Consider the following 57671-nt stretch of genomic DNA (forward strand, 5'->3'; position numbering starts at 1 on the left):
TTCACCGCCACGGCCTGCTCAGCCTGACCGTGCCCCGCGCCTTGGGTGGCGGCGGGGCCGACCTGGCCACTGCGCGTCAGGTGGTTGCTGCCGTTGGCAAGGGCGACCCCTCCACGGCGCTGATCCTGGTCATGCAATACCTGCAGCACTTTCGCCTGCAGGACGAAGCCCGCTGGCCCGAGCACTTGCGCTTGCAGGTCGCCCGTGACGCGGTGGCCAACGGTGCGCTGATCAACGCCTTTCGTGTCGAACCCGAACTGGGCACGCCGGCCCGTGGCGGCCTGCCGGCCACCGTGGCGCGGCGCACCGCTGCAGGCTGGCGGCTGTCTGGGCGCAAAATCTACTCCACCGGCAGCTACGGCCTGACCTGGTACCTGGTGTGGGCGCGCAGCGACGATAAAGACCCGCTGGTCGGTGGTTTTCTGGTGCACAAAGACACGCCCGGCATCAGCATCGTCGAAGACTGGGACCACCTGGGCATGCGCGCCACCTGCAGCCACGAGGTGCGCTTTGACGACGTGCTGATCCCGCTGGACCACGCCGTCAGTGTCAGCCCTGCCAGCGCGCCGCAGCCCGAACTCGATGGCACCGGCCTGCTGTGGATGTCAGTGCTGCTGCCGGCCCTTTATGACGGCGTCGCCCAGGCTGCGCGTGATTGGCTGGTGCAGTTTCTCAACAACCGCGCCCCCTCCAACCTGGGTGCATCGCTGGCGAGCCTGCCGCGCTTCCAGGACGTGGTCGGGCGCATCGATACCCTGCTGTTCGCCAACCGCAGCCTGCTGGACTCGGCGGTCGCCGGGCACATTGACCCGCGCCATGCCGGGCAGATCAAACACCTGGTCAGCCGCAACGCCATCCAGGCGGTCGAGCTGGCCATCGAGGCTGCCGGCAACCCTGGCCTGTCCCGCCGCAACCCGCTGGAGCGGCACTACCGTGACGTGCTGTGCAGCCGCATCCACACGCCCCAGGACGATGTGGTGCTGGCCCAGGTCGGGCGCAGCGCACTGGCGGAGGTGGCAGCATGAGCCACTCGATCATTGCCAGCCAGCTTGACCCCCAGGCCAACCACTACCTGCGCGAGCACCTGCCCGACCACGAAGTCATCGACCTCGCCCCCGGCCAGTTGCACGTGGATGTGCCTGCCGATGTGTTCATCGTGCGCCCGATCAATATTCGCGGTAACCGCGTAGATACCCCGCCGCCAGGCTGGCCCTGGTCGCTGCGCTGGGTGCAGGTGGTGTCGTCGGGCATCGACTTCTACCCCGAATGGGTATTCCAGGGGCCGCCGGTGACCAGCGGCAAGGGAGCCAACGCCGAGCAGGTCGCAGAGTTTGCCCTGGCCCTGGTGTTTGCCGCCGCCAAGCAACTGCCGGGGCTGTGGGTGAAGGACGCCGACTGGCGCCTGACGCCCTTGGCGCCGTTGCGCGGCCGCACGTTGGGCATCTTCGGCTTCGGCAGCATTGGCCAGAGCCTGGCGCGCAAGGCCACCGCGCTCGGCATGCGCGTGCTGGCACTGAACCGCCCTGGGCAGCCGATTGCCGAAGTGCCCGGTGTCGAGCGCGTCGAGCGCCTGCAGCACCTGTTCGCAGGCAGCGATCACCTGGTCATCGCCGCACCGCTGACCCCAGCCACACGTGGCCTGATCGACCGCCAGGTGCTGGCCCAGGCCAAGCCCGGCCTGCACCTGATCAACATCGCCCGCGGCGCCCTACTGGACCAGCAGGCCTTGCTCGAAGCACTGGACAGCGGGCTGATCGGCCGCGCCAGCCTCGATGTCACCGACCCGGAACCGTTGCCGGCGGGCCACCCGCTGTACCACCACCCCCGCGTATTCCTGTCGCCGCACACGTCGGCGATTTCCGAGGACGGCTACCCCGCGCTGCTCGACGCCTTCCTCGACAACTTCGCCCGCTATCGCGAGCAGGCGCCGCTGCGCAACCTGGTCGATATCCAGCGTGGCTACTGACCTTCTCTTCTGGAGCACACCATGAGTTCATTGTCTGTCGTATCCCCACAAACAAACACCGTTCGCCAGCGGGTCAGTGCCGAGGAATGGGAGGTGCGGGTCAAACTGGCGGCCGCCTATCGCCTGGCGGCATTGTTCCGCTGGACCGACCACATCTACACGCACTTTTCGGCGCGGGTGCCCGGGCCAGACGAGCACTTCCTGATCAACGCCTTTGGCTTGCTGTTCGATGAAATCACCGCCTCCAACCTGGTCAAGGTGGATGTCGACGGCACGATCATCGACGACCCACTTGGGCTAGGCATCAACCAGGCCGGTTACGTCATCCACAGCGCCATCCACCGCGCGCGGCACGACCTCAAAGCGGTGCTGCACACCCACACCCGCGACGGCGCCGCCGTGTCGGCCCAGCGGGATGGCCTGCTACCGATCTCCCAGCACGCGCTGGCCTACTACAGCCGGGTGGTTTACCACGACTACGAAGGCGTCGCCCTGGACCTGGACGAGCAACAGCGCCTGGTTGCCAACCTGGGTGACAGCAACATCCTGATCCTGCGCAACCACGGCCTGCTGACCGGCGGGGTCAGCGTCGAGCATGCGTTCCGCGAGCTGCATGGGCTGGAGCGGGCGTGCAACATCCAGGTGGCGGCGCAGGCCGGCGGCAATGACCAGTTGCTGCATGCGGCACCGGCGGCGATTGCCAAGGTGCACGAGCAGTCCAAACGGTTTTCCGACGGGCTTGGCGAAGGGATTCAGCGGCATTGGGATGCGCTGATCCGCCAATTGGACCGTGAGGGGCGTGACTACCAGGACTGACTGGCAGACCGCTGCTGCTTGGGCTGGCCTCTTCGCGGGCAAGCCCGCTCCCACATCCATCAGGTACACCGCAGTACCTGTAGGAGCGGGCTTGCCCGCGAAGAGGCCAGCCCCGGCAACCCAATTACATCAGAAGGAACGCCCCATGCCGCCACTCCCCCGTGCCCGCCACTTGCTTAGCACCTGCGCCCTGGTGCTGGCCCTCGCCGGCTGCTCCCCCGCCACCGAGGACACCAGCAAAACCCTCAACATCGCTTTCTGGGGCGACAACACCACCCTGGTCAGCGTCGACCCCTTCCAGGTCTACTGGCTCGAACACCGTGTGCTGCTGCGCAATGTCGCCGAGTCCCTCACCGACCAGGACCCGGACAGCGGCCGCATCATCCCGTGGCTGGCAAAAAGCTGGGAAGTCAGCGATGACGCCCTCACCTACACCTTCCACCTGCGCCAGGACGTCAGCTTCAGCAACGGCGAGCGCTTCGACGCCCACGCCGTGAAAACGGCCTTTGACACCAACAAAGCCTTCGCCACGCAGTTGCCCGCCACCTTCGGCGCGACCTACCTCGCGGGCTACGACCACGCCGACGTGGTCGACGACTTCACCGTGCGCCTGGTGCTTGCCCGCCCCAATGCCGGTTTCCTGCAGGCCACCTCGACCACCAACCTGGCCATCCTGGCGCCCGCGTCCTACGCACTCAGCGCCCAAGAGCGTTCGCTGGGCAAGATCATCGGCACTGGCCCATTCGTACTTGAGCACTACACCCCGGAAGTCGGCGCACGCCTGGTGAAACGCCCTGACTACGCCTGGGCCTCGGCCAACGTGAAAAACCCCGGCGCGGCCCACCTGGATGCCGTGGACATCAGCTATATCCCCGAAGAAAGCGTGCGCAACGGCCTGTTCCTGCAGGGCAAGGCCGACATCCTCTGGCCGCGCAACCCCTTCTCCGAAGTCGACCTGAAGCTGTTCCAGGCCAAGGGTGCGACCATTCAGAGCCGCTCGCTGCCAGGCCCGGCGCTGAACCTTTACCCCAACACCCGCAACGACCGGCTGCTGGGTGATCGCCAGGTACGCCTGGCCTTGCAGAAAGCCATCGACCGTACCAGCTACGCCCACACCGTCTACAACGCCGAGTTCCCGGTGGTGTCCGGGGTTTATGACATCACCACCCCGTATTTCAAGGCCCAGGCCGACAAGCTCGCCTACGACCCACAAGGCGCAGAGCGCTTGCTCGACGCCGCCGGCTGGAGCAAGGGCGATGATGGCTATCGGCACAAGAATGGCAAGCGCCTGACCTTGCGCTACAACCTAACGCCGGCCGAAAGCGCTGGCGACGTGCTGATCCAGGACCAACTGCGCAAGGTGGGCATCGACCTCAAGCTCAATGTACTGACCCGCGCCGAATGGGTCGCAGGCAATGCGTCGGGTAACTACGACCTCACCTCCACCTACATGACCCGCGCCGACCCGATCATCCTCCAGACCATCCTCGACCCGCGCGCCGCCAACAGTGCCACCCTCGCCACCAATACCTATGAGCCCCAGACCCTGACCCAGGCCCAGGCGCTGTTCGACGATGGCATTACCGCCACCCACGACGCTCAGCGTGCCCAGGCCTACGGCCAACTGCAGGACCTGCTCATCGACCAGGCCTCGGCGTTCCCGTTGTACGAGCGTGTCTGGCAGGCCGCCACCGCGCCCAGGGTCAAGGACTTCCGCTGGACCGCCGAGGGCTTTGCGTTCCTCAGCGATATCCAGGTCGCCCAGCCATGAACCGCTACCTGATTGGGCGCATCGGCCAGGCGCTGCTGGTGCTGTGGGGGGCCTACACCATTACCTACTTCATCCTCTACCTGCTGCCAGGGGACACCTTGGCGATTATGCTCAGCGCCTCGGGCATGGAGGCCGACGGCCTGTCACCCGAAGACCTGGCCAAGGCGCGCGCCTACTACGGGCTGGACCAGGGGATTTTCGAGCAGTACTTCGACTTGCTGTGGCGCGCGCTGCAAGGCGACCTGGGCCGTTCGCTGTCGCTGAACAGGCCGGTGACTGAGCTACTTGCAGAGCGCCTGCCGCAGACCTTGTCACTGGCCGGCCTGGCCATCGTGCTGTCGTTGCTGGCGGGTATTGGCCTGGCCTACCTTACCGCGTACCTGCAATGGCGGCCGCTGAAGGTGGCGCTGTCGCGCGTGCCTTCACTGGGGTTCTCGGTGCCGGTGTTCTGGATGGGGCTGCTGCTGATCCAGGTCTTCGCCTTCGGCCTGGGCTGGTTCCCGGCCACCGGCAGCCAAGGCTTCGCCAGCCTGGTGCTGCCGGCCGTGACCCTGGCCATCCCCAGCGCCGCAGTCTATGCCCAGGTGCTGCAACGCGGTTTCCAAGGCGTGTGGCACGAGCCCTACATCGCCACGGCGTTCGCCAAGGGGCTGAGCCGCGCCCAGGTGCAGGCCCGGCACGCGCTGCGCAACGCGGCCCTGCCGATTCTTACCCTGGTGGGCCTGCAAGTGGGCAATACCGTGTCCGGCGCCGTGCTGGTCGAGACCATCTTCTCGCGCAACGGTGTCGGTCGGCTGGCCCAGGAAGCGGTGTTGCGCCAGGACATCCCGGTGGTGCTGGCGATCGTCGCGGTATCGGCGGCGGCCTTCGTGCTGGTCAACCTGATCGTCGACCTGCTCTACCCCTACCTTGACCCCCGCATCACGCATGCCACGAAGGTGACCTGACCATGACCACCGATACCCGCCCGTTCCGTGCCGCCGCACCCGCCACGCCCTGGAAGCGCCGCACCCGCGTGCAGCGCTTGGGCCAGGCCGTGGCGCCTTTGTTATCGCGCCCAGGTTTCGCCCTGGCGCTACTGGTGGTGCTGTTTGCGCTGGCCGCCGCCGTGGTGCCGCAGTGGCTGACCCATTTCGACCCCTATGCCACCTCGCCTGCGGCCAAGCTGACCGCGCCCGGTGCCGCGCACTGGTTCGGTACCGACGAACTGGGCCGCGACTTGTATACCCGCGTGGTATACGGCGCCAGCCTGTCGGTGCAAGCAGCACTGCTGGCGGTGGGCATCGCCCTGGCCGGTGGCCTTGGTTTGGGTGTGTTGGCGGGGTTTGCCGGAGGGCGAGTCGACGCGGCGCTGATGCGTGTGATCGATGTGCTGCTTGCCCTGCCTGGCCTGCTGCTGGCTCTGGCGATTGTCACCGCCGTCGGCTTCGGTACGGTGCCTGTGGCGATCGCCGTCGGCGTGGGCATCATCCCGGGCTTTGCCCGCACCACCCGCGCCGAGGTGCTGCGGGTCAAGACCTTGCCCTATGTCGAAGCCGCGCGCCTGGGGGGCGCCAGTTGGTGCCGCACCTTGCTGCGGCACATCCTGCCCAACGCCTGGGGGCCGGTCGCGGTGCTTGCCACGTTGGACTTCGGCGCCGCGATCCTGGCCACCGCCGGCCTGAGCTTCCTCGGCTTTGGCGCGGCGCCCCCGGCAGCAGAATGGGGCACGCTGATCGCCAACGGCCGCCACTTTCTGATCACTGCCCCGTGGGTGTCGCTGCTACCGGGCCTGTTCGTGGTCGCCGTGGTGTTCAGCCTAAACCATCTCGCCCGTACCTTCGAGGAGCACCATCGATGAGCCAACACCCCCTGATCGCCGTGCGCGACCTCAGCGTCAGCTACCACGCTGGCGGCCATACCACCCAGGCAGTCAAACACCTGTCGTTCTCCATGGCCCAGGGCGAGACCGTGGCCATCGTCGGTGAGTCCGGTTCGGGCAAGTCGACCTTGGCCAACGCGCTGCTTGGCTTGCTGCCGGGCACTGCCCGAGTCGATGGCGGCCAACTGTGGGTCGATGGCATCGAGGTGGCGCACGCCAGCGAACGGCAGAAGCGCCACCTGCGCGGCCGTACCCTCGGCCTGGTACCCCAGGACCCGATGGTCAGCCTCAACCCGACACTGCGCGTTGGCCAGCAGATCGGCGAAGCACTGGCCCTGGCCCACGGCCGCCGCTACCGCAGCCTCGACGCCGATGTGCTGGCGCTGCTGGGCCAGGTCGGCCTGGACCAGCCGGCCCTGCGCGCCCGCCAATACCCGCACGAACTGTCGGGCGGCATGCGCCAACGGGTACTGATCGCCATAGCCCTGGCCGGCAACCCACGCCTGATCATCGCCGACGAACCCACCAGCGCACTGGACGTGACGGTGCAACGCAAGATCCTCGATCACTTGCAACGGCTGGTGGCCGAACGGGGCATCTCGCTGCTGATCATCACCCATGACCTGGGCGTGGCCACCGACCGCGCCGACCGCTTGCTGGTGATGAAACAAGGTGAGCTGGTCGAGCAAGGCCCGCCTCGCCTGGTGGTCCAGGCACCACAGCACCCCTATACGCGTGACTTGCTTGCTGCAGCGCCCGCCTTTAGCCATCGCCGCCGACCACGGCCGTTGACGCCAGGTACGCAACCGATCCTGAGCCTAGAGGGTATCGGCAAGACATTCGGGTTGCCGAAGACAAAGGGCCAGGACAACCGCTTCGTCGCCCTGCAGGGCCTCAGCCTGCAGGTGCACCCAGGCCAGACCCTGGCCATCGTCGGCGAGTCCGGCTCTGGCAAGAGCACCACCCTGCGCATCGCGCTTGGCCTGGAGGCGCCCAGCCAAGGCCGCATTCTGTTCGACCAGGTAGACGTTACCGGCCTTGGCTGGCGGGCATTTCGGCCCTTGCGCCGGCGCATGCAGCTGGTCCAGCAAAACCCGTTCGCGGCCCTTGACCCCCGTTTCACGGTGTTCGACAGCATCGTCGAGCCCCTGGTGTCGTTCGGCCTGCTCAAAGGCCCCGCGCTGGAACAGGCGGCCCGTGAGCTGATCGAACGCGTGCACCTGCCCGTCAGCTACCTGGACCGCCTGCCCCGCGAGCTGTCCGGTGGCCAGCGCCAGCGCGTGGCCATTGCCCGGGCATTGGCCCTGCAACCCGAGCTGCTGTTGCTCGACGAGCCGGTCAGTGCACTGGATGTCTCGGTGCAGGCGCAGATCCTGGCGCTGCTGGATGAATTGCAACGCGAACTGGGGATCGCCTATGTGCTGGTGTCCCATGACCTGGCAGTGGTGGCGAGCATGGCGGACCACGTACTGGTGCTGCGCCAAGGGCAGGTGGTGGAGCAAGGTACGGTAGACGCGGTGTTCGATCGGCCAACGAGTGACTATACCCGTGAACTGATCGCGGCCATCCCTGGGCACAGAGCCGCCGCATAAGTCATGACTCAATATTATTTATTTGCATTTATACAATATCAATAAATAACTAAAAAACATAATTAGCATAGAACCACAAAGCCTTTCACAACCTCACCCCATACCCGCTAAGGTCACTCCAGACCGACCCCATTCCTGGCGGAGGCCGTCCACCACGACCACGCCAGGAGCCTTGCACGCATGACCCTTCCCTATCACCCACCCTGCTTCACCGGCGCTCCCGCGCGCGGTGACGCATGGCGGTATCGATTCCATTTGCAGCACAACCCACAGGTATTCCCATGAGCAAACGACAGATCCGCCTGGGCGCCATGATCCATGGCGTCGGCCACGGCTGGGGCGAATGGCGCCACCCTCAGGCGCTTGCCGATGCCAGCGTCAATTTTGGTTTCTACAAACAGCAGGCGAAGTTGGCCGAGGCAGCGAAGTTCGACTTCGCCTTCATCGCCGACAGCCTGCACATCCACGCCCGCTCCAGCCCTCACTACCTCAACCGTTTCGAGCCGCTGACCATCCTCTCGGCGTTGGCTGCGGTGACCGAGCACATCGGCCTGGTGGCCACGGTCACCGTCAGCTACACCGAGCCGTTCCAGGTAGCGCGCCAGTTCGCCTCGCTGGACCTGATCAGCGGCGGGCGCGCCGGCTGGAACGTAGTCACTTCGTGGCTTTCGGGCACCGCCGACAATTTCGGCAAGGCCGAACACCCGCCCCATGCTGTGCGCTACAGAATCGCTCGCGAGCACGTGGACGTGGTCAAGGGCTTGTGGGACTCGTGGGAAGACGATGCCTTCACCCGTGACAAAAAAAGCGGGCAGTTCTTCGACCCGGCCAAGCTGCACACCTTGGGCCACCAGGGCGAGTTCTTCAAGGTCAAGGGCCCGCTGAACATCCAACGTTCACCGCAGGGGCAACCGCTGATCTTCCAGGCGGGCGTGTCAGAAGAAGGTCGCAATTTCGCGGCACAGAACGCCGACGCCCTCTTCGTCAGCCCCGAGTCGTTCGACGACGCCCATGCCTATTACCAAGACCTCAAGCAACGCGCCTCACGCCATGGTCGCAACCCCGACGCGCTGTTCATCCTGCCCGGCATCCGCCCTATCGTTGGCCGTGACGCCGAGGAAGTCGAGCAGCGCTACCAGCAGGCCGTGGACCTGGTGAGCATCGAGGACGCACTGGTTGCCCTTGGCCGCCCGTTCAACGACTACGACTTCAGCCAGCATGACCTGGACGCGCCCTTCCCCGACCTCGGCACTTTAGGCAACGACAGCCACAAGGGCACCTCGGACCAGCTCAAGCAACTGGCCCGCGACGAAGGCCTGACCCTGCGCGAATTGGCGCTGCGCTTCTCGCGCCCCCGCCGCGACTTCGTCGGCACCCCGGCACAGGTGGCCGATGCCCTGCAGCACTGGTTCGAACAGGGCGCCGCCGACGGTTTCATCATCAACGCGCTGCTCCCCGACGGCCTGCAGTCCTTCACCGAGCAGGTGGTGCCGCTGCTGCAGGCCCGTGGCCTGGTGCGCAGCGCGTACACCGGCACCACCCTGCGTGACAACTTTGGCCTCAGCGTGCCGGAAAACCGCAACACCCAGCGCCGCACCCAGCCGGCCGTTGCCTGAGCCCACCCCAACAAGGAGTTCTGTTCCATGAGCCTCGAATTCATTGGCCTCATCGGCCCCCAGGAAGGTAGCGAATCACAGGCACCACGCGGCCCGCTGGTCGACCTTGACTTCATCAAGGCATTTTCCCAAGCCCAGGAGTACGGCGGCTTCGACAAGGCGCTGCTGGCGGTCAACACCAGCGCACCCGACTCGCTGATCCTGGCCAGCTACGTCGCCGCATTGACCGAGCGCATCGGCCTGCTGGTCGCGCACCGCCCGGGCTTTCAGGCCCCGACCTTCGCCGCTCGCCAGTTCGCCACCCTTGACCAGTTGAGCCGTGGTCGCGCCTCGATCAACGTCATCACCGGCGGCGACAGCGGCGACCTGCAGCGCGACGGCGACTTCCTCGACAAGGACGCCCGCTATGCCCGTACCGACGAGTACCTGCAGGTGCTGCGCGACACCTGGACCCGCACCGAACCGTTCGACCATAACGGCACGCACTACCGGGTCGAAGACAACCTGACCCTGGTCAAGCCCGTGCAGCAGCTGCCCATCTACTTCTCCGGTGCTTCGGATGCAGCCGTCGAAGTGGCCGCCAAGCATGCCGATGTGTACATGATGTGGGGCGAACCGCTGGAGCAGGTGCGCGAGCGTATTGCCAAGGTGCGCAAGGCTGCAGCCCGTTATGGGCGTGAAAAGCACATCCGCTTCAGCCTGTCGCTGCGGCCGATCCTGGGGGCTACCGAGGAGCAAGCCTGGGACCGTGCCGAGCGCATTCTGGCCGATGCCCAGACGCGCATCGGCATCCGCCAGGGCAACCGCCGCGAAAAGAACTTCGGCAAGAGCAACGCCGGCTCAGAGCGCCTGGTGCAGTTGGCCAGCCAGCGCAAGGTGCATGACACCCGGCTGTGGACCGAGATTGCCGCGTTGGGCGGCGGTGCGGGCAACTCGACGTCGCTGGTAGGGACGGCGGACCAAGTGGCTGAGGCCGCGCTGGCGTACTACGAACTGGGGGTTAGCACCTTCCTGTTCCGCGGGTTCGATCAGTTGCGCGATGCGGTGGAGTATGGCCAGGAACTGATTCCGCGGATTCGCGGGTTGGTGGCGCAGCGGGAGGCTGGGCGTAGCGCGCGGACGGCTTAGTACACCTTGATGCCTCTAATGCCGGTGAGACCGAGCGTCGCCGATCTCACCGGCCCTGCAACACCTCAGACATGCACCACAAATGGATTTGTGCCAACCGTCGGGCAGCGTCATGGGCCCGACTGACCTGCTGCACACATCCGAATCGCCCTTTCGGAGACCGTGACATGGGATTGTCCCGCAGAGACCTGATCACCCGCCTCGCCGCCCTCGGCGGCTATTCGGCAACCCTGGGTATGCTCGGGCAAAACGCCCTCGCTAGCACCTTCCAGCCCCTGCAACTGGCCACCAACGGCGGTAATGGCAAAACAGTGGTCATTGTCGGCGCCGGTATTTCCGGCCTGGTATCGGCCTATGAGCTGCGCAAGGCCGGTTTCAACGTGAAAGTCCTGGAGGCCCGCGAGCGCGTCGGTGGCCGAGTATGGACGCTGCGTAATGGCGACTCGATCGAGCACAACGACGGTTCCCGCCAAACCGTTGAATTCGACACGGGCCTGTTCTTCAACGCCGGTGCTGCACGCCTGCCCAGCCACCACCTGACCATCCTCGGCTATTGCCGCGAACTGGGCGTCGAACTGCAGGTGCTGGTCAACAGCAGCCGCAACGCACTCGCCCAACCAGACCTCAACCGACCACCGCTGCTGTTGCGCCAGGCCGTCAACGACACCCGCGGCCACTTCAGCGAGCTGCTGGCCCGCAGTGTCAGCCGCAACAGTCTCGACCAGGACCTCAGCGCCCCTCAGCGCAAGGCACTGCTGGACTTTCTGAAGGTCTATGGCGACCTGGACCCCCAGCAGCAGTACCGGGGCTCGGTACGCTCGGGCTACACCCGCTTCGCCGGTGCCGGCGACCAGACGCCCATACAGCGCCAGCCGCTGCCCCTGGACCAACTGTTGGACAGCAACCTGCTGTTGCCCCTGGTGTTCGACGAAATCCCCGAATTCTCTTCCACCATGTTCCAGCCGGTCGGTGGCATGGACCAGATCCCCAAGGCGTTCTATCGCAAGGTCAAGGACAGCGTGCAACTGGGCGCCGAAGTACTTAGCGTGCAGACCGGCGAGCAAGGCAGCCGTGTGGTTTGGCGCGACCGCAAGAACGGCCGGCAACACGTCGAAACTGCCGACTACGCCATCGTCACCCTGCCCTTGCCGCTGCTCGCGCGTCTGGACACCAACTTCAGCGCCGACTTCCGCAAGGCCATCGGCCTGGCCGAGGGTGACAAGGCCAACAAGGTGGCCTGGCAATCGCCGCGCTTCTGGGAGACTGACTTCCAGATTTACGGCGGCCTCTCCTACATCAACCACGAGGCTCGCACCCTGTGGTACCCCAGCGACCGGCTTAACAGCGAACAGGGCGTACTGGTCGCCACCTACAACACGGGCGAGGTCGCGCAACAGTTCGCCGGCAAAGGCTTGCAGGCGCAGATCGCCTCCTCGCGCCAGGCAGTCGAGTCACTGCACCCTGGCCACAGCCACAAACTCAGGCGCCCGCTGGCGGTGAACTGGTCGAAGATCCCGTTCAGCGAAAGCCCGTGGATCGTCCACGACGAAGTCGCCCAGCCCGGTTACGACATCCTCAACCAACCGCAAGGCCGCACCTGGCTCGCCAGTGATGCCCTGGCCCATGGCGGCGTTGGCATCTGGCAGAACAGCGCCGCCGAATCGGCGCGGCGTGTGGTCGGCCTCATCGCCCATCACGCCAGCCAAACCTCTCACGGCGTTGCGGCCTGAACCACACAAGGAACCCAGACCATGCCACGTCTTCTTCTGCTAGCCGGAGTACTCATGGCCCTGACCCTCAACGCCAAGGCCGAAGGCATCAAACGCATCGACCCGCCAGGCTCGAGCTTCCCCATCTCGCAACTGGTGACCGTGCCCGCTGGCAGCCACCTGACATTCGTCAGTGGCACCCTGCCGGACATCGCCGACCCGAACGCGACCAAGGGCAGCAGTGCCGCCTTCGGCAATACCGAGACCCAGACACGCTCGGTACTCAACAAGCTACGCACGGCCCTGCGCAGCCAAGCGCTGGACCTGGGCGACATCGTGCAACTGCGGGTGTTTCTGGTGGGCGACCCCGACAAAGGCGGCCACCTTGACTTCGATGGCCTGCAGGCGGCGTACACCGAGTTTTTCGCCACTGCCGAGCAGCCGCGCAAACCAACCCGAACCGCGATCCAGGTCGTGGCCCTGCCATTGCCTGGTGCCCTGGTGGAAATCGAAGCGATCGCGGCCAAGGCGCCCTGAGAGCGCCATGCCGTCAGTTAAGGAATTTTGTGCATGAAGCAACCTTTGACCACCGCCTCGCTGCTCCCCGTTGCCCTGCTCGCAGGGCTCAACAGCGCCACCGCCCTCGCCAGCGAACCCGCCGCCTCAGCATTGGGCACGGTGATCGTCACCGGCAACCGCGGTGCGGAAAAACGCACCATCACCTCCAGCCCCGTGCCCATCGATGTGATCAGCGCCAAACAATTGCAAGAGACCGGCAAGCCCGGCCTGATGGAAGCCCTGAGTGCCAGCGTGCCGTCGCTGACCCTGCCGGAAAAGACCGGCTGGGACGCCAGCGGCATGGCCCGCGCACCGAGCTTGCGTGGGCTCAACGCGGCCCAGGTGCTGGTGTTGGTCAACGGCAAGCGCCGCCACACCAGTGCCACCTTGAATATCAGCGGCATCAATGCCGGCGCCGCACCCAGCGACCTCGATCTGATTCCGATCAGTGCAATCGACCACGTTGAAGTGCTGCGTGACGGAGCCGCCGCCCAGTATGGCTCGGACGCCATTGCCGGAGTGATCAACGTGATCCTCAAAGCCGATGCCAGCGGTACAGCGGTGACCACCGCAGGGCAAGGCTACGACGGTAAGAAGCAAACCGTTCAACAAAGCCTGAACAAAGGCTTCGAACTCGGCCGCGACGGCATCTTGCAACTTGCCCTGGATGCGCGCAGCCAGAACGACGACAACAAGGCCAGCGCCAATGGCTACAGCCAGGCCGAAGCGTTCGACCGTGCTGGCAAGGTCACCTACGGCGGCTACGGTACCCCCAAGATCAACCTGCTGACCTTGGGCTATAACGCAGAACTGCCGGTCAACGACGAACTCAGCCTGTACTCGTTCAGCACCTGGTCCTACCGTAAGGCCGAGCAAGGCCAGAACTTCCGCCTGCCGACCATCGTCAACACCATTACCACCGGCCCTAATGGCTACCCGGCCGGCTATACGCCCACCTGGTACATCGAAGAACACGACTACCAGGCCGCCCTCGGCGCCAAGGGCCTGGTCGGCGCGTGGGACTGGGACTTGTCCAGCACCTATGGCCGAAACGAGGCCGAACAAGGCACCTGGAACAATCAGAACCCGTCCTTGGGCGAAGCCACGCCGAACCATTTCGAATCGGGTACGTGGATCGCCTCGCAACTGACCAGCAACCTCGACTTGCACCGCACCTTCGACATCGGTCTCGGCAAGCCCCTGGACGTGTCCTGGGGGCTGGAGCAGCGCCGCGACAGCTACCAGGTCAAGGCTGGCGACTGGGCCAGTTGGGCCGATGGCGGTTATTGCGCCAGCCCCGGCAACTGCGCGGCCTCCGGTGCGCAGGTCACCAATGGTATCTCCCCAGCCGAGGCCACCAGCGCCAGCCGCAACAGCTATGCAGGCTACCTGGACGTTGGCTTCCACCCACTGCCGCAGTGGTACTGGGGCGCCGCCGTGCGCTACGAACACTACGACCGCGGCATCGGCGCCACCCGCAGTGGCAAGCTGACCACGCGCTACGAATTCACCCCCGAACTGGCCCTGCGGGCCACGGTCAGCAACGGTTTCCGTGCGCCTTCCTTGGCCAACAGCCTGTTCAGTGCCCGCTCGACTACCTACGGTGTGGTGAACGGGGTGTATCAGTCGATCAACTACGGCGTGCTACCCGTGGACAGCGCAGCGGCTCAGGCGCTGGGGGCCGAAGCGCTCAAACCGGAAAAATCGACCAACTACAGCCTCGGCCTGACCTGGCAGCCCAGCGAGCGGCTGGCGTTCACCGCCGATGCCTACCTGATCAACGTGCGCGACCGAATCACCCTGACCGGCACCCTGCTCGGCCCAGAGGTGACGGATACCCTGCTAGCCAGCGGCATCGACTCGACCTCTGGCGGCCGCTACTTCACCAACGGCGCCGACACCCGTACCAAGGGGCTGGATGTGGTGGGCAGTTACGACCAGGACCTGGGTGGCGCCGGCTCGCTGAAGTGGACGGCCGCGTTCAACTGGAACGACACTGAGATCCTCGACTACAAGCAGAGCGTGAACATCCTGGGCACGCCCTATGAACTGATGAACCGGGAGGCGCGCAACTTCCTCACCGACGTTCAGCCGCACACCAAGCTGATACTCGGTGCCAACTGGCGCTGGGACCGCTATCGCGTCAACCTGGGGCTGACTCGTTACGGCTCGTGGCGTGAGGTGAATGCCGCCAACGATCGCTCGCTGGACCGAGAATACAAGGCTCGCTGGATCACCGACCTTGACCTGGGCTACCAATTGACCAAAGACCTTGAATTGGCCATCGGCGCGCGCAACCTGTTCGACGTATATCCCGAACGCCAAGCCCCCAGCAGCAAGACCATGGTCAAGGGCTACGGAGCTTATTCGCCGTACGGCTTCACCGGCGGTTACTACTTCGGGCGCGTCACCTACAACTTCTGAAATACTTTTCACGCGCACACCGCTGTGCAATTGACGGAAAACCTGCCTCGTGGTCTCCTAATGCCTCGCGTTCAGGTGCCCCTCAGGGGGTGAAACGGGAAACCGGTGCGTCGCAAGCCCTCGACCAGGGCCCGACCAAGCCGGTGCTGCCCCCGCAACGGTAAGCGAGCGAAGCGTCTAGACCACTGTGCCGCGTCATCGGGCATGGGAAGGGGCGCTTTTCAGGAGCCCTGCTCCTCCTCGTGAGCCCGGAGACCGGCCTGACGTTCATGAACACCCCGCGGTGGGCGGGCGCTGTCGCATTCCCCTGGGCGGATCACGTTCGGGGCTGCCGCGCTTGCCCGTTGCCCACAAAAAGCAGAGGAACGCGTCATGCCCGTCACCAGCGCCAAACACAGCATTGCCACCCCCGTCACCCTCAGTCAGCGTGTCGTCATCGCCGTCGGCGCCAGCCTGCTGGGCCTGTGCCTGGTGTACTTTGCCGGCTTCTCGCACATCGAAGCCGTGCACAACGCGGCGCACGACACCCGCCACAGCGCCGCCTTCCCCTGCCACTGAGTACGCCCCATGATCATGCGCATTGCCCGTACCGCGGGCTTCAGCGGGCTGCTTGCGGCCTTGCTGCTGACCCTGCTGCAAAGCTTTTGGGTTGCCCCGTTGATCCTTGAAGCGGAAACCTACGAATCCGCAGCCCCTGTTGCCGAGCATCACGAACACGGCGCCGAAGGGGCCGCGGCCCATGAACACAGCGCAGAAGCCTGGTCGCCTGAAGACGGCTGGCAACGCGTGCTGTCCACCACCGGGGGCAACCTGGTGGTGGCGGTAGGCTTCGCGCTGATACTGGTCGCCCTGTACAGCCTGCGTGAACCGAAGCGCGCGGGCACCGGCGCCCTGTGGGGCCTGGCGGGGTTCGCCGTGTTCTGCCTGGCGCCTACCCTGGGCCTGCCGCCAGAGCTGCCGGGCACCGCTGCCGCTGACCTGGGGCAACGCCAGGCCTGGTGGATCGGCACCGCAAGCGCTACCGCACTGGGCCTGGCCCTGTTGGTATTTGCCCGCCACTGGCTGGTTAAAGCGCTAGGCGCCGTGCTGCTGGTACTGCCGCATGTCATCGGTGCACCGCAACCTGAGGTGCATCAAAGCCTCGCGCCTGAAGCCCTGGAAGCCCAGTTCAAGGTCGCCAGCTGGCTGACCAACGCCGCCTTTTGGCTGGCCCTGGGCCTGCTCAGCGCGTGGCTGTACCGCCGCTCCAGCCAGGCCTGATGGTTTTAGACGCTACCCTGCCGGCGCTGTACGCCGGCTTTGGCTGCCGCCGGGGTTGCCCGGCGGACACCCTCGAAAACCTGCTGCGCCAAGCCTTGGCTGACCATGGCTTGGCGCTGTCAGGACTGCGCGGTATCGCCAGCATCGCCCTCAAGGCCGACGAACCTGGCCTGCAGCAACTGGCCAAACGCCTTGGCCTGCCCTTGCTGCTGTACGATGCTGGGCAACTTCAGCCCTACGAACCCCTCCTCAGCTATCGCTCGGCCATCGCCCATGCGCACAGCGGTTGTTGGGGCGTCGCAGAAAGCGCGGCGCTGGCCATGGCCAGCCAGCACCTCGGCACGGCCCGGCTGCGGGTCACACGCCAAGTGCTCGGGCCGGCTACTCTCGCCCTGGCCTGCGGGCGATAATCGCAGCATCCCTTTCATTGCAAGGACTTTCCATGACGGTCTACTTCATTGGCGCCGGCCCCGGCGACCCGGAACTGATCACGGTCAAGGGCCAGCGCCTGATCCGCCAGTGCCCAGTGATCATCTATGCCGGCTCGCTGGTACCCGCGGCTGTGCTCGAAGGCCACCAGGCCGTGACCGTGATCAACAGCGCCGAGCTGCACTTGGAACAGATCATCAGTGCCATGCGCACGGCACACGCGCACGGCCAGGACGTGGCCCGCGTGCACAGCGGTGACCCGAGCCTGTATGGCGCAATTGGCGAGCAGATCCGCCACCTGCGTGAGCTGGGCATCGACTACCAGATCATCCCAGGCGTCACCGCCACTGCCGCCAGTGCGGCCCTACTGGGCTGCGAGCTGACCCTGCCACAGGTGTCGCAAACGGTGATTCTCACGCGCTTTGGCGACACTTCGCCGATGCCGCCCGGCGAGCAACTGGCCGACCTGGCGCGCCATGGCAGCACCTTGGCCATCCACCTGGGCGTAAAAAACTTGCCGCGTATTGTCAGCGAACTGTTGCCGCACTACGGCCCGCAATGCCCAGTTGCCGTGGTCCATCGCGCCACCTGGCCGGACCAGGACTGGGTGCTGGGCACCCTTGACGACATCGTCGAGCGCGTGGCGCTTAAGGATTTTCGCCGCACGGCGCTGATTCTTGTCGGCCATGTGCTGGGTGACACGCCTTTCGCCGAGTCGGCCTTGTACCGTGCCGGGCACGCGCACCTCTATCGCCCTGGCGACTGAGCATTGCCAGCGTTAGCGCAGGCGTAGCAGACTCAAGGTTCCCCCTGCCACCTGGAGCTACGCCAATGCTGGAATTACGACCCAATTGCGAGTGCTGCGACGCTGACCTGCCGGGTGATAGCCCAGACGCCTTGATCTGCTCCTTCGAATGCACCTTCTGCCGTGCCTGCGCCGACACCCGCCTGCACGGCCGCTGCCCCAACTGCTCCGGCCAGTTGCTGGCACGCCCGCCACGGGTCGGCCAAGCACTGGCCAACAACCCCGCCTCGACCCAGCGCGTGCGCAAACCTCACACCGCTTGCGCCTAACGGCCTTGTGCAATTAGGCATCGCCACGCCACGCGGGCGGTGCCTATCCCTGTTTTTGTAGGAATTTTCAACAACACCTACAGGGTTATTCAACAACTCTATACTCGGCATTACCAAACATAGGGAATGGCCGTATCTTGCAGCGCTTCCGATAAACCCCCTTGCAGACGTATTCCTGAGTGTTCCAGGAAGCGGACCACAGCCCTACAGGAGTTTTCTTCATGACTACCGTCCTGATCGTCGACGACCACCCTATTGTCCGGCTCTCCCTGCGCCTGCTGCTCGAGCGGGAGCGCTTTCACGTCGTGGGTGAAGTTGCCAATGGCAGCGAAGTGGCTCAGGCAGCACGCGAATTGCGGCCGGACGTGGTGCTGCTGGACATCGGTTTGCCCGGTCTGGACGGCATGGAGGTCATCAAACGGCTTCAGTGCCTGGAGCCAGTGCCCAAAATCATGGTGCTGACCGGGCAGGCCACCGACCTGTACGTGAGGCGTTGCCTGGATGCCGGCATCGGGGCCTTCGTCACCAAGGACGAAGACCACGAGGCCCTGCTGTTCGCGCTCAAGGCCTTGGTAAAAGGTTATTCGACCTTCCCGCAGATGTCGGTCAACAGCAATTCGCTGGAGAGTGAACCGACACGCCTGGCCAGCTTGTCCAACCGCGAAATGGAAGTGTTGCGGCGCCTGGCGCGCGGTGAAAACAACAAGAATATAGGCACCTGCATGAACCTCAGTGCCAAAACCATCAGCACCTACCGGGGCCGCATCATGGAAAAGCTCAAGACAGAATCGTTGGTAGAAATGGTCGATCTGGCCAAACGCAACAGCGTTTACTGAGCCCAGCCGCCATGACGCGCCTGCTGGCGAGCATCCTGTTGGCCATTGGCATGGCCAGTTCCCCTGGGTTGTTCGCCGACAGCGAACCACGGCAACTGCTAGCGCGCTCGATCAGCGCCGCGCCGCCCCTGCAACTGAGCGACCAGGACCGCCACTGGCTGCAGCAGCGCGGCCAGCTGGTACTGGGCAGCTCCCGGCCTGACTACCCGCCGTTCGAAATCAACATCAGCGAACGTGATTACGAAGGCCTGAGCGCCGACTATGCAGGCATCATCGCCGAGCAGTTGGGGATCCCGATCGTAGTACGACGCTTCGACAACCGCCACGCAGCCATCGCCGCGCTGCGCGAGGGCCGCATCGACCTGCTCGGCAGCTCCAACGCCTTCGAGGCGGCGGATGCCCATTTGGGCCTCAGTTCGCCCTACGCCGACGACCTGCCGGTCATCGTCACCCGCGAAGGCCGCACCCTGAAAAACGCCCTCGACCTGGACGGCCTGCGCCTGGCCATGGTCGACCACTACCTGCCCGCCAGCGCCGTGCGCTCGCTGTACCCCAAAGCGCAATTGAGCCTGTACCGCTCGACCCTGGCTGGCCTTGCCGCGGTCGATCTGGGTGAGGCCGACGCCTACCTGGGCGATGCCATCAGCACCGACTTCTTTATTGGCAAGAGTTACCAGGGCACCTTGAAGATCGACCATTTCTGCCAGGTGGCCCCGGGTGCCTTTGCGTTTGCCATGGCTGACGACAACCCCCGTTTGCGCGGGTTGGTCAACAAGGCCTTGGCCAGAATAACCGAGAGCGAGCGCCTGACCATCCTCCGCCGCTGGACCAGCGGTAACACCAGCCTGCTGCTGGAGCGCCACCTGACCGCCTTGACCGCCGAAGAGGCCGTTTGGATCGCCCACAACCCGACCGTCAAGGTACTGGTCAACACCTCACTGGCACCGCTGACGTTCAACGATGCGCAGCACCGTACCAACGGCATCACCTTGGAGCTGCTCAAGCAGATTTCCCTGCGCACGGGCCTGCACTTCAAACCGATCGAGAGCCAGTCGGCGCAGGCGATGATCGAGCGCCTGGCGCGCGGCGACGCGCAGATGATCGGTGCGCTGGGCTACGGCACCGAGCGTGCCAAACAGCTGCGCTTCACCCGCCCGTACCTGGTCAGCCCCAGGGTATTGGTGACCCGCAACGACGCCACCTCATCAGCGCAGGCCAAAGCCCTCGATGGCCAGCGTGTCGCCCTGGTACGTGGCTCGCCACAGCGCGCAGAACTGCAGCGCCGCTTCCCACGCGCCAAGGTGGTCGAAGTGGACAACCCCCTCGGCCTGATGGAGGCGGTGGCCAGTGGCGCCGCCGACGTGGCCCTGAGCAACTACATCAACGCCACCTACTACATCAACCATGTGTTCAAGGACCAATTGCGCATTGCCAGCGTGCTGGACGACAGCCCAGCCATCGCGGCATTTGCCGTGGCCCCGGACCAACCTCAGTTGCAGGCCATACTCGACAAGGCGCTGCTGAGCATCCCCCCCGAAGAACTGGACCAACTGATCAACCGCTGGCGCACCAGCACGCTGGTCAGTGACAGCCCATGGCGCGACTACCGCACGCTGGCGCTGCAAGTGCTGGTGCTGTCCGCCCTGCTGTTGGCCGGGGTGGTGTTCTGGAATACCTACCTGCGCAAATTGATCCACCAACGCACCGACGCCCAGCACGCCCTGCAAGCCCAGCTAGCCTTGAGCCGCGGCCTGCTCGAACAACTGCGCCAGGCCAAGGACGATGCCGAACAGGCCAGCCAGACCAAAAGCACCTTCCTGGCCACCATGAGCCATGAAATCCGCACACCGATGAATGCCGTGATCGGCCTGCTCGAGCTGGCCCTGGAAGACAGCCGCGCCGGCCGCTGTGATACCCAGACCCTGCAGACAGCCCACGACTCGGCCATTGGCCTGCTGGAGTTGATCGGCGACATCCTCGACATCTCGCGCATCGAGTCCGGGCACATGACCCTGCAACCGGTGCCGACCAACCTGGTCGAACTGGTGCGCAACACGCTGCGGGTATTCGAAGGCAATGCGCGGATCAAAGGCCTGCACCTGCACAGCGCGCTGCCTAACTCACCTGGCTGGGTCATGGCAGACCCTTTGCGGCTCAAGCAGGTACTGTCCAACCTGATCAGCAACGCCATCAAGTTCACCGAGCGCGGCGAAGTGCACGTCAGCCTTATTCTGTCGCCCGCCGACGCAAATAGCGACCTGCAGGTCGAACTCTGCGTACGCGACACCGGCATTGGGATCAGCCCGAAAGACCAGGCCCGGCTGTTCAATGCCTTCGCCCAGGCGGATGGCCCGCGGGCACGCCAGGGCGCCGGGCTGGGTCTGGTGATCAGCCGCACCCTGGCCGAATTGATGGGCGGCACGCTGAGCCTGCACAGCGTCGAAGGCGTGGGCAGCAAGGTGCAAGTCTGCCTGCAGTTGCCCGCCAGCCAAGCCCCCGCGCCTGCCGAACAGCGCGCCCCAGTGCTGGAAGCCAGCAGCGGGCCGCTGAACATTCTGGTGGTCGACGACTACCCCGCCAACCTGCTGTTACTGGAGCGGCAACTGCACACATTAGGGCATCGCGTTACCCTGGCTGAAAACGGCGAAATCGCGCTGGCCCGGTGGCAGGCTGCGCGCTTCGACTTGGTGATTACCGACTGCAGCATGCCGATCATGGACGGCCACGAACTGACCCGCCGCATACGCAAGCTGGAACACGAGGGCGAGTTGATGGCCTGCAGGATCCTCGGCGTCACCGCCAACGCGCAGGCCGAGGAACGTGCCCGCTGCCTGGCCAGTGGCATGGACGAATGCCTGTTCAAGCCGATTGGCCTGCAAACCCTGAAAAACCACCTGCCCCAGGCCAGCACGCACACACCGCCTGTGCAGGCCCAAGGCAGCGGTTTCAACCTGAGCGAGCTGCGCCACCTGACTCAGGACGACGAACAGCTCACCCGGCACCTGCTCGAACAGCTGTCACAAAGCGCCAGTGAAGATTTGGCCGCACTGTGTGCACTCGGGCCAGAGGCGGGTAGCGACGCCGTGCGCGCCTTGGCCCACCGCATCAAGGGTGGGGCAAAAATGCTCAAGATGCGCACGCTGGTCAAGCACTGCGAAGCCATCGAACAGGCGCAGGCCCAAGGGCTGCCAACGGCTGAACTGCGCCAGCAACTGCAAGCCAGCATGCAGGCCCTGTTGCACGAACTCAGTGCCGCCCTCAGTGCAATTGCAACGTCGAGTTGATCTGGCTGATCGCATCGACCACGTGGCGTGACCCTTGCTGGATTTCCATGATCACCGTGCCGGCCTCGTTGGCCAGGGCCACGCCATGGCCGGTACGCGTCAGGCTCGACTGCATGCTCGCCACCGCCAACAGCGACAGGTCATGGTTTTGCCGCACCACATCGACGATCTCCAAGGTGGCTTTGCTGGTACGCGCCGCCAGGTTGCGCACTTCATCGGCGACCACGGCAAAACCGCGCCCATGTTCGCCAGCGCGCGCCGCCTCGATGGCCGCATTCAATGCCAGCAGGTTGGTCTGGTCGGCGATGCCGCGAATGGTCAACACGATCTGCCCGATCACGTCCGACTGCTTGCTGACTGCATCGATACTGCGTGCGGCGTCATTGAGTTCCTGGGAAATCTGTTCGATTACCTGCACCGCCTGCTGTACCACCTCGGTGCCCTTGCGGGCGCAGGCATCGGTTTGCATGGAGCTGGCGTGGGCGGCATCGGCGGCACTTTGCTGGGTGCAGACCTGGCTGGTGATGTCGCTGGCGAACTTCACCACCTTGTACAGCCGGCCCTTGCTGTCGAAGATCGGGTTGTAGGAGGCTTCGAGAAAGACCGTCTGGCCTTGCTTGTTGATGCGCTCGAAGCGGTGCGAATGGTATTCCCCGCGGTTGAGCGAGGCCCAGAACTCACGGTACGCCGACGACTCCCGCTCCTGGGGCAGGCAGAACAGCCCGTGGTGGCGCCCGACCACCTCTTCCAGGCGGTAGCCCATGGTGGTGAGAAAGTTCTGGTTGGCCTTGATCACCCGCCCGGCAGGGGTGAACTCGATCACCGCCATGGAGCGGCCGATGGCCTTGAGCAGGCTCTCGCTCTCGTGCTCTTGCATAACGCGCTGGCTGATGTCCGACGCCACCTTGATCACGCTGGTGACCTGGCGCTGCTCATCCAGCACCGGCATGTAGCTGGCTTCGAGCCAAACCTCCCGCCCTGCCTTGTCGACGCGCTCGAAGGTCCCGCTGATGGCCTTGCCCTGCCCCAATTCATGCCAAAGCTGCTGATACTCGGCCGTCTTGACGTAGGCCGGGTCGCAAAACAACCGATGGTGCTTGCCGCGTAGCTCTTCGACGCTGTAACCCATGGCCTGGCAGAAACGCTCGTTGGCGTCGAGAATGGTGCCGTCGGGCGCGAACTCGATCATCGCCATGGAACGGCTGATTGCCGCCAGTTTCGCTTGCGCGCTGGCCAGTGCCTGGTGACTACGCTGAATCTCGACCAAGTCGGACTTGCGATGGAAATCGAACATGACGCCGGGCTCCTTTATGCGCGGGGTGTCCTGAGCATAGATGGGCAACTGCGCCGTGCAAGCACATTGATATCACTTAGTAATTAACACCTTGGTCAACACCCCGGCGGGCGGATCACGAGCTTTCGCGCACCATCAACTCGAAACCAAGGTCTTGCTGCTCAGTGGCCACCCGTTTGCCGTCAAGCAACGCCAGCAGGGCCTGCGCGGCGCCCCGACCAACGGCAGCCCTTGGGGTGCGAATCGAGGTCAGCCGCGGGACCATGTGGGCTGAAGCGGGCAAGTCGTTGAAGCCGACCATCGCCACCTCGCGAGGTACTTCCACGCCCTGGCGCAGTGCCTGCAGGACCGCACCCTGGGCCAGGTCGTCGTTGCAGAAGAAGATACCGTCGACATCCGGCGCCTGTTGCATCAGCTGGCTGAACAACGCACTGCCCAGCGCGATCGAGGAAGGCTCCGGTGCAAGTATTTCCAGCTCCGTCGACTGCAGGCCTGCCTCGGCGAGGGCCTGGCGGAAGCCTTCGGCACGCTGCATCACCCGTGGGTCGAGTTGCGCGGCAATGAACGCCAGCCGGCGCCGCCCACGCTCGATCAAGTGCCTGGCCGCAGCGCGCCCGGCCTGTTGCTGCGAGAAGCCCACCGACAACGCTCCCGCCTCGCCGCCCAGCTCCATCATATGCACGCAGGGCACGCCACTGGCCGCCAGCATCTGCCGCGCGGCGTCACTGCGCTCGAAACCGGTCAGCAGCATGCCGCAAGGCTGGTAGGCCAAGTAGTTGCGGATCAGGTTTTCTTCTTCGGCAATGTCGTAGTGATAGTTACCGATCAACACCTCAAGCCCTCGCGGGCGCATCACCTCGTGAATGGCTTCGAGGGTGTCGATGAACAATTGGTTGGACAACGACGGGATCAGCACCACCACCGACTGGCTGCGTGCCGAAGCCAGTGCGCGGGCTGCCGGGTTGGCGACATAGCCCAGGCTGGCCGCAGCAGCGGCAACCTTTTCCACCAGCGCCGGGGCAACCGTGCTGACGCCGCGCAAGGCGCGGGATGCGGTAATCGGGGAAACCCCGGAAAGCCTGGCGACTTCTGCCAGGGTAGGACGACCGGTGGTGCGAGAGCCTGTGCGGGACATGGATGTTGTAATTTTACTACTTGCCAAGGGAGGGGAACGGCCACTAAGGTAGCGCTGTCTCAGGACGCAGGCAATGTAATCTTTGGTAGCGGTTCCACGTGCACTGTGCCAAGCGTCCATACTGCGTAAGGACAAGACCAATAACACCGGGGAGGTGGCTGTTCGTCAGCGACGAGACAGCGCTATCTCACCCCGCAGGAGGTACTGATGAATTCTCCCCTGTCCGCCATTGTGGTGATGGGCGTGGCTGGCTGCGGCAAAAGCTGCGTCGGCGCTGCCATTGCCGCCAGAAGCGGCGGCCGCCTGATCGAAGGCGACGCTTTCCACCCTGCCGAAAACATCCGCAAGATGAGCGCTGGCATCCCCCTGGACGATAACGACCGAGCCGGCTGGCTGGTGCGCCTGGGTCAGGAGCTGCAAGCCACAGTGCAGTCGGGTGAACGCCCGATCCTGACCTGCTCGGCACTCAAGCGCCGTTACCGCGAAACGTTGCGCGCGTCCATGCCGGGCCTCGCGTTCGTGTTCCTGGAGCTGACCCCTGCCGAAGCCGAAAAGCGGGTCTTGGCGCGCCCTGGGCATTTCATGCCGGCGAGCCTCATCGACAGCCAGTTTGCGGCCCTCGAATCGCCGCGTGGCGAGCCACGGACCTTGTCACTGGACGCCACCCAGGCCATCGATGCCTTGGCTAATACGGTAGACACCTGGCTAAAGCCTTGCGGTGAGCGGGACCTGGCGCAAACCGCCTGAACCTGGCGGTTTATCCGGCTCACCCAAGACAGCGCTGTCTCGACCAATGAAAGCGCCTGAAAGTTCCATAACGTTACGCCCAAAACAACGATAAGACCGAGGCATTAAAACCATGTTCGGACTGGCTACTGATACCTTCCTGCTGCTCGACGCGCTGGTCACCATCGTCGGGCTGATCCTGCTGATCACCCATTTCAAAGTGCACCCCTTCGTCGCCCTCACCCTCGCGGCCGGCTTCCTCGGCCTCACCTCCGGCATGCCGGTGGCCAAGGTGATGAAATCGTTCCAGGACGGTTTCGGCGGCGTACTGGGCTTCGTCGGTATCGTCCTCGCGCTGGGCACCATGCTCGGCAAGCTGATGGCCGACTCCGGCGGCGCCGACCAGATCGCCCAGACCCTGATCCGCGCCTTCGGCAAGAAGAACGTGCACTGGGCCATGATGTTCGCCGCCTTCCTGGTTGGTATTCCGCTGTTCTTCGAGATCGGCTTCGTGTTGCTGATCCCGTTGGTGTTCATCGTCGCCCGGCGCTCCGGCGTTTCGCTGGTAAAAATCGGCATACCGCTGCTGGCCGGCCTGTCCGTGGTTCACGGCCTGGTGCCGCCGCACCCGGGGCCGTTGCTGGCGATTGGCATCTTCCATGCCGACATCGGCAAGACCATTTTCTACGGCCTGATCGTCGCGCTGCCCACCGCGATCATTGCTGGCCCGCTGTTCGGTAACTTCATTTCACGCTATATCCCGGGCAACCCGTCCCAGGAGCTGATGGACCAGATCGCCAAGGAGTCCGACCAGGGCAACCTGCCGAGCTTCACCATCACGTTGGTCACGGTACTGCTGCCAGTGGCGTTGATGCTGCTCAAGACCTTCGCCGACGTGGTCCTGCCGGCCGAGCACATCGTGCGCCAATGGATGGACCTGATCGGCCACCCCATCACCGCCCTGCTCGCTGCGTTGCTGCTGGCCTTCTACACCTTCGGCGCGGCGCGTGGCTTCAACCGCCAGCAGATCATGAAGATGCTCGACCAGAGCCTGGCGCCCACCGCCGCCATCGTGCTGATCGTCGGTGCCGGCGGCGGCTTCAAGCAGATGCTGGTGGATACCGGTGTCGGCAACGTGATCGGGCAAATGGCCGTGCAGGCCGAAATCTCGCCGATCATGCTGGCCTGGCTGGTGGCGGCGGTGATCCGCATCGCCACGGGTTCGGCGACGGTCGCGACCATCACGGGCGCGGGCATCGTGGCACCGGTGATCGACCTGGTGCCTGGGGTCAACCGTGAGCTGCTGGTGCTGGCCACTGGCGCCGGCTCGCTGATCCTGTCACACGTCAACGATGCCGGGTTCTGGCTGGTGAAACAGTACTTCAACATGACCGTGGCCGAGACCTTCAAGACCTGGAGCATGATGGAGACCATCCTTTCGGTGGTCGGCATCATCTTCATCATGTTGCTGTCGATGGTGGTGTGACCGTTGATCGGGGTGGGGGCACCAGGTGCGGGCTTGATGGCCCAATCGAAATAGAAGCCTTGCCCCCATCCCGATGCAAAGGAGCCTGCCCCATGATCCGCCCCTTCCTGCTTGCAGCCGTACTGGTTTCACCGCTGGCCCTAGCGGTCGGCACTGGGCCCACCTACCCCGACGACCCGCACAACCCAGCGCCGACACCGGGTGTAGACAGCACGCTCAACCCGATTGAAAAGCCGATGCCACGCGACACCGACCCGCGGATCGAGGGCAATGACCCCGAAAGCCCGCCAGCCACCCAGGATGATGGACGGGATTTGCCAGGGATGGATGGCAGTGGCTCGGAAGGTACTGGGCGCCAAGGCACGAGCACGGGCAACCCTTGAGCCCCTGTAGGAGCAGCCTTGTGCTGCGAAGAGGCCGGCGCCAGCAGCGAAGATTCACTGTGTAGTTGCCGGCCTCTTCGCAGCACAAGGCTGCTCCTACCCAGAGCGCGCGCTTGGCCTAAGAAAAGGGGGCAATGCTCACCACTGCCGCTTGTCTGGCCTGGTCAACCCCAGCTTTTCGATCCGGTAACGCAGCATATCCCGCGACAACCCCAGCATCCGCGCCGACTTGGTCACATTCCAGTCAGTGCGGTCCAACGTCTTGCACACCAAATCCCGCTCCATGTCCGGCAGGCTGGTACCCGGCTCTGGCTCATGCCGTGGCATCTCAAATACTGCAGGCGCCTGCTGCTGTATCAACGGCTCGTCGATCAGCGTCATGCACAGGTTCAACTGATGCGATTGCACCACCTCATTGGGTGCCAGCAACACCGTCTGCTCCAGCATGTTGCGCAGTTCGCGCACGTTGCCAGGCCAGCTGTAGCTCAGCATCAGGGCCTCTGCCTCGGCGGAAAAACGCAGGTTCGGCTTGCCATAGCGCCGCCCGTGGTGCGCTAAAAAATGCCTGGCCAACAGCAGGATATCCTGCCCCCGGGCATACAGCCGCGGTACCTTCAAGGCGATGATGCGTAGCCGGAAGAACAGGTCGCGGCGGAACTTGCCTTGCTGCACCATCTGTTCGAGGTTGCAGTTGGTAGCGCTGATCACCCGCAAGTCGACCTTGCGCTCCTTGACCGCGCCAATGCGGCGGATGCTGCGATCCTCCAGCAGTTTGAGCAGCTTGGCCTGCAGCACAAGGTCCATCTCGCCGATTTCATCGAGGAACAGCGTGCCGCCATCAGCGGCCTCGACCAGGCCTACGCGGCGCTCCTTGGCATCGGTGAACGCGCCTTTTTCATGGCCAAACAACTCCGCCTCCAGCAAGTTGGCCGGGATCGATGCGCAGTTGAATTCGATGAATGGGCCCTTGCTGCGCGAGCCATCAAAATGCAGGGCCCGGGCCACCAGTTCCTTACCAGTACCGGTCTCACCCTCTACCAACACCGGCGGCAGGTCGTCGCTGGCCATGCGCCGCTCGGCGTCCAACACCTGGCGCAGGGTGTGCTTGAGGCTGTGCATCACCGGCGACTCGCCAATCAGTGCCTGCAGCCCGGACTTCTGCGCCTCGCGCTCCTGGTAGAACGACAATGTGCGCTCCATCCTTTCAGCCGCCAGGGCCTTGTCCAGGGTCAGTTTAAGCTCGGCCAGCACCACCGGCTTGGTCAGATAATGAAAGGCGCCCTCCTTCATGGCCTGCACCGCGTCTTCGACATTGCCGTAGCCGGTCATCATGATGACCTTGAGCGCGGGCGCCTGCGCCACCAGCACGCGCAACAGGTCATGCCCACTCATGCCTGGCAACGAGTTGTCGGTCAGCACCGCATCGGGCTGGGCCTGCTTGATCTGCTCCAGCGCAAGCTCCGCGCTGTGGCAGACCGTCACCTCGTAACCCTTGAGGCTCAGGTAGGTGCGAATGTTGTCAGCAAGGATTTCATCATCCTCGACTACCAGGATGCTGTGTTCCATGGTCCCCTCCCGCTGCGATATTGAAAGTAAGGCTTACGCGGGTTCCTTCCTCTTCGCGGCTGCTCAGGCTGACCGAGCCGCCAAAACGCTCCATGATGCGTTGCACCAGGGCCAGGCCTACACCGAGGCCGCCCTGCTTGGTGGTGAAGAACGGCTTGAACACCATCCGTTCCTGCTGTTGGCTCATGCCCTTGCCGGTATCGCTGAGCAGCAGCACGGCGCGTTGGCCGTCCTGCACGTTCACCTGGGCGCGCAGTACACCACCTGCCGGCATGGCTTCAAGGGCATTGGAAAACAAGCTGTTGAGGATTTGCGTCAGCTGCAGCGGTTGGCTGGCCACACACTGCACGTCGGGGCCCTCGTAGCAGAACTGCACGCCGTTGCGCGCCATCTGCTGGGCGAAGGCCAGGTGGGTGTCCTCGATGGACGCGACCAGGTCCACGGCCTCGGGCTCGTCACTGGTCGGGCGCAACGACACCAGCAAGTCGCGCACCCAACGTGACATGCGGTCGACCTGGCTGATGATGTCGGTGATGTTCTTTTGTGCGGTGGGGTTGGCGATCTCCTGGGCCAGTTCGGCGCTGGAGCGGATGTTGGCCAACGGGTTGCGCAGGCTGTGGGCCACCGCAGAGGACATTTCGCCCAGTGCCACGTAGGTTTCACTGGCTACCAGGCGGTCTTGTTGCTGGTTGAGCATCAGCGCCGCCCGGCGCACGATCCAGAACAGGCCAAAGTAAATCAGCGCGCCACCCACCAGGGTCGAGGCCCAGATCAGTACATAACCGCGCTGGATACGCCGGATCAGGTCCTGCGGCTCCTTGTAGATTTCCACCATCGACAGCACCTGCTCGCCTTGGCTGTCGAACAGCGGGATGTAGTTCTCGATGAACAGGTACTTGGGTTCGCGCAGAAACTTCTGTTCTTCACGGTCGTCCTCGGCCTGGTGGTAGCTGGCAGACACCGCTTTGCGCGAACGGAACGCGCGCTCCAGGTCGCCATCCTCCTCGATCCGCTCGCCAATCAACTGAGGGTTGGTGGACCAGACAATGGTCCGGTCGCGGGCGTAGACGTTGGCCAACAGGGTATCGGGCAGGTGTTCGACGTGGTCGAGGAATTCGACACGGGTCGATTCGGCCAACGCCGGGGTGAACTGCAGGTGCTGCAGGTCCAGGCGCGGATCGAGCAGTTCGCCCATGGTGGTGCCCGGCGGCAGTTGCGAATGGCGGACCTCGGCCTGGGCCATGGCCTGGATGAATTGGGCGGTGAGCATGGCATCGCGCTCCACGCTGTCGCGCACCACGAAGCGCGTCGACACATAGCCCAAGCCACCGGCCACCGAGGCGATGATCAACAGGCTGATGATCGAAAACCAACGCAACAGGTTGAACTCGCGCAACGGCGCCGCAAAACCACTGGTGGCCGCAGACGCTTTGTCGGGCACTTCGTTTTCCAGCATCTGCATTGAGGGGTTCCCGCGCTGGGCGTCCGTTCTGAAGCGCACCCTTGCCACGATTAGTAGCAATTTAATGGCACTTCACCCAGGTCGCCAAGGCGACCCGTTGTTGCCATGCTCACGTTGCAAAAAATCAGCCAGTCGACGAACGAAAAGACATATTCATATTTTTCAGTCACTTGAAAGAACTTATTAAAATCCGGTCAAGCTTCAGTCCCCACTTTTGGGTAACAATTACCCAAAAAAACTATTTGTTATAAATCATGTAGTTACGATATGAACCTAAAGCCCACTAAGAAGACTTGGCCAACCTGAAATTCAGCGAAACCCGGGTGCCATGCCCTAGGCTGCTACTCAACCTCACCGCACCACCAAAGCGCTCCATGATGCGTTTGACCAAAACCAGGCCAACGCCCAGCCCGCCCTGCTTGGTGGTGAAGAACGGCCTGAAGGCCATGCGCTGCTGTTGCTCGGTCATGCCCTTGCCGCTATCGGACAGGCGCAGCGTCAAGCCGCGCCGGTCGTGGCGCACCACCTCGACACGCAACTTCCCGCCCTGCTCCATCGACTCCAATGCGTTGGCAATCAAACTGCTGAAAATCTGCCGCAGTAACGCCGGGTGCCCCAACACCTGAACCGCCGGTAACGGTTGCAGGTCGAGGGTGACGCCACTGCGCGCCAGCGGCACGGCAAAGGTCTGCAGGCTTTCCTGCAGCGCCTGCGGCAGGTCCACCGCCACCGCTTCGTCATTGAGCGGGCGCAGTGACTGCAACAGCTGGCGGATCCACTGCGACATGCGGTCGACTTGGCTGATGATGTCGTTGATGTTCCTTTGCGCTGGGCCCTCGTCGAACGCCTGCGCAAGCTCGGCACTGGAGCGGATGCTCGCCAGCGGGTTGCGCAAGCTGTGTGCCACCGCCGAAGACACCTCGCCCAGGGCCACGTAGGTTTCATTGTTGATCAGCCGTTTCTGTTGCACCGCCAGCAGCTTGGCCGCCCGGCGCATGATGCCGTACAGGCCGATATAAACCAGCCCGGCGCCGACGGTGATCGCCAGCCAGATGAGGATCAGGCCATGTTCGATGCGCACGATCAGGTCATGCGGTTCCTTGTAGATCTCCACCATGGCCGTGACGTGCTCGCCATCGGCGTCGAACAACGGAATGTAGTTTTCGATGAACAGCTGCTCAGGCGGGGTCACGAACTTTTGCTCTTCGCGTGCCCGCTCAAAGTCGTGGTAGCTGGCCGAGACCCGCATTTTGTACTCGAAGGCGCGGTCCAGGTCGTCGTCGCCTTCGATCAACTTGCCGATCAGCGCCGGGTTGGTCGACCAGATCACCGTGCGGTCCGGCGCATAGATATTGGCCAGCAGCATGTCCGGCAGGTGGGCGATGTGGTCGAGAAACTCGCCCCTAGCCTTGCGCCGGGCATCGGGGTCGACATCCGGCAGCGCCGTGCGATCGGTGCGCGGGTCCAGCAATTCGCCCATGGTGCGCACATTGGGGATCGACACATGGCGCACTTCAGCATCAGCGATAGAGGTGATGAACTGAGCGGACAACAGCGCATCGCGCTCGACGCTTTCATCGATGATGAAACGGCTGGAAATCAGCCCCAACCCGACCGCCACCGAGAGAATGATGGCCAGGCTGACCCAGGCATACCAGCGCAGCAGGTTGAACGGCTTGCGTGGGGCTGTCGCCTCGGTACCGGCAGGCACTCCAAGGGCGTCGGAACGGGGGGCGATGTCCATGGCGGACTCCACAGCTGGGCACCTTTGAAGGTTATAGCCCAGAGTTGGGGGAACCATGGTTCTAAATTGATGTCATCCGCCGAAGGGTGGCCGCCGCGCTGGTCGGCCACGTCGTTTTCCTACAGCGGCGAGTCGTCCGCCAGCCCTTGCAGCTTTCGGTAATCGCGCAGCACGTTGGGCACGTAGCGGCGGGTTTCGGCGTACGGTGGCACTGCCCCACGGCGCAGCACCGCGTCGGGGCCGGCGTTATAGGCGGCCACGGCCAGGGTGATGTCATTGTCGAACAGGGTCAGCATGCGTTTCAGGTAGCGTGCCCCACCCTGTACATTGTCCTCAGGATCCAGGGCGTTCTCCACGCCCATCTCACGCGCGGTATCGGGCATCAGCTGCATCAGCCCCACCGCGCCCGCCGGCGAGCGGGCCTTGGGGTTGTAGCCCGACTCAGCCTTGATCAGCGCATGCAGCAGTGCTTGCGGCACGTTGTGGGCCAACGCTGCAGCGGCCACCAGCTCGGCATAGGGCCGCCCGGTGATCATTTGCGCACCGGCAGCGCCCGCCTGGGCCAGCGGTTCGCTGATCACCCGCTGATACTGGCGCCCGGGCCGATGGACGTTGGTCAGTACGTAGCCGCCCTTGGCATCGATGGAGATGTACACATCGGCCTGGGCGGCACCCGCCGCCAGCCAGATCAAACCCAGGATAAGTCCACGCATGTCGGTCGCCTCTTCGTCGTGGCCCCCGATGTGGGGGAAATGCCCCGGAAAACCCGAGGTTGCAGACCACGACGCAAGCACTGTGCCGCTTCCTGCACCGCATGGCGCAAGGCCCCGAGGCAGACGTGCACGGCTGTTGCATGGTGCCTGCCACAGCATGTTCCTACGCAGCGGAGGGCATCACCATGCAGCGCAGATCCAACCCCCAACGTGGCTTCACCCTGCTCGAACTCCTCGTGGTGCTGGTTGTGCTCGGCCTGCTGGCCGGCATCGTCGCGCCCAAGTACTTCAGCCAGCTTGGCCGCTCGGAGGTCAAGGTGGCGCGGGCGCAGATCGAGGGTTTGAGCAAAGCCTTGGACCTCTATCGCCTGGAAGTCGGGCATTACCCCAACAGTGAACAAGGCTTGCAGGCACTGGTCATCGCCCCTAGCGGCGAGGCCCGCTGGACCGGCCCGTACCTGCAGAAGGCCGTGCCGCAAGACCCGTGGGGCCGCGCCTACATCTACCGGCAACCCGGTGAGAACGGCGGCGAGTACGACCTGCTGTCGATGGGCAAGGACGGCCAGCCCGGTGGCGACGGTGAGAACGCCGAAATCACCAGTTGGCAATAAGGAGCTCGGCCATGCGCTACAGCCTCAAGGCCCTGGGCAGACAGGGCGTGGTGCAATTGCAGATCGACGCCGAAGATGCCGACCAGGCGCGCCGCCAGGTCGAGGACCAAGGCTTGCGGGTGGTCAGCGTGAAGGGCCAGGGCAGTGCCTTGCGCGGCATGGCCTGGCGCCGCGAGGCGAGCTTTGACCTGGTGTTGTTCAGCCAGGAGCTGTCGACCCTGCTCAACGCAGGCTTACCATTGATCGATGCCCTGGAAAGCCTGGCGGAAAAAGCCCCCGCTGCGGCCTCGCGCAAGGTGCTCGGCGAACTGGTACGCCAGCTGTACGAGGGGCACTCGCTGTCTCAGGCGCTGGGCCGCCAGCCGAGGATATTCCCGGCCCTGTACGTGGCGCTGGTGCAGTCCAGCGAGCGCACCGGCGCCCTCGGCGACGCCCTCGGCCGCTATATCGCCTACCGGCAACGCTTGGACCTGGTGCGGCAGAAACTGGTGGGGGCGTCGGTTTACCCACTGCTGTTGTTGCTGGTCGGTGGTGGCGTGGTGCTGTTTTTGCTCGGCTACGTGGTGCCGCGCTTCAGCCAGGTGTTCGAAGGCATGGGCACCGAGCTGCCGTGGCTGTCACGCCTGCTGATGCAGATCGGGTTGTTCTTGCATGCCCAGCAACTGCCGCTGGCGCTGGGCAGCGTGGCGAGCATCACCGCCCTGGTGCTGCTGCGCCGCCACCCGCTGGTGCGGCGCTGGGCAGCGCGCCAGCTCAGGCGCATGCCAGCGCTGCATCAGCGGCTGATGATGTACGAACTGGCGCGCTTCTACCGCTCGCTGGGCATCCTCCTGCAAGGCGGTATTCCTATCCTCACGGCCATGGGCATGGCCCGCGGGCTGCTGGGTAGCGCCGCCGCGCAGGGTCTTGAACAGGCCAGCCAGCGCGTGGCCGAGGGGTTGCCGCTGTCCGATGCGCTGGAAGTTGGGCAGCTGGTGACGCCTGTGTCGCTGCGGCTGCTGCGCGCCGGTGAGCAGTCGGGCAACCTTGGCGAAATGCTTGAGCGTTGCGCCGACTTTCACGACCAGGAGATTGGCCGCTGGGTGGAATGGTTCGTGAAGCTGTTCGAGCCGCTGCTGATGACGTTCATTGGCCTGTTGATCGGCTTTATCGTGATCCTGATGTACATGCCGATCTTCGAATTGGCCTCGAGCATTCACTGAAGGCTAAGGCCGAGGCTTTCGCGCAATGTCGTGCCTTCATACGCGGTGCGGTAGACGCCACGTGCCTGCAGCAATGGCACCACTTCTTCGGTGAAACGGCGGAACTGGCCTGGATGGCCAATGTAGATATTGAAGCCATCCAGCGCCCGCGCCTCGAACCACTCGGTCATTTTTGCCGCCACCGTTTCGGCGGAGCCGACGAATGCCCCCGGGCGTAACTGGCGGCCGAACTCCACCGCCTGGCGCAAGCTGAAGCCCTGCGCCCGCGCCTGGTCGGCAATACGCTTGGCATTGGTGAAGAAGCTGCTGCGGGCATGCTCCAGGCTCTCCTGAGGGAACGGCGCATCGAGGTCGTACTGGGTGAAATCGTGCCACCCGAAATTGCGCCCGAACTCCTTGAGTGCCAGTTCAAAGCTGTGGTCCTGCTGGTGGTAGTGGCGCTCGATCTCACGGGCGTGGGCATCGGTGTCGCCCACATAGATTTCTGCACCTGGCAGTACCAGCAACTGCTCCGGGTCTCGCCCCAGGCGCGCGGCACGTTCCTTGACGTCACGATAGAAGGTCTGGCCCTGCTCGATGCTGGCCGCGTGGGTGAAGATCACATCAGCGGTGGCGGCGCCCAGATCGCGGCCCTGCTGCGAGTCGCCAGCTTGGAAGATTACCGGTTGGCCCTGGGGCGAACGCTGGATGTTCAAGGGCCCCACCACCGAGAAGTGTTCGCCCTTGTGGTTGAGCGCATGCAGCTTCGAGGGGTCGAGGAACTGGCCCGTGGCGCGATCACGCGGGAAGGCACCGTTTTCATAGGAATGCCACAAGCCCTGCACCACTTGCACGTGTTCCTCGGCGCGGGCGTAGCGGGTGTCGTAGTCGTAATGCTCGTCACGGCCATAGTTACCAGCAGTGCCGGCATCGCCGCTGGTCACTACGTTCCAGCCGGCGCGGCCTTTGCTGATCAAGTCCAGCGAGGCCAGGCGACGGGAGACGTTATAGGGCTCGTTATAGGAGGTGGTCAGGGTACCGACCAGCCCGATATGCCGGGTGGTGACGGCCAGGGCCGAGAGCAGGGTCAGCGGCTCAAGGCGGTTGAGGTAATGCGAAGGTGAGCCGGGGGTGATGTATTGACTGTCGACGATGAATATCAGGTCGAATAGCGCAGCCTCGGCCTGGCGGGCGATGTCGATGTACCAGTCGATGTTGACACTGGCATCGGCCGGCAGCTCGGGGTCGAGCCAGAGGTTATGGCGGCCAGGGCCGCCGCAGCCCATGGTCAGGGCGCCGAGTTTGATTTTGCGGGTGGTCATGGGGAGTCCTCTGAAATGATGGGGGCTGTACCGGCCTCTTCGCGGGCAAGCCCGCTCCCACAGGAAAAGCGCCATCTTCAGCATCGACGCGGTCCCTGTGGGAGCGGGCTTGCCCGCGAAGAGGCCGGTACTGCCAAACTCAATGGTCGTTGGCCAGCGCCGCTGCAAACGAGGTATCGAACAGGCTCGCTGCCGGGTAGGCCTTGATCAGCCCAAGCCCGGCAAAGAAGTCCACGGTCTTCTGCGCATCGACAATCACCTGGGGGTTGAGTGGCGCCACGTCGGTGCGCGCGCGGGCGAACCAGGCCCGGGCAATGTCGCGGTCGGCGCGGGTGCGCTTGGCCCAGGCGTCGGCATAGGCCTCGGTGTTGGCTGGGTTGTTCAAGGTCCAATCACGGGCCTTCTTCAAACGCTGCAGAAAATCAGTGATCTGCGCACGCTTGGCGTCGACAGACTTGGCGTTGGCCACCACAAAGCTCTGGGCCGGAATCAAGCCTTCGGCTGTGGCCAGCACCCTGGCGCCTTGGCGCTCCTGTTGGGTGACATAGGGCTCCCAGGTCGCGATCACGTCCACCGAACCGCCATCCAGGGCGTGCGAGGCATCCAGCGCGCTGAGGTAGCGCAGTTCCAGTGCATCGCGGGGCACGCCGGCCTTGTCCAGGGCGCTGAACAGCAGTTGCTGGCTCCACGAGCCTTTCCACAGGGCCGCGCGTTTGCCGCGCAAGTCTTCAAGGCTGTGAATGTTCGAATCCTTGCGCGCCAGGATGGCGACCCCTTCGAGGTTCTGCCGGCTCACCGCAATCACCTTGATCGGTGCCCCCAAGGCACCGAGAAACAGCGGCGGCGCATCGCCCAGCAGGCCAATGTCGAGGCTGCCGACATTCAAGGCTTCAGCCACCGGGGAGCCTGCGGTGAACTGCTTCCATTCCAGGGTATAGGGCACATCATCGAGCACGCCGGCGGCTTCCATCACCGCACGGGCATTAAAGCTTTGATCGCCGACCACCAGGGTCTGCGCGGCGACGGCCAGGCTCAGTGAGGTGGCCAGCACACCGGCGGCCAGTTGCTTGAGGTATCGCACGTTCGTCTCCAGGGCCAATAAAGGCGCAACTAGGTAGTCGATCCGCCCGTGCGGTCTCGCTTTGATAAATGAAATTGGTATGCGCTTTGAGTCTAAGCAGCGCTCTATTTATAAGTTATAGATGTATAAACCCTGTGGGAAATTCGTTCTAGGCATAACCTAATGCCTCCGACGGTGGCCTATTTCAAAACAGATAGGCGAGCCTGTAAATGCATTTTTTGCATATTAGCTTATGCTTAATTTTACTTTTGTGAATATTCAGCGACTTTGCTAGGGTTAACCGAAACCGTCAGCCGAGCCTGAACCATGAGCCAACCCCTGCGCCTGGAGCGCCTGCGACACTTCATCGGTGCGCTTTCGGAGCTGCTTGACCGAGCCCCCGACGAAGCCACCCTCCTCGACCAAGGCCAAGGCCTAATGCGCAGCCTGGTCGCCCATGACGACTGGTTACCCGAAGCCCTCGCCCAACCGGACCCAAGCCGCTACCAGCAATACCTGCTGCATTGCGACTCGCGCCAACGCTTCTCTGTCGTCAGCTTCGTCTGGGGGCCAGGGCAGCAGACACCGATTCACGATCACCGGGTCTGGGGGCTGATCGGCATGCTGCGCGGCGCTGAATATTCACAAGGTTTCGCCCGCAGCGAGCAAGGTGCGTTGCTGCCGGCCGGTGCGCCGGTGCGGATCGACCCTGGCCATGTCGAAGCGGTTTCGCCGCGTATCGGCGACATTCACCAGGTCAGTAACGCCTTCGACGACCAGGTGTCGATCAGCATCCACGTCTACGGCGCCAACATCGGCGCGGTCAGCCGGGCGGTGTACCTGGCCGACGGCACTGAAAAACCCTTCATCTCCGGCTACTCCAATACCCTCCTGCCCAACATCTGGGACCTGTCCAAAGAGAATCCAGCCCCATGAGTACTGTCGCCACCCGTTCCTTCCATGACATTCGCCGGGCCTTGCTGGCCCATGAAGAGCTGGCGTTGATCGATGTTCGCGAGGAAGACCCGTTCGCCCAGGAACACCCGCTGTTTGCCGCCAACATCCCGCTGTCGAAGCTGGAGCTGGAAGTCTTCGCCCGGGTACCGCGGCGTGACACCGCCATCACCCTGTATGACGACGGTGAAGGGCTGGCTACGCTGGCTGCCGCGCGCCTGTCGGCGTTGGGTTACAGCGATGTGGCACTGCTCGAGGGCGGCCTGGCTGGCTGGCGCGCGGCTGGCGGCGAGTTGTTCCGTGACGTCAACGTGCCAAGCAAGGCCTTTGGCGAGCTGGTTGAAAGCGAGCGGCACACGCCGTCGTTGGCGGCCGAGCAGGTGCAGGCATTGCTCGATGCCAAAGCCGATGTGGTGGTGCTCGACGCCCGTCGTTTCGACGAGTACCAGACCATGAGCATCCCCGGCGGCATCAGTGTGCCGGGGGCCGAACTGGTATTGCGCGTGGCCGAGCTTGCGCCGAACCCCGCCACCCAGGTAATCGTCAACTGCGCGGGGCGTACCCGCAGCATCATCGGCACCCAATCACTGGTCAACGCCGGCATCCCCAACCCGGTGGCGGCACTGCGCAATGGCACCATCGGCTGGACGCTTGCAGGCCAGCAACTGGCTCACGGCCAGCAACGCAGCTTTGCCCCCGTTAGCGACACCACCCGCGCCAGCGCCGCCGACCGTGCCCGCGCCGTGGCCGACCGTGCCGTAGTCGCGCGGCTGACTCGCGAAGGCCTGGCGGCCTGGCAGGCAGAGCCCTACCGCACCACCTACCTGTTCGATGTGCGTACCCCTGAAGAGTTTGCCCAGGGCCATCTACCGGCCAGCCGCTCGGTCCCCGGCGGGCAACTGGTGCAAGAGACCGACCATGTCGCCAGCGTGCGCGGCGCTCGCATCGTGCTGGTGGATGACGACGGTGTGCGGGCCAACATGAGTGCCTCGTGGCTGGCCCAGATGGGCTGGCAGGTCGCCGTGCTGGACGGCCTGTCGGCAGCGGATTTCAGCGAGCCCGGCGATTGGCAGGCGCCGTTGCCAGAACAGCCCCAGGTGAGCGATATCGGCGTTGACCAATTGCATGACTGGCTGCAAGCGACAGGCACGGTGCTGCTGGACTTCACCACCAGCGCCAACTACGTCAAACGCCACATCCCGGGTGCCCATTGGGCGATCCGAGCGCAGTTGCCGCAGGTGCTGGAGCAACTGCCGGTTGCCGAACGCTACGTGCTCACCTGCGGCAGCAGCTTGCTGGCGCGCTTTGCGGCGGTCGATTTGCAGGCCCTGACACACACACCGGTGTATGTGCTGGAGGGCGGCACTGCGCGCTGGATTGCTGCGGGCTTACCGCTGGAAAGTGGCGAAACGCACCTGGCAGTGGCGCGCAGCGACCGCTATCGCCGGCCTTATGAAGGCACCGACAACCCGCGTGAAGCCATGCAAGGGTATCTGGACTGGGAGTTCGGCCTGATCGCCCAACTGGAGCGCGACGGTACCCATGGGTTTCATGTTGTCCGTTAACGTGCGCCCCGGTCATCAGTGACGCAGTAGGTAGGCACCCGCTGGAACATGCTTTTGCAGCTTCTTGCATTTGCCCGGCGGGGGTTGGTGCCCAGGTGGGCGATCGGGGTACCAGATTCGGCATTTGCCTGGCGGCGGCCTGTGGCCCCGCGGTACCTCGAAGGCAGTTTCGTCCATGGGGTATTCAGGCATGCCCACGCGCTGCTGACCGGCAACGCCCTGGCGTTGCTGGGCAGCAGCCAGGGAGACTGATCGCGCGGTCTCCGGGCTGGCCTCTGCGGGTATTACTTGAACGGCCGACGCCTTTACAGCCCCCGGCGGCGTACCCGAAATCCGGGCTTGGTTCGCCGCCTCGATCAATTGCAGATTGCGATTGCGCAAGGCCACGTTGCGTCCAACCCGCAGGTTGGAGCGCGCCGCCAGCACTTCAGCCTGTTCGTATTGCCCCTGCTGCAGGCGCAGCACACCCAGGTAGTGCAGCGTGGCGGGGTTGTTCGGCTGGATTTGCAGCGCCCGCTCCAGCGAGGCGGCAGCCTGGTCCAGTTTGCCTTCTGCGTATTGCCTGGAGGCTGTTTCGATCAGCAGGGTCGAGGCTGTGTTACTGCTTGCAGGCGCTGTGCGCTCGCCGGCGGTGATGAAATCGCACGCAGTGATACTGAACAACAGGGTTAAGGCCGACAGCATACGCTTGCTTGACATGAGGAACGCACTCGACGGGTCCAGGTGGGCCTGGTTCGAAAGAAGACGCTATCGACCTGAACATGCCATCGAAGTTCCCATCAACCGCCAGGCCATTGCTTCACCGCCCACTAGCCGCTAGAGTCCGCCCTAGGGCGTTCGCTGCGCCTGCGGTCCGCGCGAAGGGGTGCCCAAGCCACGCTTCATCTCATTTTCATTCCAGCTCCCGGCTTGTCGGCGGACCGAGCCCCAAAGGAGTTGGCATGCCCGCCATCCATGCTTCCCGTCATCACGGCCTGCTCGACCTGGCCGACCTGCGCAAACGCGCCAAACGCTTGCTGAAAGCGCTAAACAACGGCGAGGCCGAGGACGCGCGCGCCCAACTGCGCCTACTCGGCCTGACTGGCCCGCATTACAGGCTCGCTGACACCCAGTGGCTGCTGGCCCGCGAAGCGGGTTTTGCCAGTTGGCCAAAGCTCAAGGCGCATGCGGACGCTGTCGCCTTTGCAGCGCGCCACCCAAGCTTCACCGCCGATGGCGAGTCTACCGTGCAGCACTGGCGCTGCGGCAATGACATCGCCCATAGCTTGCGCACAGTGGGCTTTAACGGCGCGTTTCACATGTTCGACGACCCGATGGTCATGGGGCCGGTGCCGGCACTGCCAGAAGATGAGTACTGGCCCGTGCGTGCCGCGTATACGCAACAGGCGTTCAACCTTGGCGCGCAGGACGTCGAGCAGCGCCAGGCTAGGCAGCGCGCAGCACTGGCACAGTTGAACGCTGATAGTGAAGTTGTGCTCTGGTGCGAAGGGGATGCTTACGATCAGCTATTTCTGATCCGGATTCTGGCAAGCCTGCCCTGCCTGCCGCGGCGGCTCGAGCTGATCGAAATTACCGAGGTGCCCGGCGTCGAGCGCTTCATCGGCATCGGCCAACTCGCCCCCGACCTGCTTGCCTGGCTTTGGCCACAACGGCGGCCTTTGGGCCCAGACGCCCTAGCGTTAGCGAAGCAGGCTTGGGCTGCCTATACCGCACCAGCCCCACGCGCTTGGGCTGCCCTTGCGGCTCAGGAACACCCGTGTTTACCCCAATTAAGCGCAGCACTTGCGCGCCAGTTGCAGGAGTTGCCAGGGGCAAAGGATGGCCTGAGCCTCACAGAGCGCTTGCTGTTACGCATCCTCGCGCAAAAGGGTGAGCTCCCGGCCGGCCGAGTGTTTGCACAGCTGATGATGCACGATGAACCATTGCCTTACCTGGGCGACCTGATGTTCCACGTGCTGCTGCAACCGCTGATCCATGCACCGCACCCGCTGTTGCTGGAAGGCTCAGGAGAGGGCTGGGCGCAACGGCCCTTGAGGCTGACTGCACTGGGCGAAAGCGTTCTCGACGGGCAGGCCAATTGGCTGGATCAGGCGCCTCCCCCGCGCTGGGTTGGCGGTGTACTTATCGACGCTGAGCAAGCGCCTTGGGTCGTCAGCGAGCGAGGCGAAGTCTGGCAGCGCCATTAGGGAAATGCTGCTGGCGCTTGATCTCAAAGGGACTCAGCCCTTTCAAGCGCCAGCACGTACCCGCCGCATCACCATACCCACCAGCACCACATTGACCAGTGCCAGCAGGCACAAGGTCACCAATACCCCCATTGAGCCAAAGTGCTCAAACAGATATCCACCCACCAGCGGCGTCAAGGCCTGGCCGATCAGCGAAGGCCGCGACATGCGCCCCATCAGCAGCACATACTGCGCGGGTGGCATCATTGCCAGCGGCAATAGCCCGCGCACGATCGCCCGCAAGCCGTTACCGCAACCGAATACCAGCAGGCCCACGGCCGTGGCCGCCGGCACCAGCGTCACCAGCAGCAAGCCCACCAGCACCAGGCTTACCCAGGCCAGCGCCGTCCAGATCGGGTGGCGCTTGCCCGCCAGAATCTGCAGCACCCGCGAGGCCACCTGGCTGGGGCCGAGCATCGCCGCCAGGCCGATCGCCACCGGCAGCGAATGCCCAAGGCCCTGGAGCACGGCGACCAACTGCACGGCAATCGCCGTCATGATGATCGCGCCAATGGCGAACATGCCGGTCAACAGCAGGTAGAGCTGGCGATCTACCCCTACTGCAGCGCTGTTCTGCTGTACCTTGCGCACCTCGACCTGCCCGCCTTGCGGCAATACACGCCAATACAACGGAGCTACCACCAGTAGCAGCACGACCGCATAGCACACGCAAGTCATGCGCCAGCCCAGGTGCTCGATGGCCAACGCTACGGTCGGCCACGACAGGGTCGAGGCAAAGCCGGCAATCAGGGTGATGCCAGTGATAGCCTTGCCAGCGCCCTCGCCATACAGGCCGCCCAGGGTCGAGAACAAGGCCTCGTACAGCCCCATGGCCATGCCCACACCGATCACCGCCCAAGCCAGCAGGAACACCAACAGGCTGTGGCTGGCAGCCATGATCAGCAGGCCCACTGCAACCACCGCACCACTGGCCGCCATTTGCGGGCGGCCGCCGTAGCGGGCGACCAGGCGGCTGGACAACGGGGCGCACAGCGCCGAGACCATCAGGCTCAGCGACAACGCGCCGTACACCCACTGGCTGGGCCAGCCAGTGTCACGGCTGATCGGGTCGGCCATCACGGCCATGAGGAAGAACGAACCGCCCCAGACCAGGATTTGCAGGATGCCCAGGCAGACGATGCCGAGGGGCCTGGGGAATTGGGGGGTGCTTTTCACTACGAGGCCTTGAGTCACATACGAGGGTGTCTGCCCCGGCCCTTTCGCGGGACAAGCCCGCTCCCACAGGAAATGCGCCACCTTCAGAATTGACGCGGTTGCTGTGGGAGCGGGCTTGCCCCGCGAAAGGGCCAGCACAGGCACCCTACCATGCCCACCATCGATGAAATATCCCGACATATCATTCAGCGTGATAATAACCTTCGCCCCGTTCGATTCGTGCCTCACGCGCAAGACACTCACACTCCGCCCACTACTAATACATTGGCGGAGTTCTCCATGGAACAATCACTCAAACCCTTGCGCTTTCCACTCGCTGCCTTGGCAGTCGTAGTGCTCAGCGCTTGCGGTCGAACCCCCGACGCCGTGCAGGCGCCCGCCGCGCCCAAGGTCAGCGTGGCCAAGGTGATCGAGCAGCCGATCAACGAATGGGACGAGTTCACCGGCCGCCTCGAAGCCCCGGAAACCGTCGAAGTGCGGCCACGGGTCTCGGGCCAGATCGACCTGGTTGGTTTCACCGAGGGCGCGCAGGTCAAGAAAGGCGACCTGCTGTTCCAGATCGACCCACGCCCGTTCCAGGCAGAGGTCCGCCGCCTCGAAGCCCAACTGCAACAAGCCAAGGCTACAGCCATTCGCAGCGCCAACGAAGCCCGCCGCGGCGAGCGCCTGCGTGACAGCAACGCGATCTCCGCCGAGCTTGCCGAGTCGCGCAGCAGCGCCGCCGCCGAAGCCCGCGCCGGGGTCGATGCGATCCAGGCCCAACTCGACCTGGCCCGCCTGAACCTGAGCTTCACCCGCGTGACCGCGCCCATCAGCGGCCGGGTCAGCCGTGCCCAGTTCACGGCCGGCAACATCGTCACCGCCGACGTCACCCCGCTGACCAGCGTGGTCTCCACCGACAAGGTCTACGCCTATTTCGACGCCGACGAGCGCGTGTACCTCAAGTACACCCAGCTGGCGCGTGAAGGCCAGCGCGGCCAGGCCACCCCGGTGTACCTCGGCCTGACCAACGAAACCGGCAACCCGCACCTGGGCCAGATGAACTTCGTCGACAACCAGGTCAACCCGCGCACTGGCACCATCCGTGGCCGCGCCGTGTTCGACAACCGCGACGGCCAGTTCACCCCTGGCCTGTATGCCCGCCTGAAGCTGGTCGGCAGCGCCCAGTACGACGCCGTGCTGATCAACGACGAAGCCGTCGGCACCGACCTTGGCAAGAAGTTCGTGCTGGTGATGGACAAGGACAACAAAGCCGCCTACCGCGCGGTAGAGCTGGGACCGAAGCTAGAAGGCCTGCGCATCGTGCGCAGCGGCCTGGCCAAGGACGACCGCATCGTGGTCAGGGGCCTGCAGCGTGTGCGCCCAGGCTCCACGGTAACCCCGGAAGACACCCCGATGGCCAGCGAGCAGACCCTCGCCGCCCTCGCCCAACAGCGCCAGGCCCTGGAGGCCAGCAACCCGGCGCCGAAGGTAGCGGGCGCCACTGTAAAAGTCGCCAGCGCCCAAGCGCCACGCGGTTAAGGGACCACACCGATGAACTTCTCGAAATTCTTCATCACCCGGCCGATCTTTGCGGCGGTACTGTCGCTGGTACTGCTGATCGCAGGGTCGATCTCGCTGTTCCAGTTACCGATCAGCGAATACCCCGAGGTAGTGCCGCCTACAGTGGTGGTGCGTGCCAACTTCCCGGGCGCCAACCCCAAGGTGATCGGTGAAACGGTCGCCGCGCCGCTGGAGCAGGCCATCACCGGCGTGGAGAACATGCTGTACATGTCCTCCCAGTCCACCGCCGATGGCAAGCTGACACTGACCATCACCTTCGCCCTGGGCACTGACCTGGACAACGCGCAGGTGCAGGTCCAGAACCGTGTCACCCGTACCCAGCCCAAGCTGCCGGAGGAAGTGACGCGCATTGGTATCACCGTCGACAAGGCCTCGCCCGACCTGACCATGGTCGTGCACCTGACGTCGCCGGACAACCGCTACGACATGCTCTACCTGTCCAACTACGCCATCCTCAACATCAAGGACGAGTTGGCGCGCCTGGGCGGCGTGGGTGATGTGCAGCTGTTCGGCATGGGCGACTACTCGCTGCGCGTGTGGCTGGACCCGAACAAGACCGCTTCGCGCAACCTGACCGCCAGCGACGTCGTTGCGGCCATCCGTGAGCAGAACCGCCAGGTTGCGGCCGGCCAATTGGGCGCCCCGCCCGCCCCCGGCTCCACCAGCTTCCAGCTGTCAATCAACACCCAAGGCCGGTTGGTCAATGAGGAAGAGTTCGAGAACATCATCATCCGTGCCGGGGCCGATGGCGAAATCACCCGCCTGAAAGACATCGCCCGGGTCGAGCTGGGCTCCAGCCAGTACGCCCTGCGCTCGCTGCTGAACAACCAGCCGGCGGTGGCGATCCCGATCTTCCAGCGCCCAGGCTCCAATGCCATCGACATCTCCGACGAAGTGCGGGCGAAAATGGCCGAGCTGAAGAAGGACTTCCCTGAGGGGATGGACTACAGCATCGTCTATGACCCGACTGTGTTCGTCCGTGGTTCGATCGAAGCGGTAGTGCACACGCTGTTCGAAGCGCTGATCCTGGTCGTCCTGGTCGTGATCCTGTTCCTGCAGACCTGGCGCGCCTCGATCATTCCGCTGCTGGCCGTGCCGGTGTCGCTGATCGGTACCTTTGCCGTGATGCACCTGTTCGGCTTCTCACTCAATGCCTTGTCGCTGTTCGGGCTGGTATTGGCCATCGGTATCGTGGTGGACGACGCCATCGTCGTGGTGGAGAACGTCGAGCGTAATATCGGGCTTGGCCTGAAACCGCTGGAAGCCACGCAAAAGGCCATGAGCGAAGTGACCGGGCCGATCATCGCCACCGCCTTGGTGCTGTGCGCCGTGTTCGTACCTGCGGCGTTCATTTCCGGGCTTACCGGCCAGTTCTACAAGCAATTTGCCCTGACCATCGCCATCTCGACCGTGATCTCGGCATTCAACTCGCTGACCTTGTCGCCGGCCTTGGCGGCTGTGCTGCTCAAAGACCACCACGCGCCCAAGGACCGTTTCTCGCGGTTGCTGGAAAAGCTGCTGGGCAGTTGGCTGTTCGCGCCGTTCAACCGGTTCTTCGACCGTGCCAGCCACAGCTATGTTGGCGGCGTGCGCCGGGTCATCCGCTCCAGCGGCATCGCCCTGTTCGTCTACGCTGGCCTGATGGGCCTGACCTACCTGGGCTTCTCGTCCACCCCGACCGGTTTCGTACCGGCCCAGGACAAGCAGTACCTGGTCGCCTTCGCCCAACTGCCAGACGCCGCCAGCCTCGACCGCACCGAGGCGGTGATCAAGCGCATGAGCGAAATCGCCCTGAAGCAACCGGGTGTTGCCGACTCGGTGGCCTTCCCAGGCCTGTCGATCAACGGTTTCACCAACAGCCCGAACAGCGGCATCGTGTTCACCCCGCTCAAGCCATTTGACGAGCGTAAAGACCCGAGCCAGTCGGCAGCCGCCATCGCCGCCGCGCTGAATGCCCAGTTCGCCGACATCCAAGACGCCTACATCGCGATCTTCCCGCCTCCGCCGGTTCAAGGTTTGGGCACCATCGGCGGCTTCCGCCTGCAGATCGAGGACCGCGGCAACCTGGGCTACGAAGCGCTGTACAAAGAAACCCAGAACATCATCGCCAAGAGCCACAACGTGCCGGAGCTGGCTGGCCTGTTCACCAGCTACCAGGTCAACGTGCCACAGGTCGATGCAGCCATCGACCGCGAAAAGGCCAAGACCCACGGCGTGGCGATCAATGACATCTTCGACACCCTGCAGGTCTACCTGGGCTCGCTGTACACCAACGACTTCAACCGCTTTGGCCGTACCTACCAGGTCAACGTTCAGGCAGAACAGCAGTTCCGTCTCGACGCCGAGCAGATCGGCCAGTTGAAGGTGCGCAACAACCTGGGCGAGATGATCCCGCTGGCGACCTTCCTCAAGGTCAGCGACACCTCCGGGCCTGACCGCGTCATGCACTACAACGGCTTCATCACTGCCGAGATCAACGGCGCGGCGGCACCGGGCTACAGCTCTGGCCAGGCCGAGGCAGCCATTGAAAAATTGCTCAAGGAAGAGCTGCCCAACGGCATGACCTTCGAGTGGACCGACCTGACCTACCAGCAGATCCTCTCGGGCAACACCGCGCTGTTCGTCTTCCCGCTCTGCGTGCTGCTGGCCTTCCTGGTGCTGGCCGCCCAGTACGAAAGCTGGAGCCTGCCGCTGGCGGTGATCCTGATCGTGCCGATGACCCTGCTGTCGGCCATTACCGGGGTGATCATCTCGGGTGGCGACAACAACATCTTCACCCAGATCGGCTTGATCGTACTGGTGGGCCTGGCGTGCAAGAACGCGATCCTAATCGTCGAGTTCGCCAAGGATGAACAGGCCAAGGGCCTCGACCCGCTGGCTGCAGTACTGGAAGCCTGCCGCCTGCGCCTGCGGCCGATCCTTATGACCTCGATCGCCTTCATCATGGGCGTGGTACCGCTGGTGTTCTCCTCCGGTGCCGGCTCGGAAATGCGCCACGCCATGGGTGTCGCGGTGTTCTCGGGGATGATCGGCGTCACTGTATTCGGGCTGTTCCTGACGCCTGTGTTCTTCTTCCTGATCCGCCGTTTCGTCGAACGCCGCCAGGCCCGCAAGGCCGAACGCGTTCAATCGCTGGAGAGCCACGCATGAATATGCTCAAGCCCCTGACCCCGAGCCTGTTGGCCTTGGCCCTGGCGGCCTGTGCGGTGGGCCCGGACTACAAGACGCCGACCACCGAGCCTGCCCATTTCGACACTGAAATGCAGGCCAAGGCCTACGACCGCAGCCGCTTCGAAAGCATCTGGTGGAAGCAGTTCGACGACCCGGTGCTGAACCAACTGGTGCAGGCCTCGCTCGACGGCAACCGTGACCTTCGGGTGGCCTTCGCCCGGCTGAAGTCGGCCCGTGCGATCCGTGAGGACGCCTCGAACGACCAGTTGCCGGTGGTCACCAGCCGTGCCAGCAGCGAAATCGGCAAGGGCCAGGTCCCCGGCCAGACTGAGCAGCGGGTTAACAGCGAACGCTACGACCTGGGCCTGGACATGGCTTGGGAGCTTGACCTGTTCGGCCGTATCCAGCGCCAGATCGAAGCCAGCGAAGCCCAGGAAGCCGCTGCCGCAGCCGACTTGCAGCAGTTGCAGGTCAGCCTGATCGCCGAACTGGTCGACGCCTACGGCCAACTGCGTGGCGCGCAGTTGCGCGAGAACATCGCCCTGGCCAACCTCAAGACTCAGCAAGAATCGCGCAGCATCACCGAAACCCTGCGCGATGCCGGGGTCGGCAACGAACTCGACGTGGTCCGGGCCGATGCGCGCCTGGCCGGCGTCGAGGCCACCGTGCCGCAGCTACAGGCCGAACAGGCGCGTGCCCGCCATCGCATCGCCACCCTGCTTGGTCAACGCCCGGATGCACTGAGCGTCGACCTGTCGCCCAAGGCCCTGCCGGCGATCGCCAAAGCGCTGCCGGTGGGCGACCCTGGCGAGTTGCTGCGGCGCCGCCCGGATATCCGCAGTGCCGAACGCCAGCTGGCGGCCGCTACGGCCAACGTCGGTGTCGCCACCGCTGACCTGTTCCCGCGGGTCAGCCTCAGTGGCTTCCTCGGCTTTACCGCCGCACGCGGCTCGCAGATTGGGTCTTCGGCAGCCAATGCCTGGGGCCTTGGCCCTAGCATCACCTGGGCGGCCTTCGACCTGGGCAGCGTACGGGCCCGCCTGCGCGGTGCCAAGGCAGACGCCGAAGGCGCCCTGGCCAACTATGAGCAGCAGGTGCTGCTGGCCCTGGAAGAGTCGGCCAATGCCTTCAGCGATTACGACAAGACACAGCAGCGCCTGCTGTCGCTGATGCGCCAGAGTGACGCCAGCCGCAAGGCTGCGGAGCTGGCGTCGATCCGTTATCGCGAAGGTACGGTGGACTACCTGGTGTTGCTCGACGCTGAACGTGAACGCCTCAGCGCTGAAGATGCCCAGGCCCAGGGTGAGGTCGAGCTGTACCGGGGTATCGTCTCGATCTACAAAGCCTTGGGCGGTGGCTGGCAACCTGAAACGGTGGCCAGCACGCGCTGATTTCACCCGCTTTATCGACTCCTTTGGTTGGTTCCTCCCCCAACCGTTTGCCCCGCTGGCCTCGGCCTGCGGGGCTTTTTTTGATGCCTTGTACGGGCTGTGACGGCCGTGGCACCGCCAAGCCTTCAGCGGTTGCATTTGCCCCCTAGCTGCCCCAAGCTCTGCCCTTCCTGCCGCCACGGACCGTCCGATGCCCAGACGCAACCGCTACCTGATCGCCTTGCTGCTGCTGATTCTGGTGTCGGCCATGATCAGCTACCTGCCGCGAGACGAACAGCCGGCGCCGCCTACGCTGCCCGCGCACAGCTACGCCAAGGCCTTGCGCCAGGCCCATGAAGGCTTGCCGGGGGCAGCGCGGGTGCTGTACCAGCAGTTGCAACGTAACGACCTGGCCCCCATCCGCCGTGCGGCCCTGTATGCCGAGCTGCCCAACTACCCCTCCCCACAGGCGCTGAAACTCGCGCGCCTGGACCTGGAGCATGCCGACCCGCTGGTACGCCGAGCCGCCATCGCCGGTATCCGCCGCCTGCTCCCCGCCGCGCAACGCAGCCTGGTGCTGGGCCCGTTGCTGGATGATGCGGATCAAAGTGTACGTTTCGCTGCCGTGGACGCCCTGCTGGGCCTCGACCCGGACGCCATAGGCCTGTACTTCGGCCCCTTGCAGGCCGCCCTTGAGCAGTATCAGCAGGCGCTGGAGCTGCAGCCCGAAGACGCCGACGCGCAGGTGCACTTGGCGCGCCTGTACCTGCACGAAAACGACTACACCCAGGCAGCTACGGCCTTGCAACGCGCCCTGCAGGTTGCACCAGGCAATCTGGACGCGCTGGCAACCCAGGTACGCCTGCTGGAGCGCCAGGGCCATCACGACGCCTCCCGCCAAGTGCTGGCCAAGGCTTTGCTGCTGAGCCCCGACTCAGCCTTTCTGCAATATGAGCTCGGGCTCTGGCTCAATCGCCACGAACAGCGTGAGTACGCCTTGCTGGCCTTATCGCGTGCGGTGGAGCTGGACCCGGACAACGCCGACTACCGCTACTCGCTGGCAATGACCTTGCATGAGCTCGACCAGGTCGACGCTGCGCAAAAGCAGCTGGAAACCGTGCTCAATCGGCAACCGGCCAATCGCCGGGCCCGGCTGTTGCTGATCCAGTACTGGAAAGAGACCGGCCAACTGCAGAACGTCCAGGTGCTACTGGCCGAACTAGAGCGCCAGAACCCTGACGATCCGGTGCTGCAACAAGGCCTGTAGGCCCCGCCCCTAATTCGTTGAACCCTAAGCGGCAGCCCGTGGTCCAGTGAGTATCGAACCACTGGCGGCAGGCCAACCTCGGCCCTGCCCACTGTCACAGGAGCGTCGCTTTGGCCAGTTCGTTGGCGCTGGACGAACGTGCCTTGATCCTGGCCCCCCCGCAACTTGCCGCGGATACCGCGCGTCTACTGGCGTCCGCTGGCATCGAGAGCCAGTGCACCCTCGACATCGCCAACCTGCACGCCTGCCTGATTGAAGGCGCAGCCTTGGTCATCATCGCCGAACAACATTTCAGCAATGGCCCCAGCGTACCGTTGCAGGGGTTTATCGACCAACAGCCCAGCTGGTCCGACCTGCCCATCTTGTTGATCATGGACTTGGCCGCCACTGCCACCCGGCCTTCTCACCCGCCGGACGGTAACCTGATGCAGTTGCTCTGCCCGCTTGATGACGGGCAAGTGCTGCAGCTGGCGCGTATCGCCCAGCGCAACCGCCGCCATCAATACCTGGCGCGGGATCAACTGTCTGCACTGCAACAGCGGATGGACGCCCGCAGCCAGGAACAGCACAGCAGCGAGCTTGCCCGCACACAAATTCGCAAGATGGAAGCTGTCGGCCAGTTGGCCGGTGGCATTGCTCATGATTTCAACAACCTGCTGACCAGTATCGGCGGTAGCTTCGAGCTGATCGAGCGACGCTTGAGCAAAGGCCGAAGCGACAGCCTGGAAGGCATTTTGCGCATGGGCCAGGAGGCCGTGTCACGCGCAGGAAAATTGACCCATCGGCTGCTGGCCTTTTCCAGCCGGCAATCGTTGCACAGCCAGCGGGTCGACCTGCATGCATTGCTGGAGGCGAAGCGCCTGAACGCTGGCCTGACCCACTCGGTGACCCTGCAACTGCACGTGCCCAACGACCTGTGGGCCGTGGAGGCCGATGATGGGCAACTGCGCGAAGCCCTCGACAACCTGCTGTTCAATGCCTGCGAAGCCATGCCCACCGGCGGCCTGCTGCGTATCGAGGCCAGCAACCAGCAGATTGAGGCCAAGCAGTTCGCCGACGGCGCCCTGAACAGCGGTGATTACCTGCGCCTGCGCATCATCGACAACGGCCAGGGTATGTCGCAGAGCACGTTGGAACACGCTTTCGAGCCGTTTTTCAGCACCAAACCCGTCGGCCAGGGCATCGGCCTTGGCCTTTCTATGGTGTATGGCTTCAGCAAGCAGTCGCATGGGCATGTCACCCTGCAGAGCAAGATCGGCCATGGCACCCAGGTCGACCTGTACTTGCCGCGGCACGTCGGCGAGGCAATGCCCAAACGCCCAGCCCTCGCACCTGCGCCTGACAGCACGGGCCACCATGTGCTGGTGGTCGAAGACGACCCGCATGTGCGCCAATTACTGTGTCAGGCACTGAGCGAAGACGGCTTCCCCTGCCAAACCGCCGCCAACGCCAATGAAGCCCTGCAGATCCTGCGGTCGTCACAACGGATCGACCTGTTGGTCAGCGATGTTGGCCTGCCGGGCATGAATGGACGGCAACTGGCGGAGATCGCACGTACCCTGCGGCCACGCCTGCCGGTGCTGTTCATTACCGGATACGCGGAAACGGCCATGGCTCGCGAAGGCTTCCTCGGCGCTGGCATGCACCTCATATGCAAACCATTCGAGCTCAAGCAGTTGCAGGCGCAGGTGACGCAGATTCTCGGCAAGCCCTGCACCGGTTCAACCGCCTAGCATGTGCAAGGCCTGGTTCGCCAAGTGCTCCAGCGCAAACGGCTTGAGCATCAATGCGGTGCCCGGCTGATCGAGCAACTGGGCTTCGATCGGCTGGTCGGTGTAGCCGGTGATGAACAGAATCTTCTGCGACGGCACGATCATGCGGATTGCCTTGGCCACTTGCCGCCCACTGAACCCACCCGGCAAGCCGATATCCGTGATTACCAGGTCAAAAGGCCCGTCATGGCGGAAGCGGTCCAGCGCTGAATTGGCATCTTGAACGTCACAGATGGCAAACCCGCGCTCGGTGAGAAATTCGCGCATCAGTGCACGCAGGTTGAGTTCGTCATCAACCAACAATACACGCTGGCCTTGTGCACGTTTAACGCTTGGCAGGCATACCGGTTGCTCCTCCGGAACCGGCGCCAGGCTACGCGGAAACAGCATGGAGACTTTCGTCCCTTGGCCTTGGGTCGACTCTATCCACACATAGCCCCCCGACTGCCCGACAAAGCCATAGACCATCGGCAGGCCAAGCCCCGATCCCCGTCCCAGGGGCTTGGTCGTGAAGAACGGTTCAAAGGCCTTGGCGACCTCTGCGGCCGACATCCCGTGGCCGTCATCCTCAACATGCAAGGCCACATAGTCGCCTGGCGGCAGCCCGTTCTCATCCGGGAAATGCGTCGCCAAGCGTTCGTTGACCGTCCTGATCGTGACGGTGCCGCGCTCAAGGCACGCTTCACGGGCGTTCGCGCACAGGTTGATCAAGGCATTTTCAAACTGGGTGACATCGACGCTGACAGCCCAGGGGGTGACGTCCAACTGCCACTGCAGGCTCATTTCCGCGCCCAGCGCCTGCTGCAACAAGGGCTCGATCAGAGACAGCTGTCGGTTGACATTCAGTGGCCTGGCCTCCAGCGGCTGGTTACTGGAAAACGCCAACAGCCGGTGGGTGAGGTTCATGGCCCGTTGCACCGAGTCTCGCGCCAGTTCCACATAGGTCTCGATACGCTCCAGGCGCCCTTGCAGCAAGCGGCGTTGCAACAGCTCGAGGCTGCCACCGATGCCGGACAGCAAGTTGTTCATTTCATGGGCCATGCCCCCTGCCAGCTGGCCAACCACCTCCAGGCGCTCGCTGTTGCGCAACAAGGCCTCGGACTGGCGTGTGGCTTCTTCGCGGTCTGCGGTGATGTCGCGGCCGACGGCGGTCAGTAAGTTGCCATCGAATTTAGCGGACCAGCTAAACCAGCGGTAGTGGCCGTCCTGGTGGCGCAGGCGGATATCGATCTGTTCAGCCTCCTGACCCTGCACAAAGCTGGAGACCGCCACCTGCACTTCAGCGCGGTCCGCTGGGTGGATCAGCTCCAATATCGACATGTTCTGTACCAACGCCTCACGCCAGCCCAGGATGCGGTGCCAGGCGGGGTTGGCGGAGTGTAGCGTCAGCTCACGGGTAACAATCATCATGGCATCGCGGGACAATTGCCAGATCTGCTCCCGATCGGCCATGTAGCGTTGGAGCTGTTTTTCAAAGGCCGTCGCCTGCTCGCGCCAATGATGGTGCGCCTCGGCACTGGCCTTGGTTTCGATGACCGTGTGCAGAAAACCTGCAACGCCACCCTGCTCGTCCCGAATCGGCGAGTAGCCGAAGGCACACCACAAGGGGTCGGTGACGTTGCCACGCTCGATGCGCAGCGGCGGGTCTTCGACGAAACTCGAACGGCCTTCAAGCGCCTTGTACACCCAAGGCCCCATGCCCTGCCAGGCATCGCGCCAGAGCACGTCGAACGCCTGCCCCAATGCATCCTGGCCACCGCCCCGGAGCATCCGATAGGCGTCGTTATGGACCACGCTCAGGTCCGCCCCCCACACCACCGCACACGGGAATGGCGAGCCTTGCATCATGTCGACGGCAATGCGCAGCGAGGCCGGCCAGCGTGGCAGCGGCCCTAGCGACGTACGGCCCCAATCGAATTGGGCAATGCGTTCACCCATGGGATCAGCTGATGCCGGGTTGGACGCCAGCAGGGTGACCTGCGGCTCAACTTCGCGCGGGGTACCGTTTGCGACCAATCTCATGACTCCAATGGCTGATGGGTGGCGACGTTGTTCACGTTAGCACAGCATGCGCTGCATTTATGGCGTACCGGCAGGTGGCAGCTATGCTGATTAGGTTTTCCACTGAGCCATGGAATAGCGGTCCCTTTAGGTTGCCGATGGGAGTGTGGTCATGAGCAAGAAGAAGATGCTGGTAGTGCTGACCAATACGGCCAAGTACCCGCGCCTCAATCGAGCAACCGGGCTGTGGTTGGGCGAGGCTGTGCATTTTGTCGAAAAGATCCAGAACGCAGGCTACAGCGTCGATTATGTCAGCCCCAGCGGCGGCTACGTGCCGATCGACCCGCACAGCCTGCAAATGGCACCCGATCTGGACTGGGCGTGGTACGACGACAAGGACTTCATGACACGTCTGGGTGCCACACTCAGCCCGGGGCTGGTCAAGGCTGACGACTACAGCGTCATCTATTACACCGGTGGGCACGGGGTGATGTACGACTTTGCCAATAACCAGCCGTTGCAAGAGATCGCGCGCAAAATCTATGAGAATAAAGGCATTGTGGCGGCCGTTTGCCACGGCGTTGTCGGCCTTTTGAACATCAAGCTCAGTGACAACAGCCTGCTGCTGAAAGACCGTAAGGTCACCGGTTTTTCCAACATCGAGGAACAACTGGTGGAACTGGACAAGGTTGTGCCTTTTCTCACCGAAAACGAACTGGTTGCTCGGGGCGGTATTTACAGCAAGCACGATGACCCGTGGAAACCTTACGTGGTGAGCGACGATCGGCTGATTACTGGGCAAAACCCAGATTCCACTGCATTGTTGGCTGAAGAGGTACTCGCAAAACTCGAGGCATAGTGACGGCTTACGCCTGATTACATCGTTTCTCGAAGCGCGGGCCGCACGTGGACTACATCCGACACGCAATTGATTACATAGGCTCCCAGACTACCTGCCCACCACGGGCAGCATCAGACTGGAGAACAATAGCCTATGTCGAAAATCATGCATGCCGGGCGCAGTTTGCTGGAATTGCTGCTCATCATGGCCATCGGGCTGGTGCCGGTGGTGTCCGGGTTGTTGGTCATGGTGTTTCAGCTGGAGAAAAAGCTGGAGGAAAACGCACAGATCTCCGTCCAGGAAGCGGTATTCACCATCGATAAAGTGCTGGACCGCATGCAAAGCACCGTTATCCTCGCCCAGCCTGTTGCAGGCAAGGCGTGCGCCGAAGTCCACAGCACCCTGCAGGATCAGGTAGCCCGTGACCCCTTGCTACGCGCGTTGACCTTGGTGCGCGACCAGGAAGCGTATTGCAGCACCCACTCGGACTCCCTCGACCATCTTTCGGCCTTCGCCCAGTCCGGGCAACAGGTTGAACTCGCGCTCGACTCGCCAGCATTACCCACTACGCTGGTGACCCACTTTCAGGAACCGGGCAACAACCCGAGCGTGATCGTGACAGGCTATGCCACTGAACTGCGCAACGAGCTGCGGGCCTTTCAGGATGGCCTGACACTGCTTCTGGAGTTCGGTGACCAATACATCTGGAGCCATGGAGACAGCCGCGACCCGCATCGGCCTTCGCAGCCCGAGTATGCCCAAAGGGCAATCTCCGAGAAGTATGGGTATGCGGTGAGGGGCGGTTATGCCAGAGGCTATACGGCCCAAGAAATCCGCCAATCGATGTTGCAGGTCCTGCCTTCCCTGGTACTGGTAGGCATCGTGACCGGCTCGATCGTCTACTGGGGCCTGTTCAGGGCGCGTCGCAACAAGCGTGGTACCGCCGCCGAAGCGGCATGACGGCGGTACCAGCACCTATCAATCGGTGCTCAATACACCGCGGCGAACCTGGTCCCGTTCGATGGATTCGAACAGGGCCTTGAAGTTACCTTCGCCAAAGCCATCATCACCCTTGCGCTGGATGAACTCGAAGAATACCGGCCCTAGCAAGGTCTCCGAGAAGATTTGCAGCAGCAAACGCTTGTCGCCCTGCTCTGCAGCGCCGTCGAGCAGGATGCCGCGCGCTTGCAGTTGGTCGACAGGTTCACCGTGACCTGGCAGGCGCTCTTCGAGCATCTCGTAGTAGGTCTGCGGCGGCGGGGTCATGAAGCGCATGCCGATGCCCTTCAGGGCATCCCAGGTCTTGAGCAGGTCGTCGGTCAGGAAGGCCACGTGCTGAATGCCTTCGCCGTTGAACTGCATCAGGAATTCTTCGATCTGCCCGGCGCCCTTGGACGATTCTTCGTTGAGCGGGATGCGGATCATGCCATCGGGTGCGGTCATGGCACGCGAGGTCAGGCCGGTGTACTCGCCCTTGATATCGAAGTAGCGGATCTCGCGGAAGTTGAACAGCTTTTCGTAGAACCCGGCCCAGTAGGCCATGCGCCCACGGTAAACGTTATGGGTCAGGTGATCGATGATCTTCAGGCCTGCGCCCACCGGGTTGCGGTCTACGCCTTCGATGAAGTTGAAGTCGATATCGTAGATCGAGCTGCCTTCTTCAAAGCGGTCGATCAGGTACAGCGGCGCGCCACCGATGCCCTTGATTGCGGGCAGGCGCAGCTCCATCGGGCCGGTTTCGATTTCGACAGGCTGAGCGCCAAGTTCAAGCGCACGGGCATAGGCTTCGTGAGCATTGCGAACGCGGAACGCCATGCCACAGACCGACGGGCCGTGTTCGGCGGCGAAGTACGAAGCGATGCTCTTGGGTTCGTTGTTCAGAATAAGGTTGATGCCGCCCTGACGGTACAGGTGCACGTCTTTGGAGCGGTGGGTGGCGACCTTGGTGAAACCGAGTATCTGGAAAACCGGCTCGAGCACACCTGGGGTCGGCGATGCCAGCTCGATGAACTCGAAGCCCATCAGGCCCATTGGATTTTCGAAAATATCAGCCATGTTCTTGTCCTCATCTACAGCGAAAAATTAGTGATTTCCGGGGATGTAGAACAGAACAGGCGGTGAGCACGGGATGCCACGCACGCTGCGAGCGAGGAAGCCACCAATGATCAGTTTGAACCCATGCTTTGTCATATGGACCCATTCTCGGCGGGCTTGATTCTCCCGAATGTGGAGAACCTTATTGTTTTATTCGTAACTGGATTCTACATTGCGTAAATCGGTTTGTCGCGCTTTAGTTCGCCCGTGCCCCCGACAAACGGCTATCCTCTGCACGTTCTCTTCAACAGATTAGGCCAGTATGCCCCTCACCCGTAAACGCCGCGCCGGCTGGAGTTGGCGCACCCTGCTGCCTTGGGCGATCGGCGTGCTCCCGGTGGCCTGCGGCCTGGGGGTGATGAACTGGCAGATCGACCGTGAACTGCATGCCAACAGCCATGCTACTGCCGCTCAGGTGATTGACCATGTCGAGCGTATTCTCGACACGGCGTCCAGTACGGCACAAGCGCTGCTGCCGTTGGCAGGCGGCCCGTGCGCGCAGGTGCAACTGGCCCTGCGCGGCCAGGTCACGCGTAACGCCTTTGTGCGCTCCACCAACCTGTTCCAGCACAACACGCTGTATTGCTCCTCGCTGTTCGGTGAGTTTGATGAGGCCGTCGACGCTGGCGACTACGCCAACGGCACGCTGTGGTTGATGAATGGCA

At 63.7% G+C, this 57671-nt stretch carries 47 protein-coding genes, 1 pseudogene and 1 riboswitch (2 of these 49 only partly in view); of the genes and pseudogenes, 35 read left to right on the forward strand and 13 right to left on the reverse strand.

Going from position 1 to position 57671, the window contains the following annotated elements:
• From D886_RS0107845 to D886_RS0107935, 19 genes are all read left to right on the forward strand, one after another.
• Positions 1–1025, forward strand: the 3' portion of a protein-coding gene (locus D886_RS0107845) for an acyl-CoA dehydrogenase family protein (protein ID WP_027593378.1). The gene continues 112 nt to the left of window position 1, outside the view; 1025 of the gene's 1137 nt are visible here — the last part of the coding sequence; its start codon lies beyond the left edge, outside the window; it ends in the stop codon at positions 1023–1025.
• On the forward strand, positions 1022–1966 hold the full coding sequence (locus D886_RS0107850) for a D-isomer specific 2-hydroxyacid dehydrogenase family protein (protein WP_027593379.1): 945 nt from the start codon (positions 1022–1024) through the stop codon (positions 1964–1966). The genes D886_RS0107845 and D886_RS0107850 overlap by 4 nt, the downstream gene beginning before the upstream one ends.
• A 21-nt stretch (positions 1967–1987) precedes the next feature.
• The gene (locus tag D886_RS0107855) at positions 1988–2782 is read left to right on the forward strand and encodes a class II aldolase/adducin family protein (protein ID WP_027593380.1); all 795 of its coding nucleotides are present in this window, start codon (positions 1988–1990) and stop codon (positions 2780–2782) included.
• Between the two features lie 145 nt (positions 2783–2927).
• Positions 2928–4553 carry an ABC transporter substrate-binding protein gene (locus D886_RS0107860; RefSeq protein WP_033694019.1) on the forward strand — a complete coding sequence of 542 codons (1626 nt, stop codon included), beginning with the start codon at positions 2928–2930 and terminating at the stop codon, positions 4551–4553.
• On the forward strand, positions 4550–5500 hold the full coding sequence (locus D886_RS0107865; protein WP_027593382.1) for an ABC transporter permease: 951 nt from the start codon (positions 4550–4552) through the stop codon (positions 5498–5500). The genes D886_RS0107860 and D886_RS0107865 overlap by 4 nt, the downstream gene beginning before the upstream one ends.
• 2 nt (positions 5501–5502) lie before the next feature.
• Positions 5503–6393, forward strand: a complete 891-nt coding sequence (locus D886_RS0107870) for an ABC transporter permease (RefSeq protein ID WP_027593383.1) — start codon at positions 5503–5505, stop codon at positions 6391–6393.
• Positions 6390–8006: an ABC transporter ATP-binding protein gene (locus tag D886_RS0107875; protein WP_027593384.1), complete on the forward strand. Its 1617-nt coding sequence runs from the start codon at positions 6390–6392 to the stop codon at positions 8004–8006. Before D886_RS0107870 ends, D886_RS0107875 begins: the two co-directional genes overlap by 4 nt.
• A 281-nt stretch (positions 8007–8287) precedes the next feature.
• Positions 8288–9622 (forward strand): LLM class flavin-dependent oxidoreductase, encoded by a 1335-nt coding sequence (locus D886_RS0107880; protein ID WP_027593385.1) that lies wholly within the window; start codon positions 8288–8290, stop codon positions 9620–9622.
• A gap of 27 nt (positions 9623–9649) precedes the next feature.
• Positions 9650–10750, forward strand: coding sequence for an LLM class flavin-dependent oxidoreductase (locus D886_RS0107885; protein ID WP_027593386.1), 1101 nt, complete (start codon positions 9650–9652; stop codon positions 10748–10750).
• 167 nt (positions 10751–10917) lie between these two features.
• Positions 10918–12480, forward strand: coding sequence for an FAD-dependent oxidoreductase (locus D886_RS0107890; protein ID WP_027593387.1), 1563 nt, complete (start codon positions 10918–10920; stop codon positions 12478–12480).
• Between the two features lie 21 nt (positions 12481–12501).
• On the forward strand, positions 12502–12996 hold the full coding sequence (locus D886_RS0107895) for a RidA family protein (protein WP_027593388.1): 495 nt from the start codon (positions 12502–12504) through the stop codon (positions 12994–12996).
• Between the two features lie 33 nt (positions 12997–13029).
• Positions 13030–15441: a TonB-dependent siderophore receptor gene (locus D886_RS0107900; protein ID WP_027593389.1), complete on the forward strand. Its 2412-nt coding sequence runs from the start codon at positions 13030–13032 to the stop codon at positions 15439–15441.
• A gap of 56 nt (positions 15442–15497) precedes the next feature.
• Positions 15498–15720: riboswitch (cobalamin riboswitch) on the forward strand.
• Between the two features lie 93 nt (positions 15721–15813).
• Positions 15814–15999 carry a CbtB-domain containing protein gene (locus D886_RS0107905; protein WP_027593390.1) on the forward strand — a complete coding sequence of 62 codons (186 nt, stop codon included), beginning with the start codon at positions 15814–15816 and terminating at the stop codon, positions 15997–15999.
• Positions 16000–16008: 9 nt separating this feature from the next.
• The gene (locus D886_RS0107910) at positions 16009–16701 is read left to right on the forward strand and encodes a CbtA family protein (protein WP_027593391.1); all 693 of its coding nucleotides are present in this window, start codon (positions 16009–16011) and stop codon (positions 16699–16701) included.
• Positions 16702–16718: 17 nt separating this feature from the next.
• Positions 16719–17111, forward strand: coding sequence for a cobalamin biosynthesis protein (locus D886_RS0107915; protein ID WP_027593392.1), 393 nt, complete (start codon positions 16719–16721; stop codon positions 17109–17111).
• Between the two features lie 32 nt (positions 17112–17143).
• Complete coding sequence (gene cobM, locus D886_RS0107920) at positions 17144–17896, forward strand: precorrin-4 C(11)-methyltransferase (RefSeq protein ID WP_027593393.1); 753 nt, start codon at positions 17144–17146, stop codon at positions 17894–17896.
• A 65-nt stretch (positions 17897–17961) separates the two neighbouring features.
• On the forward strand, positions 17962–18204 hold the full coding sequence (locus D886_RS0107925) for a DUF1272 domain-containing protein (RefSeq protein WP_027593394.1): 243 nt from the start codon (positions 17962–17964) through the stop codon (positions 18202–18204).
• Positions 18205–18425: 221 nt separating this feature from the next.
• A complete protein-coding gene (locus tag D886_RS0107930; RefSeq protein ID WP_027593395.1) occupies positions 18426–19040 on the forward strand; it encodes a response regulator transcription factor in 615 nt (204 codons plus the stop codon).
• Positions 19041–19051: 11 nt separating this feature from the next.
• Complete coding sequence (locus D886_RS0107935; protein ID WP_027593396.1) at positions 19052–22324, forward strand: transporter substrate-binding domain-containing protein; 3273 nt, start codon at positions 19052–19054, stop codon at positions 22322–22324.
• Here D886_RS0107935 and D886_RS28755 read toward each other — a convergent pair.
• From D886_RS28755 to D886_RS0107945, 3 genes and pseudogenes are all read right to left on the reverse strand, one after another.
• Positions 22299–22793, reverse strand: coding sequence for a methyl-accepting chemotaxis protein (locus tag D886_RS28755; protein WP_371097432.1), 495 nt, complete (start codon positions 22791–22793; stop codon positions 22299–22301). The two genes, D886_RS0107935 and D886_RS28755, sit on opposite strands and share 26 nt — an antisense overlap.
• A gap of 42 nt (positions 22794–22835) precedes the next feature.
• Positions 22836–23618 (reverse strand): annotated as a pseudogene (locus D886_RS28760) (PAS domain-containing protein); the annotation flags it as partial.
• 115 nt (positions 23619–23733) lie between these two features.
• A complete protein-coding gene (locus tag D886_RS0107945) occupies positions 23734–24753 on the reverse strand; it encodes a LacI family DNA-binding transcriptional regulator (protein WP_027593398.1) in 1020 nt (339 codons plus the stop codon).
• Positions 24754–24960: 207 nt separating this feature from the next.
• Here D886_RS0107945 and D886_RS0107950 point away from each other — a divergent pair, with 207 nt between their 5' ends.
• From D886_RS0107950 to D886_RS0107960, 3 genes are all read left to right on the forward strand, one after another.
• The gene (locus D886_RS0107950; RefSeq protein ID WP_027593399.1) at positions 24961–25500 is read left to right on the forward strand and encodes a gluconokinase; all 540 of its coding nucleotides are present in this window, start codon (positions 24961–24963) and stop codon (positions 25498–25500) included.
• A 112-nt stretch (positions 25501–25612) separates the two neighbouring features.
• Positions 25613–26965, forward strand: coding sequence for a GntP family permease (locus D886_RS0107955; RefSeq protein ID WP_027593400.1), 1353 nt, complete (start codon positions 25613–25615; stop codon positions 26963–26965).
• A 92-nt stretch (positions 26966–27057) separates the two neighbouring features.
• Positions 27058–27348, forward strand: coding sequence for a hypothetical protein (locus tag D886_RS0107960; protein WP_027593401.1), 291 nt, complete (start codon positions 27058–27060; stop codon positions 27346–27348).
• 138 nt (positions 27349–27486) lie between these two features.
• Here D886_RS0107960 and D886_RS0107965 read toward each other — a convergent pair whose 3' ends face one another.
• From D886_RS0107965 to D886_RS0107980, 4 genes are all read right to left on the reverse strand, one after another.
• Positions 27487–28914: a sigma-54 dependent transcriptional regulator gene (locus D886_RS0107965; RefSeq protein WP_027593402.1), complete on the reverse strand. Its 1428-nt coding sequence runs from the start codon at positions 28912–28914 to the stop codon at positions 27487–27489.
• Positions 28883–30376, reverse strand: a complete 1494-nt coding sequence (locus D886_RS0107970) for a sensor histidine kinase (RefSeq protein WP_027593403.1) — start codon at positions 30374–30376, stop codon at positions 28883–28885. The genes D886_RS0107965 and D886_RS0107970 overlap by 32 nt, the downstream gene beginning before the upstream one ends.
• 283 nt (positions 30377–30659) lie before the next feature.
• Positions 30660–32120, reverse strand: a complete 1461-nt coding sequence (locus D886_RS0107975; RefSeq protein WP_027593404.1) for a sensor histidine kinase — start codon at positions 32118–32120, stop codon at positions 30660–30662.
• Positions 32121–32239: 119 nt separating this feature from the next.
• Entirely contained in the window at positions 32240–32833 is a 594-nt protein-coding gene (locus tag D886_RS0107980; RefSeq protein ID WP_027593405.1) for a transglycosylase SLT domain-containing protein, read from the reverse strand.
• 185 nt (positions 32834–33018) lie between these two features.
• Between D886_RS0107980 and gspG the strand changes: the two genes are divergently transcribed.
• On the forward strand, positions 33019–33444 hold the full coding sequence (gspG, locus tag D886_RS0107985; protein ID WP_027593406.1) for a type II secretion system major pseudopilin GspG: 426 nt from the start codon (positions 33019–33021) through the stop codon (positions 33442–33444).
• Positions 33445–33455: 11 nt separating this feature from the next.
• Positions 33456–34646, forward strand: a complete 1191-nt coding sequence (locus D886_RS0107990) for a type II secretion system F family protein (RefSeq protein WP_027593407.1) — start codon at positions 33456–33458, stop codon at positions 34644–34646.
• Here D886_RS0107990 and D886_RS0107995 read toward each other — a convergent pair.
• Entirely contained in the window at positions 34640–35947 is a 1308-nt protein-coding gene (locus D886_RS0107995) for an LLM class flavin-dependent oxidoreductase (RefSeq protein WP_027593408.1), read from the reverse strand. The genes D886_RS0107990 and D886_RS0107995 overlap by 7 nt on opposite strands.
• Positions 35948–36086: 139 nt before the next feature.
• A complete protein-coding gene (locus tag D886_RS0108000) occupies positions 36087–37028 on the reverse strand; it encodes an ABC transporter substrate-binding protein (protein WP_027593409.1) in 942 nt (313 codons plus the stop codon).
• 306 nt (positions 37029–37334) lie between these two features.
• Here D886_RS0108000 and D886_RS0108005 point away from each other — a divergent pair, with 306 nt between their 5' ends.
• Together D886_RS0108005 and D886_RS0108010 are read left to right on the forward strand one after the other, a co-directional pair.
• Complete coding sequence (locus tag D886_RS0108005) at positions 37335–37943, forward strand: cysteine dioxygenase (RefSeq protein ID WP_027593410.1); 609 nt, start codon at positions 37335–37337, stop codon at positions 37941–37943.
• Positions 37940–39526: a rhodanese-related sulfurtransferase gene (locus tag D886_RS0108010; protein ID WP_027593411.1), complete on the forward strand. Its 1587-nt coding sequence runs from the start codon at positions 37940–37942 to the stop codon at positions 39524–39526. Before D886_RS0108005 ends, D886_RS0108010 begins: the two co-directional genes overlap by 4 nt.
• A gap of 15 nt (positions 39527–39541) precedes the next feature.
• On the opposite strand, the gene D886_RS0108015 is transcribed toward D886_RS0108010, so the two are convergent.
• A complete protein-coding gene (locus D886_RS0108015) occupies positions 39542–40225 on the reverse strand; it encodes a lipopolysaccharide assembly protein LapB (protein WP_027593412.1) in 684 nt (227 codons plus the stop codon).
• 242 nt (positions 40226–40467) lie between these two features.
• On the opposite strand from D886_RS0108015, the gene D886_RS0108020 reads away from it, so the two are divergent.
• Positions 40468–41712: a DUF1835 domain-containing protein gene (locus D886_RS0108020; RefSeq protein WP_027593413.1), complete on the forward strand. Its 1245-nt coding sequence runs from the start codon at positions 40468–40470 to the stop codon at positions 41710–41712.
• Between the two features lie 42 nt (positions 41713–41754).
• Here D886_RS0108020 and D886_RS0108025 read toward each other — a convergent pair whose 3' ends face one another.
• Positions 41755–42876 carry an MFS transporter gene (locus D886_RS0108025; protein WP_027593414.1) on the reverse strand — a complete coding sequence of 374 codons (1122 nt, stop codon included), beginning with the start codon at positions 42874–42876 and terminating at the stop codon, positions 41755–41757.
• Positions 42877–43206: 330 nt separating this feature from the next.
• On the opposite strand from D886_RS0108025, the gene mexE reads away from it, so the two are divergent.
• From mexE to D886_RS0108050, 5 genes are all read left to right on the forward strand, one after another.
• A complete protein-coding gene (gene mexE, locus D886_RS0108030) occupies positions 43207–44448 on the forward strand; it encodes a multidrug efflux RND transporter periplasmic adaptor subunit MexE (protein WP_027593415.1) in 1242 nt (413 codons plus the stop codon).
• Between the two features lie 12 nt (positions 44449–44460).
• Complete coding sequence (locus D886_RS0108035; protein WP_027593416.1) at positions 44461–47640, forward strand: efflux RND transporter permease subunit; 3180 nt, start codon at positions 44461–44463, stop codon at positions 47638–47640.
• Complete coding sequence (locus D886_RS0108040) at positions 47637–49052, forward strand: efflux transporter outer membrane subunit (RefSeq protein WP_027593417.1); 1416 nt, start codon at positions 47637–47639, stop codon at positions 49050–49052. Before D886_RS0108035 ends, D886_RS0108040 begins: the two co-directional genes overlap by 4 nt.
• Before the next feature lie 190 nt (positions 49053–49242).
• Positions 49243–50298, forward strand: coding sequence for a tetratricopeptide repeat protein (locus D886_RS0108045; RefSeq protein ID WP_027593418.1), 1056 nt, complete (start codon positions 49243–49245; stop codon positions 50296–50298).
• A 110-nt stretch (positions 50299–50408) separates the two neighbouring features.
• On the forward strand, positions 50409–52031 hold the full coding sequence (locus D886_RS0108050; RefSeq protein WP_027593419.1) for a response regulator: 1623 nt from the start codon (positions 50409–50411) through the stop codon (positions 52029–52031).
• On the opposite strand, the gene D886_RS0108055 is transcribed toward D886_RS0108050, so the two are convergent.
• Positions 52020–54092 carry a PAS domain-containing sensor histidine kinase gene (locus tag D886_RS0108055; protein ID WP_050580732.1) on the reverse strand — a complete coding sequence of 691 codons (2073 nt, stop codon included), beginning with the start codon at positions 54090–54092 and terminating at the stop codon, positions 52020–52022. The two genes, D886_RS0108050 and D886_RS0108055, sit on opposite strands and share 12 nt — an antisense overlap.
• Before the next feature lie 151 nt (positions 54093–54243).
• On the opposite strand from D886_RS0108055, the gene D886_RS0108060 reads away from it, so the two are divergent.
• A complete protein-coding gene (locus D886_RS0108060) occupies positions 54244–54930 on the forward strand; it encodes a type 1 glutamine amidotransferase domain-containing protein (RefSeq protein ID WP_033694020.1) in 687 nt (228 codons plus the stop codon).
• Between the two features lie 135 nt (positions 54931–55065).
• The gene (locus D886_RS0108065; protein ID WP_027593422.1) at positions 55066–55872 is read left to right on the forward strand and encodes a CSS-motif domain-containing protein; all 807 of its coding nucleotides are present in this window, start codon (positions 55066–55068) and stop codon (positions 55870–55872) included.
• A gap of 18 nt (positions 55873–55890) precedes the next feature.
• Here the strand turns inward: D886_RS0108065 and hppD are convergent, their stop codons facing one another.
• A complete protein-coding gene (gene hppD / locus D886_RS0108070; RefSeq protein WP_027593423.1) occupies positions 55891–56967 on the reverse strand; it encodes a 4-hydroxyphenylpyruvate dioxygenase in 1077 nt (358 codons plus the stop codon).
• A gap of 301 nt (positions 56968–57268) precedes the next feature.
• Here hppD and D886_RS0108075 point away from each other — a divergent pair, with 301 nt between their 5' ends.
• Positions 57269–57671, forward strand: the 5' end (the start) of a protein-coding gene (locus D886_RS0108075; RefSeq protein WP_027593424.1) for an EAL domain-containing protein. 1184 nt of this gene lie beyond the right edge of the window; 403 of the gene's 1587 nt are visible here — the first part of the coding sequence; the start codon lies at positions 57269–57271; the stop codon falls past the right edge of the window.

The sequence above is a fragment of the Pseudomonas sp. LAIL14HWK12:I7 genome, from assembly GCF_000483465.1.
Taxonomy (GTDB): Bacteria; Pseudomonadota; Gammaproteobacteria; order Pseudomonadales; family Pseudomonadaceae; genus Aquipseudomonas; species Aquipseudomonas kermanshahensis.

What these genes read in the sequence shown, in the direction of transcription:
- D886_RS0108065 (WP_027593422.1), top strand. Translation starts at nt 55,066, where the DNA reads ATGTCGAAAATCATGCATGCCGGGCGCAGTTTGCTGGAATTGCTGCTC.
- D886_RS0107850 (WP_027593379.1), top strand. Translation starts at nt 1,022, where the DNA reads ATGAGCCACTCGATCATTGCCAGCCAGCTTGACCCCCAGGCCAACCAC.
- D886_RS0107980 (WP_027593405.1), bottom strand. Translation starts at nt 32,833, where the DNA reads ATGCGTGGACTTATCCTGGGTTTGATCTGGCTGGCGGCGGGTGCCGCC.
- D886_RS0108020 (WP_027593413.1), top strand. Translation starts at nt 40,468, where the DNA reads ATGCCCGCCATCCATGCTTCCCGTCATCACGGCCTGCTCGACCTGGCC.
- D886_RS0107875 (WP_027593384.1), top strand. Translation starts at nt 6,390, where the DNA reads ATGAGCCAACACCCCCTGATCGCCGTGCGCGACCTCAGCGTCAGCTAC.
- D886_RS0107925 (WP_027593394.1), top strand. Translation starts at nt 17,962, where the DNA reads ATGCTGGAATTACGACCCAATTGCGAGTGCTGCGACGCTGACCTGCCG.
- D886_RS0108005 (WP_027593410.1), top strand. Translation starts at nt 37,335, where the DNA reads ATGAGCCAACCCCTGCGCCTGGAGCGCCTGCGACACTTCATCGGTGCG.
- D886_RS0108055 (WP_050580732.1), bottom strand. Translation starts at nt 54,092, where the DNA reads ATGAGATTGGTCGCAAACGGTACCCCGCGCGAAGTTGAGCCGCAGGTC.
- D886_RS28755 (WP_371097432.1), bottom strand. Translation starts at nt 22,793, where the DNA reads ATGCAAACCGATGCCTGCGCCCGCAAGGGCACCGAGGTGGTACAGCAG.
- D886_RS0107990 (WP_027593407.1), top strand. Translation starts at nt 33,456, where the DNA reads ATGCGCTACAGCCTCAAGGCCCTGGGCAGACAGGGCGTGGTGCAATTG.
- D886_RS0107935 (WP_027593396.1), top strand. Translation starts at nt 19,052, where the DNA reads ATGACGCGCCTGCTGGCGAGCATCCTGTTGGCCATTGGCATGGCCAGT.
- D886_RS0107970 (WP_027593403.1), bottom strand. Translation starts at nt 30,376, where the DNA reads ATGCAGATGCTGGAAAACGAAGTGCCCGACAAAGCGTCTGCGGCCACC.
- hppD (WP_027593423.1), bottom strand. Translation starts at nt 56,967, where the DNA reads ATGGCTGATATTTTCGAAAATCCAATGGGCCTGATGGGCTTCGAGTTC.
- D886_RS0107895 (WP_027593388.1), top strand. Translation starts at nt 12,502, where the DNA reads ATGCCACGTCTTCTTCTGCTAGCCGGAGTACTCATGGCCCTGACCCTC.
- gspG (WP_027593406.1), top strand. Translation starts at nt 33,019, where the DNA reads ATGCAGCGCAGATCCAACCCCCAACGTGGCTTCACCCTGCTCGAACTC.
- D886_RS0108010 (WP_027593411.1), top strand. Translation starts at nt 37,940, where the DNA reads ATGAGTACTGTCGCCACCCGTTCCTTCCATGACATTCGCCGGGCCTTG.
- D886_RS0107955 (WP_027593400.1), top strand. Translation starts at nt 25,613, where the DNA reads ATGTTCGGACTGGCTACTGATACCTTCCTGCTGCTCGACGCGCTGGTC.
- D886_RS0107870 (WP_027593383.1), top strand. Translation starts at nt 5,503, where the DNA reads ATGACCACCGATACCCGCCCGTTCCGTGCCGCCGCACCCGCCACGCCC.
- D886_RS0108045 (WP_027593418.1), top strand. Translation starts at nt 49,243, where the DNA reads ATGCCCAGACGCAACCGCTACCTGATCGCCTTGCTGCTGCTGATTCTG.
- D886_RS0107960 (WP_027593401.1), top strand. Translation starts at nt 27,058, where the DNA reads ATGATCCGCCCCTTCCTGCTTGCAGCCGTACTGGTTTCACCGCTGGCC.
- D886_RS0107900 (WP_027593389.1), top strand. Translation starts at nt 13,030, where the DNA reads ATGAAGCAACCTTTGACCACCGCCTCGCTGCTCCCCGTTGCCCTGCTC.
- D886_RS0107905 (WP_027593390.1), top strand. Translation starts at nt 15,814, where the DNA reads ATGCCCGTCACCAGCGCCAAACACAGCATTGCCACCCCCGTCACCCTC.
- D886_RS0108035 (WP_027593416.1), top strand. Translation starts at nt 44,461, where the DNA reads ATGAACTTCTCGAAATTCTTCATCACCCGGCCGATCTTTGCGGCGGTA.
- D886_RS0107950 (WP_027593399.1), top strand. Translation starts at nt 24,961, where the DNA reads ATGAATTCTCCCCTGTCCGCCATTGTGGTGATGGGCGTGGCTGGCTGC.
- D886_RS0107855 (WP_027593380.1), top strand. Translation starts at nt 1,988, where the DNA reads ATGAGTTCATTGTCTGTCGTATCCCCACAAACAAACACCGTTCGCCAG.
- D886_RS0107910 (WP_027593391.1), top strand. Translation starts at nt 16,009, where the DNA reads ATGATCATGCGCATTGCCCGTACCGCGGGCTTCAGCGGGCTGCTTGCG.
- D886_RS0107995 (WP_027593408.1), bottom strand. Translation starts at nt 35,947, where the DNA reads ATGACCACCCGCAAAATCAAACTCGGCGCCCTGACCATGGGCTGCGGC.
- D886_RS0107885 (WP_027593386.1), top strand. Translation starts at nt 9,650, where the DNA reads ATGAGCCTCGAATTCATTGGCCTCATCGGCCCCCAGGAAGGTAGCGAA.
- D886_RS0108015 (WP_027593412.1), bottom strand. Translation starts at nt 40,225, where the DNA reads ATGTCAAGCAAGCGTATGCTGTCGGCCTTAACCCTGTTGTTCAGTATC.
- D886_RS0108060 (WP_033694020.1), top strand. Translation starts at nt 54,244, where the DNA reads ATGAGCAAGAAGAAGATGCTGGTAGTGCTGACCAATACGGCCAAGTAC.
- D886_RS0107880 (WP_027593385.1), top strand. Translation starts at nt 8,288, where the DNA reads ATGAGCAAACGACAGATCCGCCTGGGCGCCATGATCCATGGCGTCGGC.
- D886_RS0107930 (WP_027593395.1), top strand. Translation starts at nt 18,426, where the DNA reads ATGACTACCGTCCTGATCGTCGACGACCACCCTATTGTCCGGCTCTCC.
- D886_RS0107860 (WP_033694019.1), top strand. Translation starts at nt 2,928, where the DNA reads ATGCCGCCACTCCCCCGTGCCCGCCACTTGCTTAGCACCTGCGCCCTG.
- D886_RS0107965 (WP_027593402.1), bottom strand. Translation starts at nt 28,914, where the DNA reads ATGGAACACAGCATCCTGGTAGTCGAGGATGATGAAATCCTTGCTGAC.
- D886_RS0107890 (WP_027593387.1), top strand. Translation starts at nt 10,918, where the DNA reads ATGGGATTGTCCCGCAGAGACCTGATCACCCGCCTCGCCGCCCTCGGC.
- D886_RS0107975 (WP_027593404.1), bottom strand. Translation starts at nt 32,120, where the DNA reads ATGGACATCGCCCCCCGTTCCGACGCCCTTGGAGTGCCTGCCGGTACC.
- cobM (WP_027593393.1), top strand. Translation starts at nt 17,144, where the DNA reads ATGACGGTCTACTTCATTGGCGCCGGCCCCGGCGACCCGGAACTGATC.
- D886_RS0107945 (WP_027593398.1), bottom strand. Translation starts at nt 24,753, where the DNA reads ATGTCCCGCACAGGCTCTCGCACCACCGGTCGTCCTACCCTGGCAGAA.
- D886_RS0107865 (WP_027593382.1), top strand. Translation starts at nt 4,550, where the DNA reads ATGAACCGCTACCTGATTGGGCGCATCGGCCAGGCGCTGCTGGTGCTG.
- mexE (WP_027593415.1), top strand. Translation starts at nt 43,207, where the DNA reads ATGGAACAATCACTCAAACCCTTGCGCTTTCCACTCGCTGCCTTGGCA.
- D886_RS0108040 (WP_027593417.1), top strand. Translation starts at nt 47,637, where the DNA reads ATGAATATGCTCAAGCCCCTGACCCCGAGCCTGTTGGCCTTGGCCCTG.